At 62.9% G+C, this 57,671-nt stretch carries 53 protein-coding genes and 1 pseudogene (2 of these 54 running past the window's edge); 38 read left to right on the top strand and 16 right to left on the bottom strand.

The window, feature by feature from the left end:
- The 11 genes from P9255_RS19040 to gspD all read right to left on the bottom strand — a co-directional run.
- Positions 1-245 carry the beginning of a type II secretion system protein M gene (locus tag P9255_RS19040; protein ID WP_309790277.1) on the bottom strand. Its footprint begins 259 nt before the window's first position, so 245 of the gene's 504 nt are visible here — the first part of the coding sequence; its start codon is at positions 243-245; its stop codon lies beyond the left edge, outside the window.
- Positions 242-1,564 (bottom strand): type II secretion system protein GspL, encoded by a 1,323-nt coding sequence (gspL, locus tag P9255_RS19035; protein ID WP_309790276.1) that lies wholly within the window; start codon positions 1,562-1,564, stop codon positions 242-244. Before gspL ends, P9255_RS19040 begins: the two co-directional genes overlap by 4 nt.
- Before the next feature lie 31 nt (positions 1,565-1,595).
- Positions 1,596-2,702 carry a type II secretion system minor pseudopilin GspK gene (gspK, locus tag P9255_RS19030; RefSeq protein WP_309790275.1) on the bottom strand — a complete coding sequence of 369 codons (1,107 nt, stop codon included), beginning with the start codon at positions 2,700-2,702 and terminating at the stop codon, positions 1,596-1,598.
- 2 nt (positions 2,703-2,704) lie between these two features.
- A complete protein-coding gene (locus tag P9255_RS19025) occupies positions 2,705-3,388 on the bottom strand; it encodes a prepilin-type N-terminal cleavage/methylation domain-containing protein (RefSeq protein ID WP_309763706.1) in 684 nt (227 codons plus the stop codon).
- Positions 3,366-3,752, bottom strand: coding sequence for a type II secretion system minor pseudopilin GspI (gspI, locus tag P9255_RS19020; RefSeq protein ID WP_309790274.1), 387 nt, complete (start codon positions 3,750-3,752; stop codon positions 3,366-3,368). Before gspI ends, P9255_RS19025 begins: the two co-directional genes overlap by 23 nt.
- Entirely contained in the window at positions 3,752-4,225 is a 474-nt protein-coding gene (locus P9255_RS19015) for a GspH/FimT family pseudopilin (RefSeq protein ID WP_309790273.1), read from the bottom strand. The genes gspI and P9255_RS19015 overlap by 1 nt, the downstream gene beginning before the upstream one ends.
- A gap of 24 nt (positions 4,226-4,249) precedes the next feature.
- The gene (gene gspG, locus P9255_RS19010) at positions 4,250-4,714 is read right to left on the bottom strand and encodes a type II secretion system major pseudopilin GspG (RefSeq protein ID WP_309763708.1); all 465 of its coding nucleotides are present in this window, start codon (positions 4,712-4,714) and stop codon (positions 4,250-4,252) included.
- Between the two features lie 135 nt (positions 4,715-4,849).
- A complete protein-coding gene (locus P9255_RS19005) occupies positions 4,850-5,263 on the bottom strand; it encodes a type II secretion system protein N (RefSeq protein ID WP_309763709.1) in 414 nt (137 codons plus the stop codon).
- Complete coding sequence (gspF, locus tag P9255_RS19000) at positions 5,263-6,480, bottom strand: type II secretion system inner membrane protein GspF (protein WP_309763710.1); 1,218 nt, start codon at positions 6,478-6,480, stop codon at positions 5,263-5,265. Before gspF ends, P9255_RS19005 begins: the two co-directional genes overlap by 1 nt.
- 16 nt (positions 6,481-6,496) lie before the next feature.
- Positions 6,497-8,017, bottom strand: coding sequence for a type II secretion system ATPase GspE (gene gspE / locus P9255_RS18995; RefSeq protein ID WP_404980372.1), 1,521 nt, complete (start codon positions 8,015-8,017; stop codon positions 6,497-6,499).
- Entirely contained in the window at positions 8,014-10,455 is a 2,442-nt protein-coding gene (gspD, locus tag P9255_RS18990) for a type II secretion system secretin GspD (protein ID WP_309790272.1), read from the bottom strand. Before gspD ends, gspE begins: the two co-directional genes overlap by 4 nt.
- Positions 10,456-11,050: 595 nt before the next feature.
- Between gspD and P9255_RS18985 the strand changes: the two genes are divergently transcribed.
- Together P9255_RS18985 and P9255_RS18980 are read left to right on the top strand one after the other, a co-directional pair.
- A complete protein-coding gene (locus P9255_RS18985) occupies positions 11,051-11,497 on the top strand; it encodes a lytic transglycosylase domain-containing protein (protein WP_309790271.1) in 447 nt (148 codons plus the stop codon).
- Between the two features lie 112 nt (positions 11,498-11,609).
- Positions 11,610-12,800 carry a GTP-binding protein gene (locus P9255_RS18980; protein ID WP_309790270.1) on the top strand — a complete coding sequence of 397 codons (1,191 nt, stop codon included), beginning with the start codon at positions 11,610-11,612 and terminating at the stop codon, positions 12,798-12,800.
- Between the two features lie 140 nt (positions 12,801-12,940).
- Here the strand turns inward: P9255_RS18980 and P9255_RS18975 are convergent, their stop codons facing one another.
- Complete coding sequence (locus P9255_RS18975; protein WP_035962086.1) at positions 12,941-13,219, bottom strand: HU family DNA-binding protein; 279 nt, start codon at positions 13,217-13,219, stop codon at positions 12,941-12,943.
- Positions 13,220-13,683: 464 nt separating this feature from the next.
- Here P9255_RS18975 and mnmC point away from each other — a divergent pair, with 464 nt between their 5' ends.
- From mnmC to P9255_RS18940, 7 genes and pseudogenes are all read left to right on the top strand, one after another.
- Positions 13,684-15,477, top strand: a complete 1,794-nt coding sequence (mnmC, locus tag P9255_RS18970) for a bifunctional tRNA (5-methylaminomethyl-2-thiouridine)(34)-methyltransferase MnmD/FAD-dependent 5-carboxymethylaminomethyl-2-thiouridine(34) oxidoreductase MnmC (protein WP_309790269.1) — start codon at positions 13,684-13,686, stop codon at positions 15,475-15,477.
- 772 nt (positions 15,478-16,249) lie between these two features.
- Positions 16,250-17,452 (top strand): cation:proton antiporter, encoded by a 1,203-nt coding sequence (locus P9255_RS18965; protein WP_309763715.1) that lies wholly within the window; start codon positions 16,250-16,252, stop codon positions 17,450-17,452.
- Between the two features lie 40 nt (positions 17,453-17,492).
- Positions 17,493-18,608: a YbdK family carboxylate-amine ligase gene (locus P9255_RS18960; protein WP_309790268.1), complete on the top strand. Its 1,116-nt coding sequence runs from the start codon at positions 17,493-17,495 to the stop codon at positions 18,606-18,608.
- A 712-nt stretch (positions 18,609-19,320) separates the two neighbouring features.
- Positions 19,321-19,965, top strand: coding sequence for a MarR family winged helix-turn-helix transcriptional regulator (locus P9255_RS18955; RefSeq protein ID WP_309765377.1), 645 nt, complete (start codon positions 19,321-19,323; stop codon positions 19,963-19,965).
- A gap of 140 nt (positions 19,966-20,105) precedes the next feature.
- Complete coding sequence (locus P9255_RS18950) at positions 20,106-20,822, top strand: glutamine amidotransferase (RefSeq protein ID WP_309763717.1); 717 nt, start codon at positions 20,106-20,108, stop codon at positions 20,820-20,822.
- A gap of 70 nt (positions 20,823-20,892) precedes the next feature.
- Positions 20,893-22,006: pseudogene (locus P9255_RS18945) on the top strand (NADH:flavin oxidoreductase/NADH oxidase).
- Between the two features lie 134 nt (positions 22,007-22,140).
- Positions 22,141-22,635 carry an SET domain-containing protein-lysine N-methyltransferase gene (locus P9255_RS18940; RefSeq protein ID WP_309763719.1) on the top strand — a complete coding sequence of 165 codons (495 nt, stop codon included), beginning with the start codon at positions 22,141-22,143 and terminating at the stop codon, positions 22,633-22,635.
- Between the two features lie 8 nt (positions 22,636-22,643).
- On the opposite strand, the gene P9255_RS18935 is transcribed toward P9255_RS18940, so the two are convergent.
- On the bottom strand, positions 22,644-24,119 hold the full coding sequence (locus P9255_RS18935; protein WP_404980443.1) for a sensor histidine kinase: 1,476 nt from the start codon (positions 24,117-24,119) through the stop codon (positions 22,644-22,646).
- 89 nt (positions 24,120-24,208) lie between these two features.
- Positions 24,209-24,895 (bottom strand): response regulator transcription factor, encoded by a 687-nt coding sequence (locus P9255_RS18930; protein ID WP_035962098.1) that lies wholly within the window; start codon positions 24,893-24,895, stop codon positions 24,209-24,211.
- 507 nt (positions 24,896-25,402) lie between these two features.
- On the opposite strand from P9255_RS18930, the gene P9255_RS18925 reads away from it, so the two are divergent.
- Positions 25,403-25,888 (top strand): Lrp/AsnC family transcriptional regulator, encoded by a 486-nt coding sequence (locus P9255_RS18925; RefSeq protein WP_309763721.1) that lies wholly within the window; start codon positions 25,403-25,405, stop codon positions 25,886-25,888.
- Here the strand turns inward: P9255_RS18925 and P9255_RS18920 are convergent.
- Both P9255_RS18920 and P9255_RS18915 read right to left on the bottom strand, forming a co-directional pair.
- Complete coding sequence (locus tag P9255_RS18920) at positions 25,864-26,400, bottom strand: class IV adenylate cyclase (RefSeq protein WP_309763722.1); 537 nt, start codon at positions 26,398-26,400, stop codon at positions 25,864-25,866. The genes P9255_RS18925 and P9255_RS18920 overlap by 25 nt on opposite strands.
- A gap of 59 nt (positions 26,401-26,459) precedes the next feature.
- Positions 26,460-27,362, bottom strand: a complete 903-nt coding sequence (locus P9255_RS18915) for a LysR family transcriptional regulator (protein WP_309790267.1) — start codon at positions 27,360-27,362, stop codon at positions 26,460-26,462.
- A gap of 384 nt (positions 27,363-27,746) precedes the next feature.
- Here P9255_RS18915 and P9255_RS18910 point away from each other — a divergent pair, with 384 nt between their 5' ends.
- From P9255_RS18910 to P9255_RS18775, 28 genes are all read left to right on the top strand, one after another.
- Complete coding sequence (locus P9255_RS18910) at positions 27,747-29,417, top strand: GMC family oxidoreductase N-terminal domain-containing protein (protein ID WP_309790266.1); 1,671 nt, start codon at positions 27,747-27,749, stop codon at positions 29,415-29,417.
- Positions 29,418-29,718: 301 nt separating this feature from the next.
- On the top strand, positions 29,719-30,498 hold the full coding sequence (locus tag P9255_RS18905; RefSeq protein WP_244793775.1) for an ABC transporter ATP-binding protein: 780 nt from the start codon (positions 29,719-29,721) through the stop codon (positions 30,496-30,498).
- Positions 30,495-31,256: an ABC transporter ATP-binding protein gene (locus P9255_RS18900; RefSeq protein WP_309790265.1), complete on the top strand. Its 762-nt coding sequence runs from the start codon at positions 30,495-30,497 to the stop codon at positions 31,254-31,256. Before P9255_RS18905 ends, P9255_RS18900 begins: the two co-directional genes overlap by 4 nt.
- A gap of 56 nt (positions 31,257-31,312) precedes the next feature.
- Positions 31,313-32,533, top strand: coding sequence for an ABC transporter substrate-binding protein (locus P9255_RS18895; RefSeq protein WP_309763726.1), 1,221 nt, complete (start codon positions 31,313-31,315; stop codon positions 32,531-32,533).
- 72 nt (positions 32,534-32,605) lie between these two features.
- Positions 32,606-33,490: a branched-chain amino acid ABC transporter permease gene (locus P9255_RS18890; RefSeq protein ID WP_309763727.1), complete on the top strand. Its 885-nt coding sequence runs from the start codon at positions 32,606-32,608 to the stop codon at positions 33,488-33,490.
- Positions 33,490-34,461 (top strand): branched-chain amino acid ABC transporter permease, encoded by a 972-nt coding sequence (locus P9255_RS18885; RefSeq protein WP_309765378.1) that lies wholly within the window; start codon positions 33,490-33,492, stop codon positions 34,459-34,461. Before P9255_RS18890 ends, P9255_RS18885 begins: the two co-directional genes overlap by 1 nt.
- Positions 34,462-34,984: 523 nt before the next feature.
- Positions 34,985-36,151 carry an ABC transporter substrate-binding protein gene (locus P9255_RS18880; RefSeq protein ID WP_309790264.1) on the top strand — a complete coding sequence of 389 codons (1,167 nt, stop codon included), beginning with the start codon at positions 34,985-34,987 and terminating at the stop codon, positions 36,149-36,151.
- Between the two features lie 239 nt (positions 36,152-36,390).
- Positions 36,391-37,563: an ABC transporter substrate-binding protein gene (locus P9255_RS18875; protein ID WP_309763729.1), complete on the top strand. Its 1,173-nt coding sequence runs from the start codon at positions 36,391-36,393 to the stop codon at positions 37,561-37,563.
- A 142-nt stretch (positions 37,564-37,705) separates the two neighbouring features.
- Positions 37,706-38,761 carry a branched-chain amino acid ABC transporter permease gene (locus P9255_RS18870; RefSeq protein ID WP_309763730.1) on the top strand — a complete coding sequence of 352 codons (1,056 nt, stop codon included), beginning with the start codon at positions 37,706-37,708 and terminating at the stop codon, positions 38,759-38,761.
- Positions 38,762-38,765: 4 nt separating this feature from the next.
- The gene (locus P9255_RS18865; RefSeq protein ID WP_309790263.1) at positions 38,766-40,550 is read left to right on the top strand and encodes a branched-chain amino acid ABC transporter ATP-binding protein/permease; all 1,785 of its coding nucleotides are present in this window, start codon (positions 38,766-38,768) and stop codon (positions 40,548-40,550) included.
- Entirely contained in the window at positions 40,547-41,296 is a 750-nt protein-coding gene (locus tag P9255_RS18860) for an ABC transporter ATP-binding protein (RefSeq protein ID WP_309790262.1), read from the top strand. The genes P9255_RS18865 and P9255_RS18860 overlap by 4 nt, the downstream gene beginning before the upstream one ends.
- Positions 41,297-41,446: 150 nt before the next feature.
- Positions 41,447-43,405, top strand: a complete 1,959-nt coding sequence (gene mnmG, locus P9255_RS18855; RefSeq protein WP_309790778.1) for a tRNA uridine-5-carboxymethylaminomethyl(34) synthesis enzyme MnmG — start codon at positions 41,447-41,449, stop codon at positions 43,403-43,405.
- Entirely contained in the window at positions 43,402-44,052 is a 651-nt protein-coding gene (rsmG, locus tag P9255_RS18850) for a 16S rRNA (guanine(527)-N(7))-methyltransferase RsmG (RefSeq protein ID WP_309763734.1), read from the top strand. The genes mnmG and rsmG overlap by 4 nt, the downstream gene beginning before the upstream one ends.
- Positions 44,053-44,112: 60 nt before the next feature.
- Positions 44,113-44,928 carry a ParA family protein gene (locus P9255_RS18845; protein ID WP_309763735.1) on the top strand — a complete coding sequence of 272 codons (816 nt, stop codon included), beginning with the start codon at positions 44,113-44,115 and terminating at the stop codon, positions 44,926-44,928.
- Positions 44,925-45,830 carry a ParB/RepB/Spo0J family partition protein gene (locus P9255_RS18840; RefSeq protein WP_309763736.1) on the top strand — a complete coding sequence of 302 codons (906 nt, stop codon included), beginning with the start codon at positions 44,925-44,927 and terminating at the stop codon, positions 45,828-45,830. Before P9255_RS18845 ends, P9255_RS18840 begins: the two co-directional genes overlap by 4 nt.
- Positions 45,831-45,880: 50 nt before the next feature.
- Entirely contained in the window at positions 45,881-46,981 is a 1,101-nt protein-coding gene (locus P9255_RS18835; RefSeq protein ID WP_309790777.1) for an SLC13 family permease, read from the top strand.
- Positions 46,982-47,266: 285 nt separating this feature from the next.
- A complete protein-coding gene (locus P9255_RS18830) occupies positions 47,267-47,791 on the top strand; it encodes an ATP synthase subunit I (protein WP_309763737.1) in 525 nt (174 codons plus the stop codon).
- A 182-nt stretch (positions 47,792-47,973) separates the two neighbouring features.
- On the top strand, positions 47,974-48,825 hold the full coding sequence (atpB, locus tag P9255_RS18825; protein ID WP_309765381.1) for a F0F1 ATP synthase subunit A: 852 nt from the start codon (positions 47,974-47,976) through the stop codon (positions 48,823-48,825).
- A 90-nt stretch (positions 48,826-48,915) separates the two neighbouring features.
- Complete coding sequence (gene atpE, locus P9255_RS18820) at positions 48,916-49,185, top strand: F0F1 ATP synthase subunit C (RefSeq protein ID WP_309763738.1); 270 nt, start codon at positions 48,916-48,918, stop codon at positions 49,183-49,185.
- A 134-nt stretch (positions 49,186-49,319) separates the two neighbouring features.
- A complete protein-coding gene (locus P9255_RS18815) occupies positions 49,320-49,790 on the top strand; it encodes a F0F1 ATP synthase subunit B (protein WP_309763739.1) in 471 nt (156 codons plus the stop codon).
- A gap of 2 nt (positions 49,791-49,792) precedes the next feature.
- Positions 49,793-50,335, top strand: a complete 543-nt coding sequence (locus P9255_RS18810) for a F0F1 ATP synthase subunit delta (RefSeq protein ID WP_309763740.1) — start codon at positions 49,793-49,795, stop codon at positions 50,333-50,335.
- A 57-nt stretch (positions 50,336-50,392) separates the two neighbouring features.
- Positions 50,393-51,934 (top strand): F0F1 ATP synthase subunit alpha, encoded by a 1,542-nt coding sequence (gene atpA, locus P9255_RS18805; RefSeq protein WP_309763741.1) that lies wholly within the window; start codon positions 50,393-50,395, stop codon positions 51,932-51,934.
- A 62-nt stretch (positions 51,935-51,996) separates the two neighbouring features.
- Positions 51,997-52,881 carry a F0F1 ATP synthase subunit gamma gene (gene atpG / locus P9255_RS18800; protein WP_309763742.1) on the top strand — a complete coding sequence of 295 codons (885 nt, stop codon included), beginning with the start codon at positions 51,997-51,999 and terminating at the stop codon, positions 52,879-52,881.
- Positions 52,882-52,922: 41 nt separating this feature from the next.
- Positions 52,923-54,317, top strand: a complete 1,395-nt coding sequence (gene atpD, locus P9255_RS18795) for a F0F1 ATP synthase subunit beta (RefSeq protein ID WP_309763743.1) — start codon at positions 52,923-52,925, stop codon at positions 54,315-54,317.
- 76 nt (positions 54,318-54,393) lie between these two features.
- On the top strand, positions 54,394-54,819 hold the full coding sequence (locus tag P9255_RS18790) for a F0F1 ATP synthase subunit epsilon (protein WP_309763744.1): 426 nt from the start codon (positions 54,394-54,396) through the stop codon (positions 54,817-54,819).
- Positions 54,820-54,987: 168 nt separating this feature from the next.
- Entirely contained in the window at positions 54,988-56,718 is a 1,731-nt protein-coding gene (locus P9255_RS18785; RefSeq protein ID WP_309790261.1) for an AMP-binding protein, read from the top strand.
- Positions 56,719-56,947: 229 nt separating this feature from the next.
- Entirely contained in the window at positions 56,948-57,220 is a 273-nt protein-coding gene (locus P9255_RS18780) for a hypothetical protein (RefSeq protein ID WP_309790260.1), read from the top strand.
- Between the two features lie 113 nt (positions 57,221-57,333).
- Positions 57,334-57,671: the 5' portion of an alpha/beta hydrolase gene (locus tag P9255_RS18775; protein ID WP_309790259.1), read on the top strand. The gene runs 610 nt beyond the window's last position; the window shows 338 of its 948 coding nt (coding positions 1-338); the start codon lies at positions 57,334-57,336; its stop codon lies beyond the right edge, outside the window.

Genomic DNA, 57,671 nt, shown 5'->3' with positions numbered 1-57,671 from the left:
ACGCTTTCCGCGTTACCCGCGAGCGCGCGCGCTTCGGTGGCTTGCGCGGTCATCGTCGCCAGCTGGCGCTGCATGGCCGGCAGCGTTTCGCGCAGGCGCGCGCGGCCTTCGAAAGCCGGCGCCCACAAGACGAGATAGATCAGCGCGACGCCGAGCACGAGACCGCCCCACAGCAGCAGCGTCTTTTCGCGCGGCGTGCGCGCTTCCCAGAATTCGGAAAGCGTCCGTCCGAGTTCTGCTTTCATTGGCCGCTCCTGATCGTCCATTTGCCGGTATCGGTGTCGATCGCGCCGTTCAGCCCGTTCGATGCGAGGCGCTTCGTCAGGTCGGGATCGACCTTCGTTTCCGGCTTGAAAGTGACTTCCAGACGCCGGTCGCGATAATCCAGCCCCGCGATGCCGTTTACCGGCACCGGGCCGAGCGAACGCGCGAGGCCGTCGGCCAGGGAAAGGAAATCCGAAGGCGACAGTTCGCCCGACGCGACGCGCAGGCGGTCGAGGTTGCGCGACATCTGATCGGGCGCGTCCAGCACGACGGTCGTTTTCGGAAACGCGTTGAGCAGCAGCTCGGTCATCTGCGCGCTGATCGCGTCACGCTGGCGGGCAAGCTGAAGCCACTGCACGTTGATTCCGATGATCGACACGATGACCGACGCCGCCACGAGCGCGATCGGCACGCGCAGACGCCGCATGGTCGCGCGATCGAGCCGCCACGGTTGCGCGGCGAATTCGAACTGGCACAGGTCGAAGCGGCTCGCCAGCGCCTGCCGCGCGAAGGCTTCGAACGCGAGCGGCTCGGCATCGGCGAGCGCCGTGGCGCCGCGCGACGACGCGAGGCGCGGCTCGTCGCCCGGCAGGTCGGCGAGCGAATACAGCGTGACGGCGTGATCGCCGGCGAGCGCGGCGAGCGTCGGCGCGATGGAGTCGGCGGGAAGCGCGAGACCTTCGCCGAGCGCCGCGCCTTCGCCACGAGCGATGGCGATCTCGACGCGGGGCGTGGCCGGAACCGGCGCGGTCGCTTCGATTTCGCCGATCAGCGCCGGCGCGGTCGATACGACGTTGCCGAGCAATCCCGCGATGAACGGCGTTTGCGTGAACGCTTCGCCTTCGATCGCTTCGACGGCCGGCACCGGCAAGCAGCGCATCGCCGGCACGGCTTTGAGATTGCGATGCCCCGCGCTCGCGAACGCATCGCACACGAAGCGGAACCAGCCGCGATCGATCACCGCGACCACGCGACGCCCGTCCGCGAGCGCGACGGGATCGACCGCGATATGACAGGTCTGCGGGTCCTGAATCAGCTGGTCTTCCACGACGTTCGGCAGCGCCTGGCGCAGACGCGGTCCCTTGAGCGGCGGCACGGCTGCGGCGAGCAGCAGCGTATCGCGCGCAGCGACGATCAGCACCGTCATGCCGGCGCGCGGCAACAGGCCGACTGCGGCGCGGCCGGCGCGCTGCGTCTCGCCGCGCTTGTCGAGCAGCAGGAACGGCAAGTCCGGCAGGTTCCACTCCTGCGAGCGCACCGCGGGATCGCGCGGCGGCAATAGAACGATCAGTGTGCTCAAAGGCCACTTCCTCTTGTCAGAAACATCGTCATCAGAGCGCGTCGCGCGTATAGACGATGCGCGTGGTGTGCGTCGTCGGATCGCGGTAGACGAGTGTCGTGCGCTCGAGCTGCGCGCGCTCGTGGTCGACGCGACCGTGAATCACGAAATAGCGCGTGGTGACGTCGAACTCGCTCGGATCGATCGACGTCGATTTCACGCCTGCGCCGGTCAGCGCGAGCTGCACGTTGCCGGCATCGTGGAAGAACACCGTCTCGCGGCGCGCGACGAACGCCTGCGCCTGCGACAGACTCATTCCTTCCACCACTGCAGCGACTACTTCGGCGGGCGCGGTGTTCATGTTGACAGGCGTCGTCGTCGGCAGCACGGTGACGAACTTGCGCAGCTTCGCCACCGCTTCGGCCGAGAAGCCGGGCACGTCGAGCAGCGAGTCGACGCTGATCATCTGCAGCGGCGCGACCGGCGCGTTGCTGTCGGCGTCCTTCAGGCCGGGATCGTCGGTGAAGTTGCCGCCGCCCGCGCCGCCGCCTTGCGCGATCGCGGCCATCGTCTGCTCCGGCGATGTCGCGAGGCTCGCGCCGTTGCCGGTCTGCGTCTGGAAGCGCGTCGCGGACCGAACGAGTCCTGCGCGCATCTGCAAGGCCACCGTCTTCGCCAGCGATCCGTTGATGCCGAGCAGCGTCAACAGCCGCTGGAAAGACTGAATCTGCTGCACGTTGATGGTCAGCACGCCGGGCGTCGGCGTCGCGACCAGATTGCGCAGGTTGAACTTCGCCTGCGCATCTTCGATCGAGCCGGACAGATAAGTCTGCGCCCCTTCCTGCGCGCGCACTTCGCCGATCTGCCCGAGAAAATCGGAGAGCTTCGTCTTTGCGATCGGCACGCCCCACACGCCGCCGAGATACGTGACCGTCGGAGAGGTATCGGCTTCGGATCGCAGAATGAGCCGTGTCCAGTCGAGCGCGCTGCGCGAAATCCACTGCGCCTGCGCGAGCAGCCGCTGATTTTCGATGCGCCGCACCTGCACCTGCTGCCGCCACAACATGCCCGACACGAGAATGGCGGACAGCGCGACGACCAGCAGCGCGCTGATGATGGCGACGCCCCGTTCCCTTGCGCTTTGGCCCGGCTTGCGCATCGTCACTCTCCGACCAGGAACACGCGCGTGATCGGCACGCGCAGATTCGGCGCGCCGACCGCCACCTGAATGCCGGACACCGCGCGCGCGAGCGGCGCGTTGCCGAGCTGCGGCACCTTCAGGTTGTTGTCGTTGTCGTTGATCTGCGAGAGCACGTCGGCCATCCGCGTCGTCCAGCCCTTCTGCGGAATGTAGACGCGCGCCGCCAGCGATCCGACGCCGCCCATCAACGGTATCGCGCTCCAGCCATCGGCGGCGTCGCCCGATGACAGCGCGCGCCGCACTTCGCCGACGTTTTCGAGCGGCGGCGACGCATACCGCACGATGCGCCCGTTCGACAGCCGATACCGCACCACCTGCAAGCGCGGCGCGGTGTTCGGCGCGAACACGCCGCGCACGATTTGCAGCGAGCCGTTGCCGAGCGACACGGCGGGTTGTCCGGCTTCGTCGTCGGTTGCGGCCTGGCGAGCGTCGATACGCATCTGGTCGAATAATTGCGCGACCACGCGCTCGTCTTCCATCGAACTGGCGATGGTCGCGCGCGAGCGGATGATCGAATCGAGTCCGCGCCACGACAGCACCGCGATGACCGCGAGAATCGCAATCGCGATCAGCATTTCGAGCAGCGTGAAACCGCGCTGCCGCTGGCCCGTGCGCCGGGCCTCAGAGCGAGCGATTCGTTTCATTCGCCACCACCGTGACCATTTGCGCGAGGTTGCCCGAGCGGCCGGGCGTCGAAACGAACATCTCGACGCGCCGGAAAATCGGGTTGGGCGTCGCGGTGACGCGCTGCGTGCAGACGAGCTTCAGATTGCCTTGCGAGCAGTCGAACGTGCGCGAGCCGATATCCGGAAACGCGCGCGAAAGCCGAAGCTGCGCGAGTTCGTTGTCCGCGCTCCAGCCCGCCAGCAGCCGCCGATGCAGGTCCGCTTCGCCCGTCGCGAGTGAGCCGACCGCGCGCAGCGAGGCCGCGAGCGCCACCGCGATGATCGCCAGCGCGACGAGCACTTCGATCATCGTGAAGCCGGATGTTCTGCGGCGCGCCGGCATCACCGCACCTGAAAGCGGCCGTTGCCGCTGCCGATGATCGTCGCGCGGCCCGCTGCCGAGACGAGCGTGATTTCCATCGGCGTATCGATGGCTTCGGTGCCGAAGATCAGACGGCTCACGGACTTGTCCGAATCGAGAAACTGAATGGTTACGCCCGTCACGCCGCCTTCCCAGCGCCGCGCGCGAAGCAGGTCGTCGCGCAGCGGACGCCAGCCGTCCTCGGTGCGAATGTCGAAGCGGAAACCGCCGTCGACCGGCTGCCAGGCGATCGGGCGGGCGCGCACTTGCGCTTCATCGCCCGCGGATTCGAAAAGCAGCGCGAGCCGCTGCGCCTCTTCGTTCAGATCGGTGCGCGGATTGCGCGTGAGCTGCAGCGACGCGAGCGACACGAGCAAGCCGGCGATGACCAGCACGACGAGCATTTCCAGCAGCGTGAAGCCTGCCTGACGACGCGCTTTCCGATGCCCGTTCACGCTGACCCCTCAACGACGCGATGTCTATTGCCACGAGCCGACGTCGGCATCGTTGCCTTCGCCGCCGGCCTTGTTGTCCGCGCCGTAGCTGAACACGTCGATTTCGCCGTGCACGCCCGGATTCAGGTATTGATACTGACCGCCCCACGGATCGGCCGGCAGGCGCTCCAGATAGCCGCCGTCTTTCCAGTTGTTCGGCACCGGCTCGGTGGACGGCTTCTCGATCAGCGCGCGCAAGCCCTGCTCTTGCGTCGGATAGCGGCCGTTGTCGAGCCGGTAGAGCTTCATCGCCTGCATGACGGTGCCGATGTCCTGCTTCGCGGCGACGCGGCGCGCTTCGTCCGGACGGCTCATGATCTTCGGCACGATGAGCGCGGCGAGAATGCCGAGAATCGCGATCACGACCATGATTTCGATGAGCGTGAAGCCTCGTTGACGGCGCGCCTGCGCCTGGGTGATTTTCATGCGGCGTTGCGTCCACATTTGCATGACTGCTACCTCGTGGTTGATTCTGGGCTTGCGCCCGCTTTGATTAAAGAACAAGCGGCTTACACGGATGGAAGCCGCCGGGCATTCTATCGACCGGCTCCTGCCGCGCCGTGACCGCGGTCAATGGCGCGCGGCTCACCGCACGTAGATGGTCGGTCCGGGCGGCATCGGCGGCAGGAAGATTTCGGACTTCCCGCCGTTGCGTTCGATGATGATCGAGCGCGGCCGCACTTCCGACAGTTTCACGCCCTGCGTGAGCGCGCTGCCGAGCGACACCGCGCGCGGCGGTTCGCCGCCGTAGCTCACGATGGCCGCCGCGCCGCCCCGCAGCGCGAGGATGCCGAACAGATGCACATCCGAATTCGCCTGACGCTCGAGTTGTCCGCCGAAAATCGTCGCGGCCTGTTCGACCGATGGCGTGCGGGTCGCGGCGGCAGCGGGCAGCGGCGCGGTCTGGCGCGAGGTCAGCGTGACGACCCAGTACGTCACCGTCACGCAAAAGAGCGCGAGGGCGGCAAGCGTCAGCAGGCGGGTTTGCAGGGCGTTCATTACTGCACCAGATTGTTCAGTTCGATGATCGGCAGCATCACCGCGAGCACGATGACCAGCACCACGCCGCCCATCGCCAGGATCAGCAACGGTTCGAGCAGGCTCGTCAGGAACATCGTGCGGCGTTCGAGCTCGCGCGCTTCGCCTTCGGAAGCGCGATCGAGCATCGTGGTGACATCGCCGGTGGCTTCGCCGGAGCGGATCAGATGCACGAGCACGGGCGGAAACGTCTTCGTGTTGCCGAGCGCGCGCGACAGGGACGAGCCTTCGCGCACCCGCACGATGGCGTCGTCGACGTTATTGCGCATCGCCGTGTTGCTCAGCGTTTCGCCCGCGGCCTGCAACGCCCGCAGAATCGGCACGCCGGCAGCGGTCAGGATGGCGAGCGTACTGGCGAAGCGCACCGTGTTATAGCCGCGCACCAGCTTGCCGATGAGCGGCGCGGTCAGCACCCAGCGGTCGAACGCGAGGCGGGGCCCGGGCCGCGACAGAATGCGCCGCACGAGCCAGGCGATCACCACCACTGCGATCAGCACCGCCCACCAGTAGCTGCGCACGAATGCGGACAGCGCCATCATCATCACGGTGAGAAAGGGCAGCGCCTGCTTGGTGCTCGCGAACACGTTCACCACTTGCGGCACGACATAGCTCAACAGGAACGTGACGATGCCGAACGCGATGATCGTCACGATGCCCGGATACGTGAAGGCCAGGATGATCTTCTGCTTCAGCGCGTTGCGCTGCTCGATGTAATCGGCGAGACGCGACAGCACGAGCCCGAGCTTGCCGGTGTGCTCGCCCGCCGCCACCAGTGCGCGATAAATCTCCGGAAAGTCCTTCGGATGCTGCGCGAGCGCATTCGCGAACGAATGGCCGCCGAGCACTTCGGCGCGAATCGCGGCCATCAGCTCGCGGATGTAATCGCGTTCGGACTGCTCGGTCAGCACCGCGAGCGTTTCGCCGAGCGGCAGGCCGGCGATCAACAGGCTCGCCAGCTGGCGGGTCAGAATGGCCTGTTCGCGCTGCGACAGACGACGCCCGAGCGACAGCCGCTGCTGCCGCTCGCCGCGCGTGCGCGTGCCCGCCGCCTCGACGACGAGCGGCGTCAGCCCTTGCGTGCGCAACTGGCTGCGCGCGGCGCGGGCGCTGTCGGCATCGAGCACGCCGGTCTGCGTCTTGCCCGCGTGGTCGATCGCTTCGAAACGGAATGCTGGCATACGTTACGCTCCGCCCTTAGTCGCCGCCGGTCACGCGCAGCACTTCTTCGAGCGATGTCACGCCCGCCGCGAGCCAGCGGTTGCCGTCCTCGCGCAGCGTGCGCATGCCTTGCGCGCGGCCGGCCGCGAGAATCTCGGCATCGGCGGCGTTGCGATGGATCAGCGGACGGATCGCGTCGTCGATCAGCAGCAGTTCGTAGACGCCGCGACGGCCCACATAGCCCGACTGGCCGCATCGGTCGCAGCCGACCGGATGCCAGTGCTTCACGCCGTTTTCTTCATCGCGCTCTTCCTTGCACACCGGACACAACTGGCGCACGAGCCGCTGCGCGAGCACGCCCAGCAGCGACGACGCGAGCAGGTACGGCTCGACGCCCATGTCGGTGAGACGCGTGACGGCGGATGCCGCATCGTTCGTGTGCAGCGTCGCGAGCACCAGGTGACCGGTCAGCGACGCCTGCACCGCGATCTGCGCGGTTTCGAGGTCGCGGATTTCACCGATCATGATGATGTCGGGATCCTGGCGAAGAATCGAGCGCAGCGCCCGCGCGAACGTCATGCCGATGCGCTCGTTCACCTGCGTCTGGCCGATGCCCGACAAGTCGTATTCGATCGGGTCTTCCACCGTCATGATGTTGGTGGTCGTCGTTTCGAGCCGCGACATCGACGCATAGAGCGTGGTGGTCTTGCCGGAGCCGGTCGGCCCGGTCACGAGCACGATGCCGTGCGGCTTGCCGATCAGCTTGTCGAAGTTCACGAGCGTGTCGCGCGCCATGCCGAGCGTTTCGAGATTCAGGCGCTGCGCGTCCTTTTCGAGCAGACGCAGCACGGCACGTTCGCCGTGACCGGTCGGCAGCGTGGACACGCGGACATCGACCGGACGGCCGCCGACGCGCAACGTGATGCGGCCATCCTGCGGCAGGCGTTTCTCGGCGATATCGAGCTGCGCCATGATCTTGATGCGCGAAATCAGCGCGCCGTGCAGCGCCTTCTTCGGACGCACGACGTCGCGCAGCGTGCCGTCGACGCGGAACCGCACCACCGACGCGTTCTCGAACGGCTCGATGTGGATATCCGACGCCTGTTCGCGCGCCGCTTGCGTCAGGAGCGCGTTGATCATGCGGATGATCGGCGCGTCGTCCTCCGATTCCAGCAGGTCTTCCACTTCGGGAATGTCCTGCATGAGACGCGACAGATCGACTTCGCCTTCGACTTCGCCGACCACTTGCGCGGCGCTGCCGTCGTTGCGGGCGTACGCGGCGTTGATCGCGGCGGCGAGTTCGTCGGCGGATTTGCGGACGATCGAGAGCGCGCCGAAATTGCGCGCGACTTCCGCCAGCGCGGCATCGCTCGTGCGCTCGCTGATCCACACTTCGATGCTGTCCGCATGCTGATGCGCGAGCAAAATCTGCCCGCTGCGCGCGAAGCCGTAAGGCACGAGCCGCGCGGCCAGCGGCGACGCGGCCGTGGCGGCCCCGTGCTCGGCCGTATCGGCGATTGAGTTCGTGCTCTCGGCTACCGCGTTCAACGTGCTCACGGTCGGGCTCCTGTCGGACTGCTGTCGAGCGGCCGCGCGCTCGGCGCGTTGTTCGGCACCGCGTAGTTGTTCGTCGCCGCGTTGCCCGGCATGGCGTTGGTCGCCGCGTTGCCGGGCATTGCGTTCGTCGCGCCGTTCGCGGGGGCCGGATACGTGCCCTGCGGCGCCTGCTGATACGGCTGCGGCGCCGGGCCGGCGTTCGGGTCCTGCGGCAGCGTCGAACTCGGCACGCCGCGCGTCAGGTTGTTCCAGTCAAGCAGATTCTGGGCCGGCGCCCCACCGCCTTCACTCGGGCCGAGCGGCTTCGGCGGCATCATCGGCACATTCTGATCCTTGATGACGCGGTTATCCGTTGTCGATCCGTATTGCTGCTGGCGCAGATAGTCGTAACGCGTGTTCGCGATCTGCGTGGCCGTGGCCTGGTCGCGCACGATCACCGGACGCAGGAACACCATCAGGTTCGTTTTCGTGCGCGTCTTGCTTTCGCTGCGGAACAGGCTGCCGATGAACGGAATGTCGCCGAGCAGCGGAATCTTGCTGTTGTTGTTGTTGTACTGGTCCTGCATCAAGCCGCCCAGCACGACGATTTCCCCGTCATCCGCAAGGATGGTCGATTGCACCGAGCGCGTATTGATGGTCACGCCGCCCGGATCGGTCTTGGTCGTGGCATCGACGCTCGAGTCTTCCTGATAGATCTGCATCTTGAGCACGCCGCCGTCCGTGATCTGCGGCTTCACGTGCAGCGTCACGCCGACGTCGCGGCGGTCGAACGTGTTGAACGCCGTCACCGACGTCGCCGCGTTGGCGGTCGGCGTGGCGTACGAGCCCGTCACCACCGGCACGTTCTGGCCGACGACGATCTTCGCTTCCTCGTTGTCGAGCGTGATCAGATTCGGCGTGGAAAGGATGTTGGCGTCCGCCGATGTCAACAGCGCCTGCAGCAGCCCGCCCAGACCGAACAGATTGCCGAAGCGGTGCAGCAGGCCGATGTTGAGGCCGTTGGCGAGCAGGCCGGTCGTCGACGTGATGGCGGAGGGATTCTGCGCGATCGCATTGCCCTGCACGGTCAGATCGAAGATGTTCGTGTTGCCGGAGCCGAAACTCGTGCTGCCGTAGAGCGCGTTGTTGCCGCCGTTCGAGAGCAGCAAGCCCTGCCACTGAATGCCGAGATTCGCGCCCGTCGTCGCGGAAAGCTCGACGATCAGCGCTTCGATGTAGACCTGCGCGCGGCGCGCGTCCAGTTGGTCGATGACCGAGCGCAGGTTGCGATAGACCGGATCGGCCGCGGTGATGATGAGCGAATTCGTCGCGGAATCCGCCTGGATCATGCCGCCGCCGCTGCCCGTGTCGTTGCCGCTGTCGCTGTCCTTGTTGGACGAGAAGCTGCTGTCGCGGTTGCCGCCCGAGCCGGACATCGGATTGTTGCCCATGCCCGAACTGCTGCTGCTGCTCATGCCGCCAGGCAGCGGCGGCATCCCGGCGGTGCCCGTCGATGTGGACGAGTTGCCGAGGCCGCTCTGCCCGAACGAGTTCGATGTATTCGAGTTCGAACTGCTCGAACTGTTGTCCGAGCCGCCGCCCTTGCCGAGCATCGCCCGCAGCGTCTTGGCAAGACGCGTCGCGTCGGCGTTGCGCAGCGCCACGACGTGCATGTTGCCGGGTTCGGACGTGGGTGCATCCAGCTTTTTCGCCAGCGCCTTCGCCGCCGCGAGACGCGCGCTGCTGGACGCGCGGAACATGAGCGAGTTCGTGCGCGCGTCGGGCGTGACGGTAACTTTGAGCGTCGCGTCGGTGCTGCCGATGGTGCCGGGATCGAGCAGCTTGTTCATCTGCTCGGCGACATCGATGGCGTTCGCGTTCTTGAGCGCGACGACATCGACTTCGCGGCCCGCTGCGGTATCGATACCCGCGATGATGCCGGCGATACGCCGCACGTTGTCGGCGTAATCGGTGACGACGAGCGTGTTGTTCGCGGGATAGGCGGCGATCGTGTTGTTCGGCGAGATCAGCGGGCGCAGCACCGGCAGCAGATTGTTCGCCGATTCGTTGCGCAGCGTGAAGACCTGCGTGATGACCTGATCGCCGCGCGCGCCCGGCGCATTGCCGACGTAGGTCGGCACGCCCTGCAGCTTGGCGTCGGCTTCGGGCACGACCTTCAGGACGCCGTGATCCTGCACGAGCGAGAAGCCCTGCATGCGCAGCGACGACTGCAACGTCTTCAGCGCCTGTTCCTCCGGGACCGGATTTTCGGAGACGAGGTTGAGCTGCCCCTTCACACGGGGATCGACGATGATGGTTTTGCCGGTAGCCGCCCCGATCGCCTTCGCGACCTGATCGATATCGGCGTTGACGAAATTCAACGTCACTTGCGCGTGCGCGGCTTGCGCGACGATAAGTCCCGCCGCCAGCAGTGCCGTCGCCATGCGACGCAGTGCCATAGGTTGTCTTCTCATGGATGTGATGTCTGAGCCGGCCTACAAAAATTAACCGGCTAAGGCAACGCCGTTCATTCATTCGACGGCGCTGCCGACCGTGGTGCGAGCGTGTCCGCTCCACCACGATTATTTATAAAAATGTGACGATAGCAGCTTTGCGTAACGAATTTATTCCAATTCGCTGACGTACTGGCTGCAGCCGGCTGCGTGCCGAGTGATTCCCGCTGCCGCTAAAGCCCTACAGAAACTTGCCGATACACCGTCAGGCGGCTTCCGTCGACCCGGTCGATTTTGCGCGGGAGCCGAATTGTAACGCGTATACAATACTTTATTATTCATACGTTTAGCTGCGCATTGCGGGCCGTCCCAGGCCGCGGCCGCGGCTGCCCGCGCGCCGCGCCCGGCCTATGTCGGCTAGCCAACTTATGGCCTAAAACGTCAGCCGGTATCATACGGGCGGTTCCGCTTGGCCGGCGCGTGCTTCATACGCGGGTTTTCCCGACGCCGGCCTGGCTCGAACATTGGGTTTCCGGCGTCGGCGCGCACGCGTCGCGTCGGCGGTATGACGTCCCGCGTCGGCGGATGGAGTAGATAGACGATGAAGAGATTCCTGCGATTACCTGTGATGGCGCTCGGCGCGATGTTGGCGGCCGGCGCGGCGCATGCCGACTGCTTCGACGAAGCGGCCAAGTACCAGAAGGTGAATCCGCTCATACTGCGCGCCATTGCCTGGCAGGAATCGCACAACAAACCCGACGCCATCAACAAGAACGCCAACGGCTCGACGGACTACGGGCTGATGCAGATCAATTCCATCCACCTCAACACGCTGTCCCAATACGGGATTTCGAGCGGCACGCTGATGGAACCGTGCAAGAGCGTCTACGTCGCCGCGTGGCACTTGCGCCAGAAGATGAACAAGTACGGCAACTCGTGGCAGGCGGTCGGTGCTTACCATTCCGAAACACCCGCGCTGCGCGACAAATACTCGGCGCAGATCATCGAGATTTTGCGGCGCTGGAAGCTGCTGCAAGCCGCCAAGTAATCCGAACGTCGAAGGGGCAGCGGCCGCAAGCGCCGCTTCCGCTGCATTTTGATGCAGAATCGTCGCTTTAAGCCCTCGCGACGCCCCGGCGCGCTTCCACCGATCGCCCGCAATGAATCAGACACCACTGCCAGTCACCGTGCTTTCGGGCTTCATCGGCGCGGGCAAGTCCACGCTTCTCGACGCGCTGCTCGCCAATCGGCAGGACTTGCGAATCGGCACGATCGCCGGTCATGCGCTGCACGACCTGGAACAGGCGCTCGTCGATCTCGCCGCACAGCAGCGCTTCGACGCCATCGTGATCGAATCGACGGCGGTCGATAACCCGATGGACATCGCCGAACATCCCGCTTTCGCCGACGACGACGAAGCCGCGCTCGCCGGCCGCGCGCGTCTCGATACCTTCGTGACCGTCGTCGATGCATCGAGCTTCATGCGGGACTATGCATCGGCGGATTCGCTGGCGGAGCGGGGCATCGATATCGGCGACGAAGCGCACGACGAAGGCGGGACGGTCGTCGAAACGCTCGTCGAGCAGATCGAATTCTGCGATGTGATCGTGCTGAACAAGATCGATCTCGTCGGTGAAGCAGAACTCGTGAAAGTGGCGCGCGTGCTGCACGCGCTCAATCCGCGCGCCGTGCAAGTGCGCGCGCAGTCCGGCAACGCGCCCGTCGACGAGTTGATCGACACCGGCCGCTTCGAATTCGATGCTACGGCGAGCGCGCCGGGCTGGCTGTCGATTCTCAACGGCGATACCGCAGATGAGGGGAGCGCCGGGCATTACGTGTATCGCGCACGGCGGCCTTTTCATCCCGATCGGCTCTGGAATCTGCTGCACCAGGAATGGCCGGATGTGTTGCGTGCGAAGGGCTTCTTCTGGCTCGCGACGCGCAGTGTCGTCGGCGGGTCGTTGTCGCAGGCGGGCGGGACGCTGCGTCACGGTCCGGCAGGCGTGTGGTGGGCGGCTCAGGATCGCAGCGAATGGCCGACGGATGACCCCGAACTCGAAGCGGAAATCGTCGCGGAATGGTTCGGCGATCCGGACGACAACAGCATCGGCGACAGACGGCAGGAGCTGGTGCTGATCGGTCTCGATCTCGATGCCGACGCGTGGCAGCGCAAGTTCGACGCATGCCTGCTGACCGACGAAGAATGGGCGCTCGGCGCTGACGGCTGGCGGCAGTTCAGCGACCCGTTCCCGGCGTGGGACGTGGAAGAACACGATCACGACCATGAGCACGATGACCAAGATCATCATGACCACGGCCCCGGCTGTGGTTGCGACGATCATCGGCAGTAAAGCCGAAAAAAAAACCCGCCGATGGCGGGTTTTCAGATTCTCATGGTCTCCAGCTTATCTCCGCACATGCGGAAGAACCTGACCAACAGGCGCTGCGAGGCGCTGCGCGGTAGCGGAGAGCGCCACACACGGCAGACAGCTTACTTCTTGTTGACTGCGTCCTTGAATGCCTTGCCGGCCGTGAACTTGACCGTCTTTGCCGCCGGAATCTTGATGGATTCGCCGGTCTTCGGGTTACGGCCGGTGCGCGCTGCGCGCTTTCCCGAGCCGAAGCTACCGAAACCGATCAACTGTACCGCGTCACCTTTCGAGACAGCCTTCTTGATCACTTCGAGCAACGTGTCGAGCGTTTCGCCGGTTTGAGCTTTGCTGGCGCCGGTCTGAGCGGCTACGGCGTCGATCAATTCCTGTTTGTTCATTAAGGTTCCTTTATCAGTTTAGGTTGACACGAACAGCGCGAACGCGCCGATTATACGTGCGCAAGCTCTGCAGTCGAGTAGGGGCGCCCTTCTGGCGGGCCTGTCGCGGCTGTCGGGCGAACCGGCGCGGTTTCGCGTCGCTTCGTCTGCATTGCCTTGCGTCAAAGCTCTCGCGCCGCCTACGAACGAGGCGCTTCGTATGATAGCGCAGCGCAAACCCAATCAGGATAAGGGTTTCAAAGATTTACCCTTATGTAACGAGGGGTTGCCGGCAGGTTTTTGACGCGCAATGTCCGCCCGTCCGGGCAGGGTTTTCGAGGGGGCGATCGAAACTGGAACGCGCGTTGGTTTTTGCCAACGTTCCGGGCGAAAACGCTTGTCCGTATTGGGTTTGCGGCGTTCGGGCACCGTTCGGGGCTGGGAGCGATACAGTGTCACGTTCCCTCCGACTTCACGCTCGACGCATGACCGACTGCTCGCCGCTTCTCGCATTTCACGATCTTCCCGCGCGCTGGAAGGACAAGCGCATCTTCACGTTTCTCGCTGCGGATGCGGGCAACGGGAGTCTCAAGGCCTTGCTCGCGGTATGGCGTCGATGGCGCGAATCCGGCGCGCGCAGCGAGCGTCTGCATCTCGTTGCGACTGTGCCGCCCACGGTTTCAGAAGATGACGACGCGCTCGCGGCCGAACTCGGCGACGCGTTGCCGATACGCACGCCTGGCCTGCATCGCCTGGAATTCGATGCCGGGCGCGTCGTCCTGACGCTCGCAATCGGAAACGAAAACGACATGCTGCCGAAGCTGTGGCTGCGCGCCGATGCGATGCACTTCGACGCATCGCAACACGACGATCCGCGCAAGCTCTGCAAGACGCTCGCACGCTTCGCCGCCGATGACGCGACGCTATCGGCGTCGGCCGCCGAGCCTGCGAAAGCAGCTTTGCTGAAGGCCCTTGCAGCTTCCGGCTTCGACTGCGACGCGACGTCCGACGGCATGACAGGCCGCTTCGCGCCGCGCTGGCGCGTGCGCCGTCACGAACCGCCCGTCGCCTGCCACGCGCCGGTGCGCGAGGCGATCGTCATCGGCGCGGGACTCGCGGGATGCGCGATGACATCGGCGCTCGCGTCTCGCGGATGGCGCGTCACGCTGATCGACCGCCACGCGTCGCCCGCGCTCGACGCATCGGGCAATCCGGCTGGCGTCTTTCATCCGATCGTCTGGCGCGACGACAGCATCGCCGCTCGACTGACGCGCGCCGGTTTTCTCCACGCGCTGCGTCGATGGCCCGCGCTCGAAGCGGCGGGCCACGACTTGCAGCGCAGCGTCGCGGGCCTCCTGCAAATCGCCGACACGCCCGAGGATGCGGACGCGCTCGCCGCCGCCATCGAACGATTCGGCTACCCGCGCGAGTACGTCACCGCGATGACGCGCGACGCAGCATCGCGGGCGGCGGGCGTCGATGTCGCGCGCGGCGGATGGTTCTTCCCGCACGGCGGCTCCATCTCGCCAGCGGCCGTCTGCGCGGCGCAACTGGCCGCCGCCGGCGACGCGCTCACCGCGCGCATGAACACGGAAGTGGCGCGGATCGAGCAGGACGGCCGCGGCTGGCAGGCGTTCGATGCCGGCGGCGCACTCATCGCGAAAGCCCCCGTCGTGGTGCTGGCGAACGCCCGCGATGCGGCGCGCCTCGCCGGCCTTCACGGCGAACCGACACGGGGCGTGCGCGGCCAGCTTTCGATCCTCGGCGCAAGCCCGCTCGATGCACTGCGCGTGCCGGTCATCGGCGACGGATACGCGGTACCGCTGGGCAACGGCCGCACGCTGATCGGCGCGACGTACGACATCGACGATACGGACCCCCACATGCGCGATGCGGGACATCGGGAAAATATCGAGCGCGTCGGCCGCATGCTGCCGGCGCTTCGCGACGTATCCGCGTCGCAGGGACGCGTGGCGTTTCGCTGCGTGACGAGCGACCGCATGCCGATGATCGGCCAGCTCGCCGACGAAACCGCCGCTCGCCGCGACGCGCAGAGGCTGTCGGGCGCGTGGCCGCTCGACCTCACGCGCGTCGAAGGTCTGTACGGCGCGTTCGCGTTCGGTTCGCGCGGCCTCGTATGGGCGGCGCTCGCGGCGGAACTCATCGCATCGCAGATCGGAGGCGAGCCGTGGCCCATCGAACGCGAGCTGGCCGAAGCCATCGACCCGGCGCGATTCCTGTTGCGAGCGTTACGTCACGGAGAGATCACCGCGGCGTAGTTATCCTCGTGACTCTGTGGATAAGCCAGGGAATTGCGGCAAGAAGAGCTGTGAACGCGTTGTGCACGTAAACGGGACAAGCGGCAGACGCCCCTGGAACGGCTTAAAGTTGTTCTGCGTTAACGGCGCGGCAAGAACATGTTTACCGCGCGGTTCTTCGACGCGCATCTCTTTGACCCGCAACGGTAAACACGGGTTGTCCACAGAAGCGGCGGCGCCTTGTTAACTACTACTACGTTTATATACAGTAAACCTGTAAACACCTGAAGGCGGGGTCATCGACAGCGGAAAACCCGATGCCCGACCGGTCGCTATTTCCGCAACAAGCCGCAAGCAGTCGCTTTTACTTCGCAGGAATCATGGGGTTGCAGTTCGGCCGCAGGCACTGGCGTGTGGCACAATCGCGCTTCTTCCTGCGTCGCGCCGGTCAGCCGGCGACCGCTTCAATGGAACGACGCTTGCGGAACGACAATCCGATCATCAAGCCGCAAGTTCGTTTTCCAGGTCCGGCCAGCGCTCGCGCGCGGCGCATCCCAGTGCTTTCCGAGAGCCAGGATGCGAGCAAGCCAGGCAGCTCGAGCCGGACGCGTCACAAGGTCGTACACGGCTGAACCGTGACGCCGTGTTCGGTCAAGTTCGTTTGGCCTGAATGAACCTACGCTCAGTCGTTGTCGGGTAGCGCGTATCGGCGTGTCCCGCGAGTCTCGCTGTAACGCGCGGCCCATGCGACCGGCGTGTCCTCTGCTGCAGCAACGAAGGAGAAGCCCATAAGATGAATTCGGCATTTTCATTTCTTCCCGCGTGGCCGCTCGAACCCGACGCCATTCTGTGGGCCGGTCTCGCGCTGGTCACGGCGGGCCTCGCCGGAGAATTGCTGTGGCGCGCATGGCGGCTGCCGCGCATCACGGGCTACGCGGTGATCGGCCTCATCGCGGGCAATGCGGGTCTCGGCGTGATCGACGCCAGCGCGGGCGGCCTGTCGCGCCCGCTGCTCGATGTCGCGCTCGGACTGCTGCTCTTCGAACTCGGCGGCCGGCTCGACCTGCGCTGGATCCGCCGCAATCCTTATCTGATTTTGTCGAGCATCGCGGAATCGACGCTGACCTTCATTCTCGTGCTGATTGCACTGATGCTCGTCAAGGTGCCGACGATGCCCTCGATCGTGATCGCCGCGATCGCGATGGCGACTTCACCCGCGATGGTCATCCAGCTCAAGACCGAACTGCGCGCGGAAGGCCAGGTCACCCAGCGGCTGATGACGTTGACCGCGCTTAACAGCATGTACGCGGTCATCGTCGAAAAGCTCGCGGCGGGCGTGCTGCATCAGGAGATTTACGGCAACACGTTCGCGACGATTCTTCAGCCGCTGTATCTGCTGCTCGGCTCGCTCGTGCTCGCGTTTCTGCTCGCGCGCGCGTGCAACCTGCTCTACCGCCGTCTGAACGCGAACGACGAGCATTCGTTCGTCGCGCTCTTCGGCCTCGTGCTGCTGGCGATCGCCGTCGCGCACATCTTCAAGCTCTCGACGATCCTCGCGCTGCTCGCGGCGGGCATCATCGTGAAGAATGCCGATGAGCGGCCGCAACTGTGGCCGTCGCATTTTGGCTCGGCGGGGTGGCTTCTCACCGTCATTCTGTTCGCCCTGACGCTGACTTCGTTCCACTGGCGCGATATTGCGCTCGGCGGGGTGGCGGCGCTCGGGCTGATCGTCGCGCGGGTGATCGGCAAGCTCGTGGGCGTGATGATCTTCGCAAAACCGAGCGGACTGAACTGGAAGCAGGGCGCGGCGCTCGGCGTGGCGCTCACGCCGATGTCTGCGCTCGCGTACCTGCTCGTCGACGACATGTACGTGCTGTATCCCGACTACGACCCGACCTTGCGCGCGATCGTCATGTGTTCGATCGTCGTGCTTCAGATCGCGACGCCCTTCGTGGTTTACCGTAGTTTGTCCGCGGTCGGCGAGCGCCGCGAGTAAGCGCGCGCCGCCGCTCATGCACTGATCAACAAGAGGCGTCATGGCACTCGAACCATTCATCGACTCCGAGCCGTTCACGTTCGGCGTGGAACTGGAGATCCAGGTCGTCAATACGCACGACTACGATCTGACTCGCGCCGCGTCCGACCTGATGCGGCTCATCAAGGACGAAAAGATTCCCGGCAACATCACGCCGGAGATCACCGAAAGCATGATCGAGCTTTCGACGGGCATCTGCACGACGCACGAGCAGGCCGTCGCCGATCTGCGCAAGATCCGCGATACGCTCGTCGCGGCGGCGGACCAGCTGAACGTCGGACTCGCGGGCGGCGGCACGCATGCGTTTCAGCAATGGAGCGATCGCCAGATCTACGACGCGCCGCGCTTTCAGTACATCTCCGAGCTGTACGGCTATCTCGCGAAGCAGTTCACGGTCTTCGGGCAGCACGTGCATATCGGTTGCCCCGATCCGAACAGCGCGTTGTTCCTGCTGCACGCGATGTCGCGCTACATCCCGCACTTCATCGCGTTGTCGGCATCGTCGCCGTATATTCAGGGCGTCGATACGGGCTTTCACTCGGCGCGGCTCAACTCCGTGTTCGCGTTTCCGCTGTCGGGACGCGCGCCGTTCACGCTGACGTGGGACAGCTTCGAAGAATACTTCTCGAAGATGGTCAACACGGGCGTCGTCAACAGCATGAAGGACTTCTACTGGGACATCCGGCCGAAGCCCGGTTTCGGCACCATCGAAGTCCGCGTGATGGACACGCCGCTTTCTGTCGATCGCGCCGCGGCCATCGCTTGCTACATTCAAACGTTGTCGCGTTACCTGCTGCTCGACAAGCCGCTGACGCCGAAGGAAGACGACTACCTCGTCTATACGTTCAACCGCTTCGAAGCATGCCGCTTCGGTTTCGGAGGCACGTGCATCCATCCGCAGACGGGCGAGCGCCGCACCATCGCCGAGGACATCCTCGCCACGCTCGACGTGCTCGCTCCCCATGCCGAAGCGCTCGGTTCGCAAGCGGCGCTCGCACAGGTCGCGGATATCGCGCGCGGCGGCGTCAATGATGCGTCGTGGCTGCGCGGCGTATTCGACAAGGAAAAGTCCCTGCACGAAGCCGTCCGTCAGCAATGCCTGCAATGGCGCGCCTGAGACGGCGCGCGCATTGCCCGCATTAGCGTCAATCCGAGAAGGCCGCCTGGAATGTATCCGGCGGCCTTTTTCCTTCGGACCCGTTCAGGCGTCGCTGTGTATGAAACGCGTGCATGTCGCCGGCGCAATAGGATTTCTTCCACCGCGATTAGCGCAAAGCCGGATGGCATCCTTAAGATTTGCATTCAGCGTCCGTATACCTGAGTAATAGAAAGTAACGGAGTCAGTCTGTTGCCGTTGGTTACTGAAAGAACATCCCGAAAGGCAATCGGACCGGCGTCTGTTCCTTGCACGAAGGCCCGCAACGGACCGGAACGTGGCCTTCCGCACGATACCGACCGTTACCGAAAATACACTCACGACGAAATAAGCCGTTTTTCCACGGGTTATCCACAGTTTTGCGTGGATAATTAAGGTGTACGTTTCGTCTCAGTCGCTTAGAATGGCGACTTTCCCGGCGGCGCGGTATAGTCGGCGAAAGAGCGCCACGGCTGGACAAAAGAAGGCGCAAAACGAAGAGGGTGGCAATGTCCCCTTTCAGGCAAAGCGAATTGGCTTGGTACGCCTGAATTTTGAGACGGCGGGGACCACGAACCGGGAGTTATCCCGACGAACGGACAAGGTGAGTCGGGGCGGCTTTCGGGGCGAGGGGTTCGCGGTTCCAGGCGGACATGCCGTCGAAACCCATAAAGCGGAAAACAAGCGAAATATTATGAGTGAAGGCGTTTACGGAGAGCAGGCGACGGGGCGGGTGACCCACGGCCTGCTGAGGCTGAGCACTGCGATGCGCAGCCAGGCTTGGGAGTGGGCGGAAGGTGCGGGGCTCACGCCGACTCAAGGTGAAATTCTCGTGCTGCTCATGCAGCGTAAAGGGCCGATGCGCCTTGGCGAGATTGCGCGCGAGACGGCGCTGACCGCCGCGACGACGAGCGATGCCGTCAGCACGCTCGAAGGCAAGGGGCTCGTCGAAAAGCGCCGCGCCCTCGACGATGGCCGCGCCCTCGCGGTTCGTCTGACCGCCCGCGGCCGCACTGCCGCAAAGAAGGCGCTGCAATGGCCGGACTTCCTCTCGAAGGCGGTCGGCACGCTGCGCGAAGACGAGCAGGCGGCGCTCTATCGCTCGCTGCTGAAGACGATTCGTCAACTCGAAGCGCAGCAGCAGATTCCCGCGCACCGCATGTGCCTCTCCTGTTCGCACTTCGAGGTCAGCAAGAACCCGAAGAAGGTCTCGCATCACTGCGCGCTTCTTCAGATCGACATGGCCGACACGGACCTGCGTCTCGACTGTTCGGTATACGAAGAAGGCGATCTCGGCCAGCAGAAGAAAGTCTGGAAAGTCTTCGCGCAGATCGCCTGAAGCCGGGCAGGAAATATCGGTGGCATTCCGCGCTGTGAGGCGTCGGCGAGTCGGTTAGACTGTGCCGTCGCGCCTCGCAGCGAGGCGCGGCTCGTCCCTGGTTCTTGTTCCGGGCCACGCAGTCGACTCTGGAAGCGCCGATGAAACATGAAGTCCTGGCGATTCGCCACGTCCATTTCGAAGATCTCGGCAGTCTGGAGCTGGTCCTCGGCGACCGTGGCCATCTCGTGCGTTATCTCGACGTCGGGCGCGGGCGCATCGCGGCGCCGAATCCGCTGGACCCGTCGTTGCTCGTCGTGCTCGGCGGGCCGATCGGCGCATATGAAGACGCGCACTATCCCCATCTCGGCCCGCTGCTGTCGATGCTCGAAAAGCGCATTGCAGCGGGCCTCCCTACCATCGGCATCTGTCTCGGCTCGCAGCTGATCGCGCGGGCGCTCGGCGCGCGCGTGTATTCGTCGGGGCGGCTCGAGCTCGGCTGGTCGCCGCTTTCGCTGACGGAAGCGGGACGCGCATCGCCGTTGCGCCATCTCGATTCGCTGCCCGTCTTTCACTGGCACGGCGATACGTTCGATCTGCCCGAAGGCGCGACGCATCTTGCATCGACCGAAGCGTGCGCGCATCAGGCGTTCTCCTGGGGCGAGCATGTGCTCGCGCTGCAGTGTCATGCAGAAGTGCTGACGGACCGCTTCGAGAACTGGCTGATCACGTATCCCGCCGATATCGCTCGTGGCGGTGCAACCGTCACCGGCTTGCGAGATGCAACCGCCCGGCACGGAGCCGCCCTCGAAACCGCCGCCCGCGCGATGTTCGGCGAATGGCTCGACCGCTTTCCCTCTGCATCGCGAGCAGGCTGATTCTCCGGCGCTGCGCGCAAAAAAGCGCAGTGCTATGCTCGATCGCTCCTCTTCGCGACGGGCTTACTACATGAGCGCGCTGTTCACTCCCGCGACCCTTCGAGGTCTGCACGTTCCCAATCGCATCGTCGTTTCACCGATGTGCCAGTACTCCGCCGAGCGCGGCGAAGCCACCGCGTGGCACATGATCCATCTCGGCCATCTGGCGTTGTCCGGAGCGGGGATGCTGTGCATCGAGGCGACGGCGGTGGAGCCGGACGGACGCATCACGCCGGGCGACCTCGGCTTGTGGGACGACGTCACCGAAGCGGCGCTGCGGCCCGTGCTCGCGGCGATTCATAAGCATTCGAAGATCGCAGTGACGATGCAGCTCGCGCATGCGGGCCGCAAGGCATCGAGCCGCAAGCCGTGGGAGGGCGGGCAGCTCATCTACGTCGCGGATGGCGGATGGATGACGCACGCGTCATCGGCTGTTGCGCATAAGCCCGGCGAAACGCCGCCGCTCGCGCTCGATACCGCCGGTCTCTTGCGCGTGAAGGAAGCCTTCGTGGCCTCGGCGCGGCGGGCCGCGCGGCTCCGCATCGACGCGCTCGAGGTTCACGCGGCGCATGGCTATCTGCTGCATCAGTTTCTGTCGCCGATTTCGAATCAGCGCACCGACGAATACGGCGGATCGCGCGAAAACCGCATGCGTTATCCGCTCGAGATTTTCGATGCCGTGCGCGCGGCGTTTCCGGATAACAGGCCCGTCGGCGTGCGCGTCTCGGCCACGGACTGGGTAGAAGGCGGATGGGGCATCGAAGATACGATCGCGTTCGCATCGGAATTGAAGACGCGCGGCGTTCAACTGGATCGACGTATCGTCGGGCGGGGTATCGCCCCAGCAGAAGATTCCGCTCGAGCCGGGCTATCAGACGCCGTTCGCGAAGGCCGTCAAGGAAGCGACGGACGTGACCACCATCGCGGTCGGGCTCATCACGGAGCCGAAGCATGCGGAAGATGTCATCGCGAGCGGGCAGGCCGACTTCGTTGCGATGGCGCGCGCGATGCTCTACGATCCGCGCTGGCCGTGGCACGCCGCGGCGCAGCTTGGCGCAACCGTCAGCGCCCCGCCGCAGTACTGGCGTTCGCAACCGCGCGAGCAGAAGCACTTGTTCGGCGACGTATCGTTCGGCCAGCGCTAGTTCGGCCCGGTTGAGAAGCGAGCGCGCGGGAGTGTACGATACCGTCGTTACCGTTGAACGCGGCGCCTTCGAGGCCACCGCGTTTTTTTATGCCCCGGCTCCCGCAAGCGTTCATCGCGCCGAGCGACACGGGCATGAAGCCCCACACAGATTCGTTACTTAGGATTCGTTCGATGAGTTCACGCAAGGTCACCGTTCGCCGTTCGGGCGTGCATGGCAAGGGCGTGTTTGCCGTGAAGCCGATCGCCGCCGGCGATAAGGTGATGGAATACAAAGGCGAGCGCATTTCGTGGAAGGAGGCGCTGCGCCGTCATCCGCACAATCCGGACGAACCGAATCACACCTTCTACTTTGCACTCGAGGACGGCCGCGTGATCGACGGCAAGATCGACGGCAACAGCGCGAAGTACATCAATCACTCGTGCGCGCCGAACTGCGAGGCCGAGGAAGTCGAAGGCCGCGTGTTCATCCACGCGCTGCGCGACATCGAGCCGGACGAAGAGCTCAACTACGACTACGGGCTAGTGATCGAAGGGCGCATTACCAAGAAGCTGAAGAAGGAATACGAATGCCGCTGCGGCGCGAAGAAGTGCCGTGGCACCATGCTCGCGCTCAAGAAGAAAAAGTAAGCGCTCGCTTATTTCTCCACGGCAACCGTTGCGGACGTTTCGGCTTGCTGCGTCTTCAGCGGCATCCGCACGATGAAGCGTGCGCCGCCTTCGGGCGCGTCGTCGTAATGCACGCTGCCGCCGTGCAGCGCGACGATGTCGTGCACGATGGCGAGCCCGAGCCCCGCGCCGCCTTCCACGCTCTGACCATCGCCACGGAAGAAGCGTTTGAACAGATCCGGCTGCTGATCTGCCGGGACGCCGGGGCCGTTGTCTTCGATCACCACTTCGCCAAAGCGCGTGCCTTCCTCGTTGTGCCAGTCCGAGACGGTCAGCGTGATGCGCGCGCCTTCGTGGCGAACCGGCGGCACGTACTTGAGCGCGTTGTCGATGAGGTTTGCGAGCACTTCGCGCACGAGCACGACGTTGCCGCGCACCGTCAACGGATGGTCGTTCTCCGGGTCGTCCGTGCGCTGAAAACCGAGATCGACCCGCGCGGCCAGCGCGCGCGGCACCCATTCCGCACCGGTTTCGAACGCCAGTGCGGCGAAGTCGAAGTCCGTGAAGCGCGCCGCCTGTTCGCCCGGCTCGGCGCGCGCCAGCGACAGCAGCTGATTCGACAGCCGCACGGCCCGGTCCGCCGATGCGCGCAGTTCCTTCACCGCTTCAACCGTCTTCGCGGGATCGCGTGAGCTGAGCGCCTGTTCCGCGTGCAGCTTCACGGCCGTCAGCGGCGTGCGCAACTGATGCGCGGCATCGGCAATGAACTTGCGCTGCGCATCGAGCGCTGTTTGCAGGCGCACGAGCAGGCCGTTCATCGCGCTCGTGAGCGGGCGGATCTCGCTCGGCACATGCGATTCGTCGACCGGCTCGAGCGAGACGTGTGTCTGGCGATTGAGCGCGTCGGCGAGGTCGGTGAGCGGGTTCAGCTGCTGATTCACGACGCGCCACACGATCACCCAGCCGGCAAGCAGCAACAGCAGCAGCGGCATCATGATCGCGACCAGAAACTCCACCGCGATGCGATACCGCGATCCCACGCGCTGCGCCACTTCCACGACGATCGGATTGCCGGTCTGCTGCGGCACCCGCACTTGCGCGGCGCGCACGCTGGTGCCCTGATAGTGCGTCTCGAAGACGTACGCGTAATGGATGCGCCGCACGGACGTGCCGGTGAGCGGAAGATCGGGATCGCCGGCTATTTCCTCGTCGCCCGTGCTGATGCGGTAGACGAGCTGCTCGACCGGATCGGAAAACATCGCCTGGGCGAGCGGCGGGACGGTGACGGGGGCATCGACGCCCGCGAGCTGGATTTGCTTTGAGATGGCGGTGGCGAGATCCGCCAGCGAACGATCGACGACGTGCTGCGTGTATTGCCACGCGAGCCAGTACGCCATGAGCCCGGACATCAGCGCGAGCAGCGATAGCGGCGCGGCGAGACGGCGCAGCAGCGTGCGCCGCAGGCTCGGCGGCGCAGGAGGTCGGGTGGGCGTCGATCGCGCCAGATCGAGCCAGTCTTCGCGAGCGAAACGCTGATCGCCCGCGCGCCGGGTGGGAAGTCGCAAAGCGTTTTAGGGCGAAGGCGGGCGATACATCACGCCGCTTGCCGGATCTCCTGAAGCAGATAACCGAAGCCGCGCACCGTCACGATTTCCACGCGCGTGTTCTCGAGCTTCTTGCGCACGCGATGCACGTACACTTCGATGGCCGTATCGCCGAGATCGCCGCCGAAGTGCGTCAGATGATCCTGCAACTGCGCCTTGCTCACGACACGGCCGTGACGCAGCAGCAGCATTTCGAGCACCGCGAATTCGCGCGGCGACAGTTCCAGCGGACGCTCGTCGTTGAAGATGCGGCGATCGACGCCCGACAGGCGCAGGCCGCCCAGCGTGACTTCGGGACGCGGCACGTCGCCGTGGGGACCGCTGCGGCGCATCACGGCGCGAATGCGTGCTTCGAGTTCCTGCGGCTCGAACGGCTTGAGCATGTAGTCGTCCGCGCCGCTGTTGAGCCCTTGCACGCGGTCGTGCAGTTCGTCGCGCGCGGTGAGGATGATGACCGGTGTGTGCCGATTGCCTTGCCGGAAGCGCGAGAGCAGCGTCATGCCGTCGATGCCGGGCAAGCCCAGATCGAGAATGACGAGCTCGTGGCGGTTCTGCGCGAGCGCCTGCTCGGCGAAGATGCCGTCGTGAACCATGTCGACGGTGAAGCCGGATTGCTCCAGGCTGCTTTGGATGCCGCGCGCAATGGGGCGGTCGTCTTCGATCAGGAGGATTCGCATGAAGTCGCTCAGTACATTGGGTTGAATTCGATCCGGCGTTCAGGTCCGCGCGATGCGGCGGGTAGCGCGGGGTCGGGCCGGATCGAAACCGTTACTTCTCATGCGGCGCCGCGCGGCTTGACGTCGAGCGGCGCGGTCGATTGCCGTCTTCAGGCCTTGTGCGCTGCTGATTGTACCGCTTCGAACCCGCACGCCGACCCGCGTCCGAAAGGCGGTATCTTGCACCGTTCACGCAGTTTACGAGCGGTTCAAAATCTGCCTTCATCATTGAAAGATACGCCGGGATTCTGCTTACGTTTGCTTTCGCATCGCCTTGCAATCGTGCGATTCGGCCACGTCTTCGGCGTCGGCGTGCTTTCGCCGGTGTCATGGTTCGTAATACGCGCGTTACCTTGTCGGGCGATGTAAGCCGGTGTTAATCCGCGCGCGGAAGATCATGCGGCGCGTCGGTGATGCAAGCGATGCGCTAAAGTCGCATCTTCATCCGCTTTCGCGCGAATCCGCCTCATGCTGGAACTCGATCATTTCGACCTTGCCCTGCTCGATGTCCTTCAGCGCTTCGGGCGCGCCACCCATCAGCAGCTTGCCGAGCAGGTGCCGCTCTCGGCATCGCAGATCGGGCGGCGCTTGCAGCGGCTGGAAGCGACGGGCGTGATCGAGGGCTATCGCGTGATGCTGCGTCCCGAGAAGCTCGGCCTCGGCGTGACGGCGTTCACGAGCCTGAAGCTCAAGCATCATGGCGACACGGTGATCGAGCAGTTTCAACAGGAGATCGATGCGTTGCCCGAGGTGCTCGAATGTCACGCGACCGTCGGCGATGCGGATTATTTGCTGCGCATTGTCGCGCCCGATCTGAACGCGCTGTCGGGCTTCGTGATGAAGAAGCTGATGCGCGTGCCGGGCGTGGACAGCGTGCGTTCGAACATCGTGTTGACGACGTTCAAGCGCAACGGCCCGTTGCCGCTCGATCACCTCTCCGGCGACGCTTCCTGAGCGGGATTCAGTAAATCCACATAGGCGAGCGGCACCAGATCCGCTTGCGCCACGCCCAGCCGCGCGAACATCTCGTGCGCTTCCTGATGGCCGCCGGCTTCGTCGTCGTCCTGTCCGAGCACGACTTCCAGTTCGACGAAATCGCCCAGGCCGTCCACGCGATCCAGATGAATGCGCGTGCGTCCGACCAGATACACATGCCGCTCCTTGGAGACGATGCCGCGCGTCGTCAGCGCCTGGGCGAGCAGGGTGTGCATGGCTTCCGCGTTGATCACCGGGCTGCGCGAATAGTACGAGACCTTCGGGCCGTCGCGATCGTCGCGCTGATAGAAGATCAGTTCGGATGGCGTGCCGTCGTCGAACTGGCGCAGCTTGAGGCGGCCGGCCGGCACGTCGTAGAAGAAGTCTTGCTGGCGAAAGACGAGCGGCGCGTCGGTGGCGAGCGCGGCCGCGCGTTCCCGGAGTTCGTCGAAACGGTGCGCGCGAGCCTTGATTTCGATGTTGCGTGCCATGAAGGAAGTCTCCGGTGGTGGGCGTCGAAGAGCGTACCAGTCTTATCGTGAACGTTGCGTTACACGGACCACTGAGCGTCGATGAGTTTCAGCGCAGCGGCGATGGCCGGTTCTTCGCGACGTTCGGCGAGCGCGATGAACGATAGCTGCGTTGGCACGGTGACGCCATCGACGATGGTGAGCGCGTGTGCGTGCGCCTGAGCGAGCGCGATGGAATCGCGCGCGAGCGAGAGTCCGACGCCGGACTTCACCAGATCGAGCATCGATGGTTCCTGATCGACTTCGGCGACCTTGACGGGCATTGCGCCGGCTTCGCGGAACACGCGCGACAGCAGCCGGTTGTGCGCGGATTCGGGCGGCGTCCATATCCACGGCAGCTTGGCGAGAGCGGCCCAGCTGCGTTTGCCTTTGTTGACGCGGTTGTGCCATCCGGCGGGCGCGAGCACGTGATAGGAAAACGGCGTGAGCCGGACGACGTGAAAGCGTTCGCCGTCGCGAGTGCCGTCGATGGCGGGATCGCCGATGTAGTAGCCGACATCGAGATCACGGGACTTGACGCGTTCGAGGACCCAGCCGGACATGCCGTGCCGCATGGCCGGTTCGATGCGCGAATAGGTTTCGACGAGTTGCCGCAGGAACCCGCCGAGCCGCAGAAATTCCGGATCGAGGATCGTCCCGATACGCAGGGTTCCGCTGACTTCGTGCCGCAGCGCGGCGGCGGCCCGCTGGACTTCGGAGGCGGCGGCGATGGCGCGCTCGGCGTGGGGCAGGAGTGCTTCCCCGTCGCGGGTGAGGAGGAGACCGTGCGAGGTGCGTTTGAAGAGGACGACCCCGAGCATTTCCTGGAGGTTTTTGATTTGCAGGCTGACTGCGGGCTGCGTGACATGCAATTGGGCGGCGGCCCGCGTGAGATTGCCTTCGCGGGCGACGGTGAGAAAGGCGCGCAGGAGGATGTAGTCCATGAGTGATATTAGCGCGACTTATATTGCGGATGAACAGAACTCATTGGATTAGGGAGAAACGTCGCACTAGTCTTGGTAGATAACGAAGCAAAAAGCACGAGAGGCGATGTGATGCGGCGTCAAGACCGAGAAGCGTAGGCCGACCCGATTGACCGATTGCCCGCATAGCGGGGCGGAGCTGTTTGGTGCTGTGCCATTAGGTTGGAGTGTGCGAGGTGACAGTGGCGCATCGGAAACTGCTATCTCTGCATGGGACCAGGGTCAGACGTTGAAGCGCCAACTCGGGTCGACAGCCAGGAAATTGACTCCCGCCCCGGGAGGGGCGCACGAATAGACCTACACGAATACAAGCTTCACGAGCCAAGAAGCCAGGAGACAAGCATCATGAACGAGAGAAAAGAAGAAGGCGCCTTCGACTACATCATCATAGGTGCGGGCACGGCCGGCTGCGTGCTGGCCAACCGCCTGACGCAAGACCCGGCGATAAACGTCCTGCTGCTGGAAGCAGGCGGCAAGGACGATTACCACTGGATCCACATCCCGGTGGGCTACTTGTACTGCATAGGCAACCCAAGAACCGACTGGCTATACAAGACCCAAAAAGAACCGGGCCTGAACGACAGAGCGCTCTCCTATCCGAGAGGAAAGGTGCTAGGCGGATGCTCATCGATAAACGGCATGATCTACATGCGCGGCCAGCGCGAGGACTACGACGACTGGGCGCACATCACCGGCGATTCGAACTGGTCCTGGGACTCGGTACTTCCGATCTTCAAACGTAGCGAGGACCACTACGCCGGTGAAAACGAATGGCACGGCACGGGCGGCGAATGGCGCGTAGAGAAGCAGCGGCTCAAGTGGAAGATCCTGGAAACCTTCGCGCAGGCCGCGCAGCAAACAGGCATCCCCGCGACGGATGACTTCAATCGCGGCGACAACACCGGCGTCGGCTATTTCGATGTGAACCAGCGCGGCGGCATCCGCTGGAACGCGGCGAAGGCGTTTCTGCGCGAAGCCATGAAGCGCCCCAACCTCACGACGATCACCGGCGCACACACGCAAAAGCTCGTGTTCGATGGCGCACGTTGCGTCGGTGTGGCCTATCGCGGCGGCGACACGGACTTCATCGCGCGTGCGCGTTGCGAAGTCATCCTGAGCGCGGGCGCGGTCAATTCACCGCAGATTCTGGAACTATCGGGCGTCGGCAATGGCGCGCGTCTGCAGCGCCTCGGCATCGATGTGGTGCGTCATCTGCGAGGCGTCGGCGAGAACCTGCAGGATCACTTGCAATTGCGCATGGCGTATAAGGTCAACGGCGCGCGCACGCTCAACACGCTGTCCGCGCGCTGGTGGGGCAAGCTTTTCATCGGCATGCAATACGCGTTGATGCGAAGCGGTCCGATGTCGATGGCGCCATCGCAACTCGGCGCGTTTGCCAGATCGAATCCCGACGATGCATCGATCAAACGTCCCGATGTCCAGTATCACGTGCAGCCGTTATCGCTCGAACGCTTCGGCGAGCCATTGCATCCGTTCAACGCGTTCACGGCATCCGTATGCAATCTGCGGCCGACATCGCGCGGCAGCGTGCATATCGAATCGCCGGACCTTCATGCCGCGCCGTTGATCGCGCCGAATTACCTGTTCACGGATCACGACCGCGAAGTGGCCGTCAACTCGCTGCGTCTCACGCGGCGCATCGTGAGCGCGCCCGCATTGTCGCGTCACGCGCCCGAAGAGATCCTGCCCGGCATCCAGTTCCAGACGCAGGAAGAGCTCGTCGAAGCAGCGGGCAATATCGGCACGACGATTTTTCATCCGGTGGGCACGTGCCGCATGGGCGCCGACAACGATCCCGCCGCGGTCGTCGATAGCCGCCTGCGCGTGATCGGCGTGCGTGGCTTGCGTGTGGTCGATGCATCGGTGATGCCGGTCATCACATCGGGCAACACGAATTCGCCTACGTTGATGATCGCGGAACGCGCGAGCGAGATGATTCGCGAAGACAGGGGCGCGGTGCAAACGCAGGAGGTCATCGCTGCGGCGCTTGCTTGAGCATGAGCGCAATCGAGCAGCACGCAGCGTGCCCTGATTGCGTGCATCGCCCGTCAGATTACTAAGTGCAAATCCCAATGATTGCGCTGCATCATTGGCGCGACAATGGCCCCGGATCAGAGTGATGCTCGGCTTACCTCGTGCCCGCGTTGTGCAGTACGCAATAGCATGAAATAGCAGCACGAAGCGCAGGACGAAGCGAACCGTACCGGAATCGAAACCACGTTCGGGTGCGCGCGGAAAGAACAATAAGGCGCAGGCGAAATCGTCGTTTAGCGCCTCACTTCGCATGGAAGGGGACATGATTCTCGGCGATACCATTCTGGAAACGCGAGGGCTCACCAAAGAATTCAAAGGCTTCACGGCCGTGAATGGCGTCAACCTGCGCGTGCGCCGCGGCTCGATCCATGCGCTCATCGGACCGAACGGCGCAGGCAAGACCACTTGCTTCAATCTGCTCACCAAATTTCTGGAACCGACGGCAGGCCAGATCGTCTTCAATGGCGCCGACATCACGCGCGAACGGCCCGCTCATATCGCACGGCGCGGCATCATTCGTTCGTTTCAGATTTCCGCCGTGTTTCCGCATTTGACCGTGCTGCAGAACGTACGCATCGGCTTGCAGCGGCAACTCGGTACGTCGTTTCAATTCTGGCGCAGCGAACGTTCGCTCGATGCATTGAATGACCGCGCAATGGACCTGCTCACGCAAGTGGGCCTCACCGATTTCGCCGACACGAAAACCGTCGAGCTTTCTTACGGACGCAAGCGCGCGCTCGAGATCGCCACGACGCTTTCGATGGAACCCGAACTCATGCTGCTCGACGAACCGACGCAAGGCATGGGGCACGAAGATGTCGATCGTGTGACGGCGCTCATCAAGAAGGTATCGGCGGGGCGCACCATTCTCATGGTCGAGCACAACATGAACGTGATCGCCGGCATCTCCGACACCATCACCGTCCTTCAGCGCGGCGAAGTGCTCGCCGAAGGCAACTACGCGGAAGTATCGAAGAATCCGCTCGTGATGGAAGCCTACATGGGCAGCGCCGATGCGGCGCTCACTGGAGCGCACGCATGAGCACCATCGTCGAAGAGCGCCGCTCGCGTGAGGCGAACGGCGCAGCGGGTAATGCGCCCGCGCTGGAAATCGCGGGATTGCAGGCGTGGTACGGGGAATCGCACATCCTGCATGGCGTCGACCTGAAGGTGAATCGCGGCGAAGTCGTCACGCTGCTCGGCCGCAACGGCGCGGGCCGCACCACGACGCTGCGCGCCATCATGGGTCTGACGGGCCGGCGCACGGGCTCGATCCGCGTGGGCGGACGCGAGACCATCGGGCTGCCGACGCACAAGATCGCGCATCACGGGGTCGGCTACTGTCCGGAAGAGCGCGGCATTTTCTCGAGCCTGTCGTGCGAAGAGAATTTGCTCTTGCCGCCGCTCGTCGGCAATGCGAAAGAAGCGATGCCGCTCGACGAACTCTATTCGATGTTCCCGAACCTGAAGGAGCGGCGCGCGAGCCAGGGCACGCGTCTGTCGGGTGGCGAGCAGCAGATGCTTGCCGTCGCGCGCAGTCTGCGCACGGGCGCGAACCTGCTTCTGCTCGATGAGATATCGGAGGGACTTGCGCCCGTCATCGTACAGACACTCGCGCGCATGATCCTCATGCTGAAGTCGCGCGGCTACACGATCGTGATGGTCGAACAGAATTTTCGCTTCGCGGCGCCGCTCGCGGATCGCTTCTATGTGATGGAGCATGGAAACATCGTCGAGCATTTCGGCGCGGGGGAACTCGAAGCGAAGATGCCCGTGCTGCATGAACTGCTCGGGGTGTGATGGCAATACGAGCAAGGCCAGCTTGACAGCAAGAACCAAAACTCACGGAGACTGGAATGAAAAAGAAGACCCTCGCGCGCCTCTCTTCTCTTTGCTTTGCGGCTGCGGCGGCGAGTGTGGCGCTGATGAGCAGCGGCGCGCAGGCCGCCGACGCCAATAGCGTCAAGATCGGCTTCGTCACCGACTTGTCGGGGCTTTACGCCGATATCGACGGACAGGGCGGCCTGGAAGCCATCCGCATGGCGATCGCCGATTTCGGCGGTAAGGTGAACGGCAAGCCGATCGAACTCGTGTATGCGGACCATCAGAACAAGGCGGACATCGCGGCATCGCGGGCGCGGGAGTGGATCGACCGTGACGGCGTGAACGTGATCATCGGCGGAACGAATTCGGCCACCGCCCTTTCCACCGCGCAAGTCGCGGCCGAGAAGAAAGTGCCGTACATCAACATCGGCGCGGGCGCGGACAACCTCACGAACGAGCAGTGCTCGCCGTACACCGTCCACTATGCATACGACACGATGGCGCTCGCGAAGGGCACCGGCTCCGCGGTGACGAAGCAGGGCGGCAAGTCGTGGTACTTCCTGACCGCCGACTACGCATTCGGCAAGGCGCTGGAGAAGAACACGTCGGATGTCGTGAAGGCCAACGGCGGGCAAGTGCTCGGAACGGTGCGTCATCCGCTGTCGGCGTCGGACTTCTCGTCGTTCCTGCTGCAGGCGCAGGGATCGAAGGCTCAAGTGCTCGGCCTCGCCAACGCGGGCGGCGACACGATCAATTCGATCAAGGCGGCGAAGGAATTCGGCGTTACCAAGTCGATGAAAATCGCCGCGCTCCTCATCTTCCTGACGGACATTCACAGCCTCGGACTCGAAACGACGCAAGGTCTCGTCGCGACCGATAGCTGGTACTGGAACAAGGACGAAAAGACGCGCGAATGGGCGAAGCGCTACTTCGCGAAGATGAAGAAGATGCCGACGAGTCTGCAGGCCGCCGATTACTCCGCCGTCACGACGTACCTGAAGGCGGTGCAGGCAGCGGGCGGCACGGACAGCGACAAGGTCATGGGCGAGCTGAAGAAGGCGAAGATCGACGACTTCTATGCGAAGGGCTATATCCGCCAGGACGGTTCGATGATCCACGACATGTATCTGATGGAAGTGAAGAAACCTTCGGAATCCAAAGAACCGTGGGACTACTACAAGATCTCGGCGACGATTCCGGGCGAGCAGGCGTTCGCCACCAAGGCTGAATCGCGCTGCGCGGCCTGGAAGTAAGTTCGCGGTGAGAAGACGTGGCGGGCGGCTCGCGGGCCGCCCGTCGCCACAACGATTCTGACGGCAGGTCCAATGGAAATATTCGGCATACCGCTCGCCGCGATGATGAGCCAGTTGCTGCTCGGCCTGGTGAACGGTTCGTTCTACGCGATCCTGAGTCTCGGCCTCGCGGTGATCTTCGGCTTGCTCAACGTCATCAATTTCGCGCACGGCGCGCTATTCATGCTGGGCGCGATGCTCGCGTGGATGGGCTATTCGTACTTCAACGTTCCTTATTGGGCGATGCTCGTGCTCGCGCCCGTCATCGTCGGCGTGCTGGGCGTCGTCATCGAACGTTCGATGCTGCGCTGGCTCTACAAGCTCGATCATCTCTACGGCTTGCTGCTCACGTTCGGACTCACGCTCGTGATCGAAGGCGTGTTCCGTTCCATCTACGGCTCGTCGGGGCAGCCGTACGACGTGCCGTCGCTCCTGTCCGGCGCGACGAATCTCGGCTTCATGTTCCTGCCGAACTATCGCGCATGGGTGGTCGTCGCGTCGCTGATCGTGTGCTTCGCGACGTGGTTCGTCATCGAGAAGACGCGCATCGGCGCGTATTTGCGGGCCGGCACGGAGAACCCGAAGCTCGTCGAGGCGTTCGGCGTCAACGTGCCGCTGATGATCACGCTGACCTACGGCTTCGGCGTCGCGCTCGCGGCGTTCGCGGGCGTGCTGGCCGCGCCGGTCATTCAGGTATCGCCGCTGATGGGGCAGTCGATGATCATCACCGTGTTCGCCGTCGTGGTGATCGGCGGGATGGGCTCGATCATGGGCTCCATTCTCACGGGCTTGCTGCTCGGCGTGATCGAAGGCTTCACGCGCGTGTTCTATCCGGAAGCGTCGGCGACGGTCGTCTTCGTCATCATGGCGCTCGTGCTGCTCGTGCGTCCGGCAGGACTCTTCGGCAAGGAAAAATGATGCAGAGAAAAGCGCTATACGTGCTGTTGCTGATCGCCCTGGTCATCGCGCCGTTCGCGGGCGTGTATCCGGTCTTCATGATGAAGGTGCTGTGCTTCGCGCTGTTCGCGGCGGCGTTCAACCTGCTGATCGGCTATACGGGACTGCTTTCGTTCGGGCACGCGATGTTCCTGTCGAGCGCGGGCTACACGGCCGGTTATGCGATCCAGACGCTCGGTTTCACGCCGGAGCTGGGCGTGCTCGTGGGCACGGCGGTCGCGACGCTCCTCGGCGTGGTCGTCGGGCTGCTCGCCATTCGCCGTCAGGGCATCTACTTCGCGATGGTCACGCTCGCGCTGGCGCAGATGGTTTATTTCGTCTTCCTGCAAGCGCCGTTCACGCACGGCGAAGATGGACTGCAAGGCGTGCCGCGCGGCAAGCTGTTCGGCATCGTCAACCTGAGCAACGATGTGACGCTGTACTACATCGTGCTGCTGGTGATGCTGCTCGCGTTCGCGCTCATCGTGCGCATCGTGCATTCGCCGTTCGGGCAGGTGCTGATCGCGATCAAGGAGAACGAGCCGCGGGCCGTATCGCTCGGCTACGACACCGCGCGCTACAAGCTGCTCGCGTTCGTGCTGTCGGCGGGGCTCGCGGGCCTCGCGGGCGCCACGAAGACGCTCGTGCTCGGCTTCGAAACGCTCGGCGATGCCTACTGGACCATGTCCGGCCTCGTCGTGCTGATGACGCTCGTCGGCGGCATGAGCACGATGTTCGGACCGCTGCTCGGCGCGGCGATCATCGTGGCGCTCGAAGACCGGCTCGGTGATATCGGCACGGGTATCGCCAATCTCACGGGCGTCGCGTGGTTCAATTCACTCGGCGAATCGGTGACGATCGTGACCGGCGTGATCTTCATTGCGTGCGTGCTGGCGTTCCGGCGCGGCATCGTGGGGGAGATCGTCGCCCGGGTCCGGCCGTTACAGGGATAACGCAATTTAGTTTGAATTCCGAACGAAGGAGCCAAACGTAAAGCGCCTGCTTCACGGCAATATGCGCGCCCCTTTGAGGTGCTTGCATGCACCACTAGGGTAAATGCTAGGTTGTCGTGAAATGGTCACGACATTACTATCCTTCCTAGTTCTGTTGCACCCGAATTTTTGAGGTGGAGAACGAGGAGACATGAGGCACAAAGTGCCCAAATCGAAAGCGCTGTTGGATGACTCCAACAGCGCTTTTTTATTTGTCCGCCGATAATAACGCACGCCGATTGCGATTTACCAGACAGATAATCCCGGCAGGAAATTCCACAGCACGGCGGGGCGTGCGCTGGGCCTCACGAGAAGCGCCGCCAGTCCTTCAAAACGCTTGCTGGGCGGCGCCCGGCTCCGCTAAACTGCATTTCCCGACCCGCTGGTCGGCGATTCGCAACATAAATAAATCCGCGGACTTCGAAGCATCAGATCCATCCGGCAAGACTTCAATTCGAACTGACGATTCACGGGGTGCAAATCAATGAAGTGGGCGTTACGCGGTAAAGCGGCCGTTATGGCCATTGCGGGAATGACAGCGGTTTTCAGCACGCAGGTTTGGGCGGACGTGAAAATAGGCGTGACGGTATCGGCGACAGGGCCGGCTGCATCGCTCGGTATTCCGGAGAAGAACACCATCGCGTTATTGCCGAAAGAAGTCGCGGGGCAAAAGGTGCAATACATCGTGCTCGACGACGCCACGGATTCCACGCAAGCCGTGAAGAACGCGCGCAAGCTCACGAGCGAAGATCGTGTCGATGCGCTCATCGGTTCCACTGTCGTGCCCAACTCACTCGCGATGATCGACATCGCCGCCGAAACCGGCACCCCGATGATCTCGATGGCCGCCGCGGCCAGCATCGTCGAACCGATGGACAGCAAGCGCGCGTGGGTCTACAAGACGCCGCAGAACGACATCCTCATGGCCACGGCCATCGCGCAACACATGGCCAATCATGGCGTGAAGACGGTCGCCTTTATCGGCTTCTCGGATGCGTATGGCGAGAGCTGGTTCAAGGAGTTCTCGAAGGCGGCGGATCTGGCGAAGGTGAAGGTCGTCGCGAACGAGCGCTTCGCGCGCAACGATGCTTCGGTGACGGGCCAGGTCCTGAAGATGATGTCGCAGAACGCCGATGCCGTATTGATCGCCGGCGCGGGAACGCCGGCCGCGCTGCCGCAAAAGACGCTTAAAGAGCGCGGGTACAAGGGCAAGGTTTATCAGACGCACGGCGTCGCCAATAACGATTTCCTCCGCGTATGCGGCAGGGATTGCGAGAACACGTTCCTGCCGGCGGGGCCGTTGCTCGTCGCTGAACAGTTGCCCGACAGCAATCCGGTGAAGCAGGCTGCGCTCACCTACAAGAAAGCGTATGAAGGCGCGTATGGCGCAGGTTCCGTCTCGACATTCGGCGGTCACGCGTGGGACGCGGGCCTCATTCTTCAACGGACGATACCCATCGCGTTGAAGAAGGGCCAGCCGGGCACGCCCGCGTTCCGCGAGGCGTTGCGCGCGGCCATCGAGGAAACGAAGAATCTGCCCGCGTCGCACGGCATCTTCAACATGAGCGCGAACGATCACTCCGGGCTCGATCAGCGGGCGCGCGTGATGGTCGAAATCGTCGGCGGCAAGTGGAAGCTGTCGGCCAACTGAACGTCAACATGTGAATCGATTCCGACATCAAAGGCGCGTTGCAACGAACGCGCCTTTTTTGTTGTGCCGAAGTAGAAAGATGAAGGCGCAAAGCCTCGCGGATGAACTGGGCGACTGTCGTCGACGGTCAGGGAAAACGAGCCTAGGCATGGTGTAACGCGGTAAATAGATTGAGTGCGCCTCTGATAGGCCGCATCGATAAATACTCGCAGCAGCACAGTCGCGTTTGGAGACGAGCAATGAAAACGAAGAAAGCATGGGTTAGCAAAAGCGCCGCGCTTGCCATCGCCGGCAGCGCGTTTTTCAGCACGGGCGCGGTATTCGCGCAGGTGAAGATCGGCGTGACTTTGTCGGCGACGGGACCGGCGGCATCGCTTGGGATTCCCGAGAAAAATACCATCGCGCTGTTGCCGAAGGAAATCGGCGGCAAGTCGGTGCAATACATCGTGCTCGACGACGGCTCCGACACGAGCCGCGCCGTGCAGAACACGCGCAAGCTGATCGACGAAGATCACGTCGACGCGATCATCGGCTCGACGGTCACGCCGAATTCGCTCGCGATGATCGATCCCGCATCGAGCGCAAGGACGCCGATGATCTCGATGGCCGCGTCCGCCGCGATCATCTCGCCGATGGACAGCAAGCGCGCGTGGGTGTTCAAGACGCCGCAGAACGACGCCCTCATGGCCGACGCCATCGCGGGCTACATGGAGAAGCACGGCGTGAAGACCGTGGGCTTCATCGGCTTCGCGGACGCCTACGGCGACGGCTGGTACAACGTCTTCAACGCGGCGGCCTCGGCACACAAGCTGAAGATCGTCACGAACGAGCGCTATAACCGCACGGATACGTCCGTCACGGGTCAGGTGCTCAAAACGATGGGCGCGAACCCGGATGCCGTGCTGATCGCGGGCGCGGGCACGCCATCGGCATTGCCGGCGAAGGCGCTGAAGGAGCGCGGCTACAAGGGCAAGGTCTATCAGACGCACGGCGTCGCGAATAACGACTTCCTGCGCGTGTGCGGCAAGGACTGCGAAGGCGAGATTCTGCCCGCGGGTCCCGTGCTCGTCACCGAACAACTGCCGGACAGCAATCCGGTGAAGAAGTCGTCGGCGGCGTACAAGGACGCTTATGAGAAGGCTAACGGCGCGGGTTCGCTGTCGACGTTCGGCGGTCACGCATGGGATGCCGGCCAGATGCTCGCACGCGCGATCCCCGAAGCGCTGAAGAAGGCGCAGCCCGGCACGCCCGAGTTCCGCGAAGCGCTGCGCGCCGCGCTCGAGAATCTGAAGGACTTGCCCGTCGCGCACGGCATCATGAATACGACGCCGAACGATCACAACGGCTTCGACGATCGCGCGCGCGTGATGGTGCAGATCGTCGATGGCAAGTGGAAGCTGCTGAACGACTGATCGACGCAGGACGCAGCGGTTCCTGAGCGTCCTCGTCTCCGATTTTCAAGATAGGGAAGCGGCGCGCCGGTGGTGCGCCGCTTTTCCCATGTTCCACGGACGCTGACCGTCCGCAGATTTTCAGTAGCTCAAAAGAGGAAGTATGGACTTATCGATTGCGGCGATTCTCGCGCAAGACGGCATCACCACGGGAGCGATCTACGCCTTGCTCGCGCTCGCGCTGGTGCTCGTGTTCTCGGTGACACGCGTCATCTTTATTCCGCAGGGCGAATTCGTCGCGTATGGCGCGCTCACGCTTGCTGCGCTTCAGACCCAGAAGCTGCCCGCGACGTGCTTTCTGCTCATCGCGATGGGCGCGGGCTGTTTCGTCGCGGAAGGCGTCTCGATCGTGCGGCATCCGGGGCGCTATCACCAGATCGGGCGCCTGCTCGCCGTGCTGGCGGCGAAGTATCTGTTGTTTCCCGTCGCTGTGTGGGGCGTCACGCAGGCCGTATTCGCGCAGCCGCTGCCGATGGTCGCGCAGATCGCGCTTACGCTGCTCATCGTCGTGCCGATGGGGCCGTTCGTCTATCGGCTCGCGTATGAGCCGATTGCGGAGGCGAGCACGCTGCTGCTCCTGATCGTCGCGGTGGCCGTCCACTTTGCGATGGTCGGCCTCGGGCTTGTCATGTTCGGCGCAGAAGGCTCGCGCACGACCGCGTTCTCCGATGCCAACTTCAACATCGGCAGCGTGTCGATCTCCGGGCAAAGTCTGTGGGTCGTCGGCACGGCCGTCGTGCTGATCGCGGCGCTGTATTTTTACTTCGACCGCTCGATTTCCGGCAAGGCGCTGCGCGCGACGTCGGTGAATCGGCTGGGGGCGAGGCTCGTCGGCATCGGAACGACGCAGGCGGGGCGGCTGGCCTTTACGCTGGCGGCCGGCCTCGGCGCACTGTGCGGGGTTCTTGTCGCCCCGATCACGACCATCTATTACGACTCGGGCTTTCTGATCGGCCTCAAGGGCTTCGTCGGGGCGATTGTCGGCGGGCTGGTGAGCTATCCGCTGGCGGCCGCGGGATCGCTGCTGGTCGGCCTGCTGGAGTCGTATTCGTCGTTCTGGGCGAGTGCTTACAAAGAGGTCATCGTCTTCACGCTGATCATTCCGGTGCTGCTGTGGCGAAGCCTGGCGAGCCCGCATTCGGACGAAGACGAGGAGTAATCCGATGACATTCCTACATCGATATCGATTCTTCTGGCTGTTTCTCGTCGTCGTGTTCGCGCTGCCCGTTCTGCCCGGCGCGGTCGCCGTGCCGGAGTACTGGATCACGCTGCTGAACTACATCGGCCTGTATTCCATCGTGGCGATCGGGCTCGTGCTGCTGACGGGCATCGGCGGGATGACGAGCTTCGGACAGGCGGCCTTCGTCGGCGTGGGCGCATACGCGACCGCATTCCTGACGACGCGTTACGGCGTCTCGCCGTGGCTTGCGTTGATTGCGGGCGTCGTGCTGACGGCGTTCATCGCGCTGCTGCTCGGCCTCATCACGATGCGGCTGTCCGGGCACTTCCTGCCGCTCGGGACCATTGCGTGGGGGCTCTCGCTGTTCTACCTCTTCGGAAACATGGAGTTGCTCGGCAAATACGACGGCATCAACGGCATTCCGGTGTTGAATCTGTTCGGCTGGCAGCTCGAATCGGGGCGAAGCATTTACTACCTGATTTGGGTCGTCGTGCTGCTGGCGGTCGTATCTGTTCAGAATTTGCTTAATAGTCGGCCGGGCCGTGCGATCCGCGCGCTGCGTGGCGGCGGGATCATGGCCGAGGCAATGGGCGTCAACACCGCGTGGATGCGCGTCGTCATCTTTATTTATGCAGCAGTTCTCGCGGCGATTTCCGGCTTCCTCTACGCGCATCTGCAGCGTGCCGTGAATCCGACGCCCTTCGGGCTGAATCACGGCATCGAGTTTCTGTTCATGGCGGTGGTCGGCGGTGTCTCGCATGTCTGGGGTGCGATTCTCGGCGCGACGATTCTCACCGTATTGCAGGACTACCTGCAGACGCTGCTGCCAAAGCTGATCGGTGCGAATGGCAATTTCGAGATCATCGTCTTCGGCGTCGTGATGGTGCTGCTGCTGCAGTATGCACGGCAGGGCGTCTGGCCATTCGTCGCGCGGCTGTTCCCGCGCGGCCCGCGCGCGCACGTGCCTGAGCATGGCGAGGCGTTGCCGCAGCGCAGCAAACCGGCGGCAGGCGAACCGCTTCTTATCGTCGATAAGGCGCGCAAGCAGTTCGGCGGCCTCGTCGCGGTCAACGATGTAAGTTTCGATGTGAGGGCCGGCGAGATTATCGGTCTCATCGGGCCGAACGGTGCGGGCAAGTCGACGACCTTCAACCTCGTTACGGGGGTTCTCCAGGCGACAGCCGGAGCGATCACTTTTCACGGTGAACGGATCGACAAGCTGACATCGCGTCAGATCGTGAAGCGCGGCATTGGAAGGACATTCCAGCACGTCAAGATGCTGCCGGGGATGAGCGTGCTCGAGAACGTCGCAATCGGTGCGCACCTGCGGGGGAACACCGGGGTGTGGCGAAGCATTGCCCGCCTCAATGCGGCGGAGGAAGCGCGACTGATGGCCGAAGCTGCGAAGCAGATCGCGCGAGTCGGACTTGAGAAACATCTGTACAGCGAGGCGGGCAGCCTGGCGCTCGGTCAGCAACGCATTCTCGAAATCGCGCGTGCGCTCTGCTGCGACCCGACGTTATTGCTGCTGGACGAGCCGGCGGCAGGGCTTCGTTATCAGGAGAAGCAGCAACTCGCCGACTTGCTTCGTAAATTGCGCGCGGAAGGAATGAGCATCCTGCTCGTCGAACACGACATGGACTTCGTAATGAATCTGACTGATCGGCTCGTCGTAATGGAATTCGGGACGAAGATCGCCGAAGGCTTGCCGCAAGAGGTGCAGAAAGACCCTGCGGTTCTCGAAGCGTATCTGGGCGGAGTGGAATGATGAGCGAACCGATTCTCGAAGTCAGCGGTCTGTCCGTGCGATACGGAAAGGTCGAAGCGTTGCACGACGCCAAGCTGACGGTTGGGGCGGGGCAGATCGTCTCGGTCATCGGCCCGAACGGTGCGGGCAAATCGACGCTGCTCAATGCCATCATGGGCGCGCTGCCGCAGACCGGCCATGCGAAGGGCGTCGTCCGTTACGTCGGTGACGATGTGTCGGCCCTTGCGATAGAGCGGCGCGTTGCGCGTGGCATGTGCCTGGTCCCGGAGAAGCGCGAGCTGTTCTCGTCGATGGCGGTCGAGGACAATCTCGTTTTGGGGGCCTATCGGCGCAAGCGGGCCGGGGAACGTAACTATCTGGATCAACTCGACCGCGTCTTCGATACCTTTCCGCGTCTCAAGGAGCGCCGCAAGCAGGCGGCCGGCACCTTGTCCGGAGGCGAACGGCAAATGCTGGCGGTCGGTCGCGCGCTGATGGGAAAGCCGCAACTCCTCATGCTCGATGAGCCGAGTCTTGGTTTGGCGCCGCTGATTGTGAAGGAGATATTTCACATCATCAGCGCGCTCAGGCAGACCGGTGTCGCGACGTTACTGATCGAACAGAATGCGCGCGCAGCGCTGCAAATCTCGGACTACGGGTACGTGCTCGAGACGGGGGAATTTGCGCTCGAGGGCAGGGCAGCGGAGCTGCAGCACAATCCACAGGTCATCGAGACGTATCTCGGACTGGCGAAGAAGGCAATCTAAGCCCCTTCTCACCCGAGCGATGGCGTGTTTCACGTGAAACACGCCATTTTTTCGCCCGCACAAAGCGATGAGATTCGAGCCGAAGCGGAACCCGATATAATCCTGCGATATTCCATCTTCAGGTTCGTGTCGTTCGCACACGAAATCCCAATGCTTTATCCCACAGAATTCGATGTGATCGTCGTCGGTGGCGGTCACGCAGGCACCGAGGCGGCCCTGGCGTCCGCGCGCATGGGCTGCAAGACGCTGCTTTTGACTCATAACATCGAGACGCTCGGCCAGATGAGTTGCAATCCGTCCATCGGCGGCATTGGCAAAGGTCATCTCGTTAAGGAAGTCGATGCGCTGGGCGGCGCCATGGCGGCCGCGACGGACGAATCGGGCATCCAGTTCCGGATACTCAACTCCTCGAAGGGCCCGGCAGTGCGAGCCACGCGCGCGCAGGCTGACCGACTGCTCTATAAGCACGCGATTCGTCATCGGCTCGAAAATCAGCCAAACCTCTGGCTATTCCAACAGGCCGTTGACGATCTCATGGTCGAAGGGGACCGCGTCGTTGGCGCTGTCACACAGGTCGGACTCCGTTTCAGAGCGCGCGCGGTCGTGCTGACGGCGGGGACATTCCTCGATGGCAAGATCCACGTCGGCCTCAACAATTACGTCGGCGGGCGCGCGGGCGATCCGGCCGCCGTGTCGCTGTCGGCGCGGCTCAAGGAACTCAAGCTCCCGCAAGGCCGTTTGAAAACCGGTACGCCGCCGCGTATCGATGGGCGCACCATCGACTTCTCGGTGTTGGAGGAGCAACCGGGAGACCTCGATCCGATCCCGGTATTCTCGTTCCTCGGGCGCGTTGGACAGCATCCGCGCCAAATGCCGTGCTGGGTCACGCATACGAACGCCCAGACGCACGACATCATTCGCTCGGGGCTTGACCGCTCGCCGATGTACACCGGCGTCATCGAGGGGGTCGGCCCGCGCTATTGCCCGTCGATCGAGGACAAGATTCATCGCTTCGCTTCGAAGGACGCGCATCAGATCTTCCTTGAACCGGAGGGGCTTACGACGAACGAGTTCTATCCGAACGGTATTTCCACAAGCCTTCCGTTCGATGTTCAACTCGATCTCGTGCGCTCGATGCGGGGTCTCGAACACGCGCACATCCTGCGTCCGGGCTACGCGATCGAATACGATTATTTCGACCCTAGGGCGTTGAAGGCATCGCTGGAAACGAAAGCCATAAGCGGTTTGTTCTTCGCCGGCCAAATCAATGGAACGACGGGGTACGAGGAGGCGGCGGCGCAGGGGCTTCTCGCGGGCATCAATGCAGGCCTGCAGGTGCAAGGGAAGGAAGCATGGTCGCCGCGTCGCGATCAGGCTTACCTCGGCGTGCTGGTCGATGACCTCGTGACGCGGGGCGTGTCCGAGCCTTACCGCATGTTCACGAGCCGCGCGGAGTATCGTCTGTCGCTGCGCGAAGATAATGCCGACATGCGCTTGACCGAGATTGGGCGGGAACTTGGCGTTATCGACGACGTGCGTTGGGACGCATTCAGCCGAAAGCGCGATGCTGTTTCACGTGAAACAGAGCGGCTGCGTTCGACATGGGTAAATCCCAAGACGCTGTCGGCTGAAAATGCGACCGCTCTGCTCGGCAAGCCGATCGATCACGAGTACAGTCTTGCCGATCTTCTGCGTCGCCCTGGCGTGTCCTACGACGGAATCTGCGCACTGCGAGACGGCCAATGCGCGCCTGAAGCGCCACTCGCTGACGATTCCGTGCTCCTCGCACAGATCAAGGAGCAGATCGAAATCGGGGTGAAGTATCAGGGCTATATCGACCGGCAAGCAGATGAGATTGTTCGAAACGGCGCGCAGGAGAACACGCGCTTGCCCGAAGGAATCGACTACGCCGAAGTGCGCGGGCTGTCCTTCGAGGCGCGGCAGAAACTGACGCAGCATCGCCCGGAAACGATTGGTCAGGCATCGCGTATTTCCGGGATCACGCCCGCAGCCATTTCCCTGCTGATGGTGCACCTGAAGCGTGGCCTTGGCCGACGAGGCAGAAACGCCGACGATGCATCTGCAACGAGCACGACGGCGGCCCAATGACCGACCTTGCAAGCATGCTGGACGACGGCGCTTCGCAATTGGGCATCGCGCTGTCGACAGGGCAGAAGCAGCAACTGCTCGACTATGTCGCACTGCTGGCCAAGTGGAACGCTGTCTACAATCTGACGGCAATCCGCGATCCGAAGCAGATGATGATTCAACACATTCTGGATTCGCTGGCGATCGTCCCGGCGATTCAGCGACGCAATGCCTCGACGGTCCTCGACGTAGGCTCGGGCGGTGGCTTGCCGGGCATTGTCATCGCGATCGCGCTGCCGAATGTTCGCGTGACGCTGAACGATATCGTCCACAAGAAGACCGCTTTCCAGTCGCAGGCGAAGGCGCACTTGAGCCTCGTTAATCTTTCCGTCGTGACAGGGCGCGTCGAAAGCCTGACTCCAGGCGTCGAGATACCGGGAAAATTCGACGCAATTGTGTCGCGTGCATTCGCAGAACTCGCGGATTTCGTTACACTTTGCCGTCATCTGGTCGCGGACAACGGTCGCATCCTTGCGATGAAAGGTATCAGGCCGGACGCGGAAATCGCACGCTTGCCGGTCGGAGCGACCGTGGCCGGCATCGAACGATTGACGGTGCCGAAGCTGGACGCCGAACGGCATCTCGTCGAAGTCGCGTTCGACGCCTAAGCGGCCGCAACGACTCAGCCATGCTGATCTTCTGACAGCGAAGTAACGAGGACACTAACGATGGCAAAAATCTTCTGCGTCGCAAATCAGAAGGGCGGCGTTGGAAAAACCACGACCGCAGTCAACCTCGCGGCGAGCCTCGTCGGGCTCAAACAACGCGTCTTGCTGATCGACCTTGACCCGCAGGGCAACGCGACGATGGGCAGCGGCGTCGATAAGGCCGCGTGCGAGAACACGGTGTATGAGGTGCTCGTCGACGGCGTCACCATCCGCGAAGCGCGCGTGCGGCCCGAGGCGGTTGGCTATGATGTGCTGCCGGCCAATCGGGAATTGGCAGGCGCCGAAGTCGAACTGGTCGCGATGGAGAATCGCGAACGCATTCTCCGTGCTGCCATCGACGACATAGTTCGGGACTATGATTTCGTACTGATCGATTGTCCTCCGGCGCTGTCGCTGTTGACGCTGAACGCGCTGTGCGCCGCACACGGCGTCGTCATCCCTATGCAATGCGAATATTTCGCGCTGGAAGGCTTGTCCGACCTCGTCAACACAATTAAACAAATTCACGCGAACCTGAACCGTGACCTGAAGGTGATCGGCTTGTTGCGCGTGATGTTCGACCCGCGAATCACGCTGCAGCAACAGGTTTCAGATCAACTGAAGGCGCATTTCGGCGACAAGGTTTTTGATGTCGTCATCCCGCGCAACGTGCGTCTTGCCGAGGCGCCAAGTTACGGGCTGCCGGGCGTCGTGTTCGACAAGTCATCGCGCGGCGCGCAGGCGTATATCCAGTTCGGCACTGAAATGATCGAGCGCGTCCGCGCGCTGCAACCCCATTCGATGCGGCAGGAAACGCCGACGGAGGAACCGAAATGAGCGCAGTGATGAAGAAGAAGGGTCTCGGCCGCGGCCTGGACGCGTTGCTCGGCGGTAGCGTGGATATCACGGAAGCCGTGCGCGGCGAGGGCACGCCGACGGTGTTGTCGCTCGATAAGCTGCAAGCCGGCAAGTATCAGCCCCGTACGCGCATGGATGAAGGCGCGTTGCAGGAGCTTGCGGCGAGTATCCGCGCGCAGGGTCTGATGCAGCCGATTCTCGTGCGTTCGGTTGCCGATCAGCAGTATGAAATCATCGCCGGCGAGCGCCGGTTCCGCGCAGCGCGCCTCGCCGGGCTCGAGGAAGTGCCGGTGCTCGTGAAGAACGTGCCCGACCAGGCGGCCGCCGCGATGGCGCTGATCGAGAACATTCAGCGCGAGGACTTGAATCCGCTGGAAGAGGCGCAGGGCATCCAACGCCTGCTCGATGAGTTCACCTTCACGCACGAGCAGGCAGCCGAAGCGGTCGGGCGCTCGCGCAGTGCAGTGTCGAACCTGCTGCGCCTTCTGAATCTCGCAACGCCGGTCCAGACGATGCTGCTGGCCGGCGATCTCGACATGGGCCACGCGCGCGCGCTGCTCGCCGTGGATGCCGCGACGCAGATTCAGCTCGCGAATCACGTCGTGAACCGGCGTCTGTCGGTGCGTGAAACCGAGCGCCTCGTCGCGGCGACGCTCAAGCAGACGCCCGCCACGAAAGCGCGTCCTGCCAGCGACGGCGGCCGCGATACGCGACGCCTCGAAGAAGAGCTGTCGGATATCCTGGCAGCCAGCGTCAAGATCAAGCTTGGCGGCAGGGGCCGGGGAAAGGTCACGATCGATTTCGGCAACCTCGACGCACTCGAAGGCATTCTGACGAAGCTGCGCGGTAGCAGCGTCGAAACGCCGACGACGGCGGTCTGACCGCGCGCGCGACCTTGTCCGAATACAACGCAAAGGGCGCGCCGCCCGATGTGCTGACGCGCGTCTGGAAAACCGTTTGCAAAGAGCCGGTTCTCACGATTCTCGTTGCGGCGCTCGTCGTGCTGCAGGTCTCGCGTCCGCGCTCCTGGTCGTCGCTGCCGGGCCTCGTCGACTGGCAGACGGTGCTGACGCTCGCGGGACTGCTCATTCTTACGAAGGCAATCGAATACTCAGGATTCCTGATGTGGGCGGCGCATCGCCTCGTGCATCACATCCACGGAGAGAGGGGGCTCGCGCTGTTTCTCGTCGCGCTGGCGGCCGCGTTATCTACGGTGCTGACGAACGACGTCGCGCTGTTCGCCGTCGTGCCGCTTGCGTTGTCGCTCAACAAACTTGCGCCGCTGCCCATGAAGCGGCTCGTAATCGTAATCGCGCTGGCCGTTAATGCGGGGTCGATTCTCACACCGCTTGGGAATCCTCAGAATCTCTTCCTCTGGCAAACGAGCGGCGTGTCGTTCGGCGCGTTTGTATGGGCGCTCTTGCCGCTATGTGCGGCGCTGATGGCGCTGCTCGCCGTAATGACGTTCGCGATGTTTCGCGCCACGCCGCTCGACCTTTCGGGCGATGTTGAAGCGCATTCCGTCGACCGCGTGCTTTGCGGCGTCAGCGCAGTGGCGTTTGCGGCCTTCGTCGCGCTCGCGGACGCGCATCACGCGGGACCCGGACTTGCCGCGGTCGCCATCGGCTTCCTGTTGTGGCGACGTGAGATCGTCTTGAAGATCGACTGGCTGCTGCTGCTCATCTTCGTGCTGATGTTCATCGTGCTTCGGAGCGCGGCGGCGTTGCCATCGGTTCACGACGCAATCGCGCATATGGGCATCGATTCGCCCGCGCGCGCGTTCGCTGCCGGCGCGGTGTTATCGCAAGGCATCAGCAACGTGCCGGCGGCGATCGTGCTCGCCGAGTTTTCGAAGGATTGGCGGGCACTCGCCTTCGGCGTGAGCGTCGGCGGATTCGGCATCGCGATCGGCTCGCTCGCGAATCTCATCGCCGTGCGACTGTCCGGCGAAAAGGCGATGTGGATGCGCTTCCACGCAGTCTCCATTCCGTTCTGGATCGCCGCCGCCGCAATTGGATGGCTCCTCGTCTGATGCCATCCGCGCATCGGACGGAATCTGAAAATCTGCTTGCAGTCACAAGAAAAATCTCGGTTTCGAGACCATTTTTTAGGCTTCGTCTGCTTGGCTTTTGACACACCTAAACTATTGAATCCGTGACAACAATCGCTTACAATCCCCCGGATTTATCAGCTAGGCCACCTCGAAAGCGCGACGAAAGCGCAAGGTGATTTCCCGGACTTTCGGTTCTCTCGGTTGAGGGCTCGGAGACGGCGCGAGAGTGAATCGCGCGCGAGTCTCGAGCAAAACGCGAAGCAAATGCGCGAACGAAACATGCAAGCCAGCGCTCGCTCGACCGGCGACAGCAACGCCACCGGAAATCAGCCGCGAAGTTCGTTGGAGGACTCGTGGGAGGCCGAAGCGCAAGATAACAATATCGTTCCGCTCACGCGGGATCAGGCAGAAAAGCTGTTTGGACCCGAAGTGAGTCGTCCATCGCGTGTCACGCCGTTCAAGGTCGTGGCAGCGCAAATGGTTTTGTCCCTGGGTGCGACGCTGCTGTGGTGGCTGTTTTACAAGCCACCGGGGGATGCTGCGCTGTCCGCCTTCATGGGAGGGGCGATCTGCTGGCTGCCTGCCGCGTTGTTCGCGGCGCGCCTGCAAGCGAAGACGGGTGCCGAGACGATCATGAGCTGGATGGTCGGCGAAGCAATCAAGATGGGTGCGACGATTGCTATGTTCGTCGCGGTCGCGTTCTGGTACAAGAATGCGCTGTGGCTACCGCTGCTCGTCACGTACATCGTCGCGTTAAAGACGTACTGGATTGCAATGGCGCTGCGTTGATGCGGCGCCTGGCCGGAACATGACCCCCCAGGTAAGTGCGGGGCGGCTGACCGGCAACTAGCATGAGACAAGTGCGGAGGGTGTTCCGCACACGGGCCTTCCGCCTGGAGCCGCAACGCGAAGCGGCGGCTCGGAGCGGCTGGCGTCGAAAGATTTTTGACAATTTGGGTGGCTTTAACGATATGGCAGCTAGCGAAGGAACGCACGCTCTGGATCCGTCCGAGTACATTGCGCACCACTTGCAGAATCTTTCCACGCACCACCAGACGTCGATTTTCGACATCCACGTCTGGAATCTGGACACGCTGTTCTGGTCCATTCTGTGTGGCCTTTTGACCATCATCATCCTCGGCCTCGCGGCGCGTAAGGCGACGTCCGGTGTACCCGGCCGCTTCCAGTGCGCTATCGAAATGCTCGTGGAGATGGTGGAAGATCAGTCGAAGTCGATGATCCACGGCAACCGCCGCTTCATCGCGCCGCTCGCGCTGACCGTGTTCGTCTGGGTCGCCCTGATGAACTCGCTCGACTTCATCCCGGTGGACCTGCCTGGCCGCGTTATCGGCTGGCTCGGTCTCGAAAACGTCCTGCCCCACCACCGCATCGTTCCGACGGCTGACCTCAACGGCACCATCGGCATCGCGCTGGGCGTCTTCATTCTGATGATCTACTACAACTTCAAGATCAAGGGCGCCGGCGGCTTCGTGCACGAACTGCTGTCCGCTCCGTTCGGCGCGCATCCGGTCTTGTGGATTCCGAACCTCGCGCTGAACATCATCGAGTTCGTGGCCAAGACAGTGTCGCTCGGCATGCGGCTGTTCGGCAACATGTACGCCGGCGAACTGCTGTTCCTGCTCATCGCGTTGCTCGGCAGCATGTGGCACTTCAGCGCGGACGCCTCCGTACTTGGCTTTATCGGCCACGTGGCCGCGGGTACGATCTGGGCGATTTTCCACATCCTGATCGTGTTTCTGCAGGCTTTCATCTTCATGATGCTGACGCTGGTGTATATCGGCCAGGCTCATGACACGCATTAACGCGACACTGCCGCAGTTCGGAATCGCCAACGGTTCTACGTTTCAATCTTCATAAATCAAGTTCTAAAGTCTTCAATCAAAGGAGTGATCATGCAAGCTTTCATCGCCAACATCCAGGGTCTGACCGCCGTCGGTATCGGCATCATCATCGGCCTGGGTGCAATCGGCGCCTGTATCGGTATCGGTCTGATGGGCGGCAAGTACATCGAGGCTTGCGCGCGTCAGCCTGAACTGATGAACCCGCTGCAGACCAAGATGTTCCTGTTGGCTGGTCTGATCGACGCGGCGTTCCTGATCGGCGTTGGTGTGGCAATGCTGTTTGCGTTCGCGAACCCGCTGCTCGCACGTCTCGGCGGCTGAGGTTCCTCGGAAGTGTGCGTCTGATCTTTTGACATGACGCAAACCGGAACGGTGAGGCGCTGATCGAGCACAACAGCCGGTTAGCGCCTTTTAACCGTTTCACTCTCCCGAAAAGCAACGTTTAAGGAAACACCGTGAATCTCAACGCAACCCTGTTTGCGCAAATGGTCGTGTTTCTGATCCTCGCGTGGTTCACGATGAAGTTCGTGTGGCCGCCGTTGATCAACGCCCTCGACGAGCGCTCGAAGAAGATTGCCGACGGCCTCGCCGCCGCCGACAAGGGCAAGGCGGAACTCGAAGCTGCGCATAAGCGCGTCGACCAGGAACTCGCCCAGGCACGCAACGACGGCCAGCAGCGTATTGCTGACGCTGAAAAGCGCGCTGCCGCCGTCGCCGACGAAATCAAGGCTAACGCTCAGGCAGAAGCCGCGCGCATCGTCGCGCAAGCCAAGGCGGACGCCGACCAGCAAATCGTCAAGGCTCGCGAAGCACTGCGCGCCGAAGTCGCCGCGCTGGCCGTCAAGGGCGCCGAGCAAATTCTGAAGCGCGAAGTCGATCAGAAGGCTCACGCCGACCTGCTGAATCAACTCAAAACCGAGCTCTGATCATGGCCGAACTTGCAACCATCGCTCGTCCTTACGCAGAAGCGCTGTTCCGCGTGGCCGAAACCGGCGATCTCGCGGGCTGGTCCACCTTCGTCGAGGAGCTGGCACAGGTTGCGCGTCTGCCCGAAGTGGAAACGGTCGCCTCGAGCCCGAAGGTGAGCCGCGAGCAGATCACGGATTTGCTGCTCGCCGCGGTGAAGTCGCCGCTCGCTCAGAGCAATGCTCAGGCGAAGAATTTCGTGCGCATGTTGGTGGAGAATCATCGCCTGCCGCTGCTGCCCGAGATCGCCGTCCAGTTCGACGAGCTGAAGAACGCCCGTGAAGGTGCGGCCGACGCGTATATCGTCAGCGCGTTCCCCCTCGAAGGCGCACAGTTGAACGACTTGGTCGCAAGCCTCGAACGCAAGTTCGAGCGCAAGCTGAAGCCGATCGTCGAAGTCGATCAGTCGCTGATCGGCGGCGTTCGCGTGACGGTCGGCGACGAAGTGCTCGATACCTCGGTCCGCGCGCGCCTCGCCAGCATGCAGACGGCTCTGACCGCCTGACGCTTCCCGGAAGCGCCTTAGCTGGCACGCAACAGAATTGACTATCAGGAGCGAATAATGCAACTCAATCCCTCTGAGATCAGCGAGCTGATCAAGAGCCGGATCCAGGGCCTTGAAGCGAGCGCGGACGTTCGCAACCAGGGCACCGTGATCTCCGTGACCGACGGTATCGTGCGTATCCACGGCCTGTCGGACGTGATGCAGGGCGAAATGCTCGAATTCCCGGGCAACACGTTCGGCCTCGCGTTGAACCTCGAGCGCGACTCGGTCGGCGCCGTTATTCTCGGTGAGTACGAGCACATCACGGAAGGCGACATCGTCAAGACGACGGGCCGCATTCTCGAAGTGCCGGTTGGTCCCGAACTGATCGGCCGCGTGGTCGATGCACTCGGCAACCCCATCGACGGCAAGGGTCCGGTCAACGCGAAGATGACCGACGCGATCGAAAAGATCGCTCCGGGCGTGATCTGGCGTAAGTCGGTGTCGCAGCCGGTGCAAACGGGTCTCAAGTCGATCGACGCAATGGTGCCGATCGGCCGCGGCCAGCGCGAGCTGATCATCGGCGACCGTCAGTGCGGCAAGAGCGCCGTCGCTGTCGACGCGATCATCAACCAGAAGGGCAAGGACCTCATCTGTATCTACGTCGCGATCGGCCAGAAGGCTTCGTCGATCATGAACGTGGTGCGCAAGCTCGAAGAAACCGGCGCGATGGCTTACACCATCGTCGTGGCGGCTTCGGCTTCGGAATCAGCTGCGATGCAATACCTCGCGCCGTACGCCGGCTGCACGATGGGCGAATACTTCCGCGATCGCGGCCAGGACGCGTTGATCGTCTATGACGATTTGACCAAGCAAGCATGGGCGTATCGTCAGATTTCGCTGTTGCTGCGCCGTCCGCCGGGCCGTGAGGCGTATCCCGGTGACGTGTTCTATCTGCACTCGCGTCTGCTCGAGCGTGCCGCTCGCGTCTCGGAAGAGTACGTCGAGAAGTTCACCAACGGCGAAGTGAAGGGCAAGAGCGGCTCGCTGACGGCGCTGCCGGTCATCGAAACCCAAGCCGGCGACGTGACCGCGTTCGTTCCGACGAACGTCATCTCGATTACCGATGGCCAGATCTTCCTGGAAACCGACCTGTTCAACGCCGGTATCCGCCCTGCGATCAACGCGGGCGTGTCGGTGTCGCGCGTCGGTGGTGCGGCTCAGACCAAGGTCGTGAAGAAGCTGTCGGGCGGTATCCGTACCGACCTCGCGCAGTATCGTGAACTGGCTGCATTCGCACAGTTCGCGTCGGACCTCGACGAAGCCACCCGCAAGCAGTTGGAGCGCGGCCGCCGCGTGACGGAACTGCTAAAGCAGCCGCAATATCAGCCGCTGCAGGTGTGGGAGCTGTCGGTGGCGCTGTTCGCGGCCAACAACGGCTATCTCGACGATCTGGAAGTCTCGCAAGTCCTGCCGTTTGAAAAGGGCATGCGCGAATACCTGAAGACGAGCCATGCCGATCTGATTAAGCGCATCGAAGACAACAAAGACTTGTCGAAGGACGACGAAGGCGCACTGCATGCCGCGCTGAAGGACTTCAAGAAGTCGGGCGCTTATTGATCGGGACAGAGGAGAAACGCGCGGCGCGAAGGCGCCGCGCGGCTTCGATCAAGGAGTAAGCAATGGCTGGAATGAAGGAAATTCGCGGCAAGATCAAGAGCGTGCAAAACACGCGAAAGATCACGAAAGCGATGGAAATGGTCGCCGCATCGAAGATGCGCCGCGCCCAGGAGCGCATGCGTTCCGCCCGTCCGTATGCCGACAAGGTCCGCGCAATCGCCGCGCACATGAGCGCAGCGAACCCCGAGTATCGTCACCCGTTCATGGTGAAGAACGAGGGCGCGAAGACGGCCGGCCTGATCCTCGTCACGACCGACAAGGGTCTGTGCGGCGGCATGAACACGAACATCCTGCGTGCGTCGCTGACCAAGATCAAAGAGCTGGATCAGAGCGGCGTGTCCGTCGAGGCGTCGGCTATCGGCGGCAAGGGGCTCGGCTTCCTGAACCGGCTGCGCGCCAAGGTCGTGTCGCAAGTCACGCAACTGGGCGATACGCCGCATCTGGAAAAGCTGATCGGCGCGATCAAGGTGCAGCTCGACCTGTATTCGGAAGGCAAGATCAACGCGGTGTACCTGGCGTACACGCGCTTCGTCAATACGATGAAGCAGGAAGCGGTGATCGAGCAATTGCTGCCGCTGTCGGTTGACGACCTCAATCAGAAGAACGCGGACGCTGATACGCCGAAGACGTCGTGGGACTACATCTACGAGCCGGACGCTCAGACGGTGGTGGACGACCTGCTCGTGCGCTACGTGGAAGCGCTCGTGTATCAGGCGGTCGCGGAAAACATGGCGTCCGAGCAGTCGGCGCGCATGGTCGCGATGAAGGCCGCGTCCGACAACGCGAAGCAAGTGATCAACGAACTGCAGCTCGTCTATAACAAGAGCCGCCAGGCCGCGATTACGAAAGAATTGTCGGAAATCGTCGGCGGCGCCGCAGCGGTCTGAGTCTGACCGCGTGAAAGAACACAGTATCTAAAGGAAATGCGATGAGTACTACTGCTTTGGTAGAAGGCAAGATCGTACAGTGCATCGGCGCCGTTATCGACGTGGAATTTCCGCGTGCGCAAATGCCGAAGATTTACGACGCGCTCATTCTGGAAGGCACCGAACTGACGCTCGAAGTCCAGCAGCAGCTGGGCGACGGCGTGGTCCGCACCATCTGTCTGGGTGCGTCCGACGGCCTGCGCCGCGGCACGATGGTCAAGAACACCGGCAAGCCCATCAGCGTGCCGGTGGGCAAGCCGACGCTCGGCCGCATCATGGACGTGCTCGGCCGCCCGATCGACGAAGCCGGCCCGATCGACAGCGCGAACCTGCGCTCGATCCACCAGGCTGCACCTTCGTTCGACGAACTGTCGCCGTCGACCGAACTGCTCGAAACCGGCATCAAGGTTATCGACCTGATCTGCCCGTTCGCCAAGGGCGGCAAGGTCGGCCTGTTCGGCGGTGCGGGCGTGGGCAAAACCGTGAACATGATGGAACTCATCAACAACATCGCGAAGGAACACGGCGGTTATTCCGTGTTCGCCGGTGTGGGTGAGCGTACCCGTGAAGGGAACGACTTCTATCACGAAATGAAGGACTCGAACGTTCTCGACAAGGTCGCGCTGGTGTACGGCCAGATGAACGAGCCGCCGGGCAACCGTCTGCGCGTCGCGCTGACCGGTCTGACGATGGCCGAGCACTTCCGTGACGAAGGTCTCGACGTGCTGTTCTTCGTTGACAACATCTATCGTTTCACGCTGGCGGGTACGGAAGTGTCCGCACTGCTCGGCCGTATGCCTTCGGCAGTGGGCTATCAGCCGACGCTGGCTGAAGAAATGGGCAAGCTGCAAGAGCGCATCACGTCGACGAAGACCGGCTCCATCACGTCGGTTCAGGCCGTGTACGTCCCTGCGGACGACTTGACCGACCCGTCGCCGGCTACGACCTTCGGCCACCTGGACGCAACTGTCGTGTTGTCGCGTGACATCGCTTCGCTCGGTATCTACCCCGCCGTGGATCCGCTCGATTCGACCTCGCGTCAGATCGACCCGAACGTGATCGGCGAAGAGCACTACTCGATCACGCGCGGCGTTCAGCAGACGCTGCAGCGCTACAAGGAACTGCGCGACATCATCGCGATTCTGGGCATGGACGAACTGTCGCCGGAAGACAAGCTGTCGGTCGCGCGCGCTCGTAAGATCCAGCGTTTCCTGTCGCAGCCGTTCCACGTTGCTGAAGTGTTCACGGGTTCGCCGGGCAAGTACGTGCCGCTGAAGGAAACCATCCGCGGCTTCAAGATGATCGTCGAGGGCGAGTGCGATCATCTGCCGGAGCAGGCGTTCTACATGGTCGGCACGATCGACGAAGCCTTCGAAAAGGCCAAGAAGATCCAGTAAGGTCGGGTTCGTCAGGCGGACGCCGATGTCACGCATCGGCGTCCTCGATTGAAACCGACGACAGGAGTTGACATAAATGGCAACCATCAAAGTAGACGTCGTCAGCGCGGAAGAGCAGATCTTCTCGGGCCAGGCGAAGTTCGTCGCGCTGCCGGGCGAATCGGGTGAGCTCGGCATTCTGCCGGGTCACACGCCGCTCATCACGCGCATTCGTCCGGGCGCCGTGCGCATCGAGGCGGAAGACGGCTCGGAAGAGTTCGTGTTCGTGGCCGGCGGGATTCTCGAAGTCCAGCCGGGCATCGTGACCGTGCTCGCCGATACCGCCATCCGCGGCGCCGATCTCGACGAAGCGAAGGCCGAGCAAGCGAAGAAGCGCGCCGAGGAAGCGTTGCAAAACAACACCTCGGAACTCGAATACGCCACCGCGCAAGCGGAACTGGCGTATGCGGCTGCGCAGCTCGCGGCAATCCAGCGTCTGCGCAAGGTGCACGCGAAGCACTAAGCAACGACGCTTCACGAGCGGTCAGAGAAAGCAGCCTTCGGGCTGCTTTTTTTATGCGCGCGCCCGATGCGACGGCACGAAGCGCTGCGGGTAACACTCAATGCCCCCGCGCGCGACCGGCGGGCACAATGGCCTTCCAGTCAGCCTTCATTCGGGCGGAGACCATCGATGGCAACACAACCGACGCAGGCCGGCGCGCAGATCGAACCGCGCGACGGGCTTTCCTATGTCCGCGGCGCAACCGATATCCCCTTGAGCGATGCGACCGTATCGCGCTTCCTTCATGAAACAGTCGGGCGTTTTCCGGACCGGCCGGCTGTTGTTTTCCGCGAGCAAAGCATCCGCTGGACGTGGCGCGAGTTCGCGCATGAAGTCGATGTGCTCGCAAGCGGCCTGCTCGCGCTCGGGCTGAAGGCGGGCGACCGGGTCGGCATCTGGTCGCCGAATCGCGTGGAATGGCTGCTGACCCAATTCGCAACGGCGCGCATGGGCGCTGTGCTCGTCAACATCAATCCGGCGTACCGGTTGGCGGAACTCGAGTACGCGCTGAACAAGGTCGGCTGTAAAGCCATTGTGGCAGCGGAGCAATTCAAGTCGTCGAAGTATCTTGAGATGTTGCAGACGCTCGCACCCGAGCTCGCCGATGCCGAGCCCAACGCGCTGCAAGCGGCCCGGTTGCCCGAGCTGCGCGCCGTGATCCGCATGGGCGCCACCGCGACGCCGGGCATGCTTAACTTTGACGACGTGATGCACCGGGGACGCGCCGCCCTCGATCCCGCGCACCTCGACGCACTCGAAGCGACGCTCCGGCCGGACGACGCGATCAACATCCAGTTCACGAGCGGCACGACCGGCAATCCGAAGGGCGCGACGCTCACGCATCGCAACATCGTCAACAACGCGCGATACATCGCGATGGCGATGCGGCTCACCGAAGCGGATTCGCTGTGCATCCCGGTGCCGCTGTATCACTGCTTCGGCATGGTGCTGGCGGTGCTGGCGTGCGTCTCAACGGGCGCGGCGATGATATTTCCCGGCGAGGCCTTCGATCCCGCCGCGACGCTCGCCGCTGTCCACGAAGAGCGTTGCACGGCGCTGCATGGCGTGCCGACGATGTTCATCGCGGAACTGGACCACCCGGACTTCGCGAAATACGATCTGAGTCGCCTGCGAACGGGCATCATGGCCGGCTCGCCGTGTCCGATCGAGACCATGAAGCGCGTCGTTTCGACGATGCATCTCGCCAGAATCACCATCGCCTACGGGATGACGGAAACGAGTCCCGTGTCGTTCCAGAGCTCGACCACGGACCCGCTCGACAAGCGCACGACGACGGTCGGCCGCATTCAGCCGCATCTCGAAGTGAAGATTGTCGATCCGCTCGGCGAAATCGTGCCGGTCGGCGAAACGGGCGAGCTTTGCACGCGCGGCTATTCCGTGATGAAAGGCTACTGGGGCGACGACGAAAAGACGCGCGAAGCGATCATCGACGGATGGATGCATACCGGCGATCTCGCGACGATCGACGCCGAAGGCTACTGCAACATTGTCGGCCGCCTGAAGGACATGGTCATACGCGGCGGCGAGAACGTGTATCCGCGCGAAATCGAGGAATTTCTATTTCGTCATCCGAAGATTCAGTCGGTGCAGGTATTCGGCGTGCCGGACGAAAAGTATGGCGAGGAAGTATGCGCATGGGTCGTGGTGCGTCCCGGCGAAGTGGCGAGCGAAGACGATATCCGCGCGTTTTGCCAAGGACAAATCGCCCATTACAAGATCCCGCGTTATATCCGCTTTGTCGATGAACTGCCGATGACCGTCACCGGGAAGGCGCAGAAGTTCGTGATGCGCGCGCGCATGATCGACGAATTCAAACTCGCCGAATCAAAAACCGCATAAGCCGGACGGCGCAGGTCAGACAAAGGGAGCGGAAAAGACAAAGGGAGCGCATGGCGCTCCCTTCTGTCATGGGACAAACGTCCGTGCGACCAGCGCAAACGTTTGTTCAGGCGAAAAAAAAGCGGGCCTGGAGCCCGCTAAAAACCACACGCTACGGGGTTAGCGCGAGGAGACCAACTGTGGGAGACTTCGATTTCATTTCACAAATCGAAGAACGATCCCAACACCGATGTCCCTGGAAGAGTTTCGACCTTCGTCGACCACCGAAACGCGCGGTATTTGCACTGCGCGCTCGAATCCATCCGTGTTGAAACCGTTTGAACAGATTGTGGGCGAATTGAATCGGGATCGCCGTAACAAAGTGTTTCAGGTTGTAACCCGCGCCCGTCAAGGCGCCGATAAACAATCTCGCGCGAATCCGCCTTTTGTCTTGCAAATATTGTCGGTTATTCAGCCGATTTATTCTGTCGCCGCGCGCAAGCGTCAAAATACCGCTTTTTGACGCGGCGGCTAAATGCGTAATCGTCAGAAAAATAGCACGTGCGGACGGAAGAAATCGATTAGAAAACGCCTACACACTCGTTCGATTCATATAACCAATCGTTGGAGACTCGCATGACCATTGATGCAGCTTTGCTCCGCTATTACCGCGAAGTCGCCGAAACGTTCCCGCCGCTCGCACCGGACGCCGACGCATCCGCGGTACGTCAGCGGTTCAAGGCCGTCGCGCAAGCGTATGCGCTTGAACGCGGCGACGCTGTGACCGTCGAGGACATTGACATTGTTTTGCAAGAACGGACGCTCAACGCGCGCATATATAAGCCGCGCGGGACGCCCGGCCCGTTGCCGCTGCTCGTCTATTTTCACGGCGGCGGCTGGGTTGTCGGCGATATCGACACCCACGACGCGCTCGTCGCGCGGCTCGCGCTCGACGCACAGTGCGCCGTCGCGAG

It is taken from the genome of Caballeronia sp. LZ019 (assembly GCF_031450825.1).
Taxonomy (GTDB): domain Bacteria; phylum Pseudomonadota; class Gammaproteobacteria; order Burkholderiales; family Burkholderiaceae; genus Caballeronia.
Note: the sequence above shows the minus strand (reverse complement) of the source record. Positions and strands in the feature narration are given on the sequence as shown.

Excerpts from the sequence above, each read along its gene's own strand:
- gspK (WP_309790275.1), bottom strand. The coding sequence starts at position 2,702 with ATGCGCAAGCCGGGCCAAAGCGCAAGGGAACGGGGCGTCGCCATCATC.
- P9255_RS19025 (WP_309763706.1), bottom strand. The coding sequence starts at position 3,388 with ATGAAACGAATCGCTCGCTCTGAGGCCCGGCGCACGGGCCAGCGGCAG.
- gspI (WP_309790274.1), bottom strand. The coding sequence starts at position 3,752 with ATGCCGGCGCGCCGCAGAACATCCGGCTTCACGATGATCGAAGTGCTC.
- gspG (WP_309763708.1), bottom strand. The coding sequence starts at position 4,714 with ATGCAAATGTGGACGCAACGCCGCATGAAAATCACCCAGGCGCAGGCG.
- P9255_RS19005 (WP_309763709.1), bottom strand. The coding sequence starts at position 5,263 with ATGAACGCCCTGCAAACCCGCCTGCTGACGCTTGCCGCCCTCGCGCTC.
- gspF (WP_309763710.1), bottom strand. The coding sequence starts at position 6,480 with ATGCCAGCATTCCGTTTCGAAGCGATCGACCACGCGGGCAAGACGCAG.
- gspD (WP_309790272.1), bottom strand. The coding sequence starts at position 10,455 with ATGGCACTGCGTCGCATGGCGACGGCACTGCTGGCGGCGGGACTTATC.
- P9255_RS18985 (WP_309790271.1), top strand. The coding sequence starts at position 11,051 with ATGAAGAGATTCCTGCGATTACCTGTGATGGCGCTCGGCGCGATGTTG.
- P9255_RS18980 (WP_309790270.1), top strand. The coding sequence starts at position 11,610 with ATGAATCAGACACCACTGCCAGTCACCGTGCTTTCGGGCTTCATCGGC.
- P9255_RS18975 (WP_035962086.1), bottom strand. The coding sequence starts at position 13,219 with ATGAACAAACAGGAATTGATCGACGCCGTAGCCGCTCAGACCGGCGCC.
- mnmC (WP_309790269.1), top strand. The coding sequence starts at position 13,684 with ATGACCGACTGCTCGCCGCTTCTCGCATTTCACGATCTTCCCGCGCGC.
- P9255_RS18965 (WP_309763715.1), top strand. The coding sequence starts at position 16,250 with ATGAATTCGGCATTTTCATTTCTTCCCGCGTGGCCGCTCGAACCCGAC.
- P9255_RS18960 (WP_309790268.1), top strand. The coding sequence starts at position 17,493 with ATGGCACTCGAACCATTCATCGACTCCGAGCCGTTCACGTTCGGCGTG.
- P9255_RS18955 (WP_309765377.1), top strand. The coding sequence starts at position 19,321 with ATGAGTGAAGGCGTTTACGGAGAGCAGGCGACGGGGCGGGTGACCCAC.
- P9255_RS18950 (WP_309763717.1), top strand. The coding sequence starts at position 20,106 with ATGAAACATGAAGTCCTGGCGATTCGCCACGTCCATTTCGAAGATCTC.
- P9255_RS18940 (WP_309763719.1), top strand. The coding sequence starts at position 22,141 with ATGAAGCCCCACACAGATTCGTTACTTAGGATTCGTTCGATGAGTTCA.
- P9255_RS18930 (WP_035962098.1), bottom strand. The coding sequence starts at position 24,895 with ATGCGAATCCTCCTGATCGAAGACGACCGCCCCATTGCGCGCGGCATC.
- P9255_RS18925 (WP_309763721.1), top strand. The coding sequence starts at position 25,403 with ATGCTGGAACTCGATCATTTCGACCTTGCCCTGCTCGATGTCCTTCAG.
- P9255_RS18920 (WP_309763722.1), bottom strand. The coding sequence starts at position 26,400 with ATGGCACGCAACATCGAAATCAAGGCTCGCGCGCACCGTTTCGACGAA.
- P9255_RS18915 (WP_309790267.1), bottom strand. The coding sequence starts at position 27,362 with ATGGACTACATCCTCCTGCGCGCCTTTCTCACCGTCGCCCGCGAAGGC.
- P9255_RS18910 (WP_309790266.1), top strand. The coding sequence starts at position 27,747 with ATGAACGAGAGAAAAGAAGAAGGCGCCTTCGACTACATCATCATAGGT.
- P9255_RS18905 (WP_244793775.1), top strand. The coding sequence starts at position 29,719 with ATGATTCTCGGCGATACCATTCTGGAAACGCGAGGGCTCACCAAAGAA.
- P9255_RS18900 (WP_309790265.1), top strand. The coding sequence starts at position 30,495 with ATGAGCACCATCGTCGAAGAGCGCCGCTCGCGTGAGGCGAACGGCGCA.
- P9255_RS18895 (WP_309763726.1), top strand. The coding sequence starts at position 31,313 with ATGAAAAAGAAGACCCTCGCGCGCCTCTCTTCTCTTTGCTTTGCGGCT.
- P9255_RS18890 (WP_309763727.1), top strand. The coding sequence starts at position 32,606 with ATGGAAATATTCGGCATACCGCTCGCCGCGATGATGAGCCAGTTGCTG.
- P9255_RS18885 (WP_309765378.1), top strand. The coding sequence starts at position 33,490 with ATGCAGAGAAAAGCGCTATACGTGCTGTTGCTGATCGCCCTGGTCATC.
- P9255_RS18880 (WP_309790264.1), top strand. The coding sequence starts at position 34,985 with ATGAAGTGGGCGTTACGCGGTAAAGCGGCCGTTATGGCCATTGCGGGA.
- P9255_RS18875 (WP_309763729.1), top strand. The coding sequence starts at position 36,391 with ATGAAAACGAAGAAAGCATGGGTTAGCAAAAGCGCCGCGCTTGCCATC.
- P9255_RS18870 (WP_309763730.1), top strand. The coding sequence starts at position 37,706 with ATGGACTTATCGATTGCGGCGATTCTCGCGCAAGACGGCATCACCACG.
- P9255_RS18865 (WP_309790263.1), top strand. The coding sequence starts at position 38,766 with ATGACATTCCTACATCGATATCGATTCTTCTGGCTGTTTCTCGTCGTC.
- P9255_RS18860 (WP_309790262.1), top strand. The coding sequence starts at position 40,547 with ATGATGAGCGAACCGATTCTCGAAGTCAGCGGTCTGTCCGTGCGATAC.
- mnmG (WP_309790778.1), top strand. The coding sequence starts at position 41,447 with ATGCTTTATCCCACAGAATTCGATGTGATCGTCGTCGGTGGCGGTCAC.
- rsmG (WP_309763734.1), top strand. The coding sequence starts at position 43,402 with ATGACCGACCTTGCAAGCATGCTGGACGACGGCGCTTCGCAATTGGGC.
- P9255_RS18845 (WP_309763735.1), top strand. The coding sequence starts at position 44,113 with ATGGCAAAAATCTTCTGCGTCGCAAATCAGAAGGGCGGCGTTGGAAAA.
- P9255_RS18840 (WP_309763736.1), top strand. The coding sequence starts at position 44,925 with ATGAGCGCAGTGATGAAGAAGAAGGGTCTCGGCCGCGGCCTGGACGCG.
- P9255_RS18830 (WP_309763737.1), top strand. The coding sequence starts at position 47,267 with ATGCGCGAACGAAACATGCAAGCCAGCGCTCGCTCGACCGGCGACAGC.
- atpB (WP_309765381.1), top strand. The coding sequence starts at position 47,974 with ATGGCAGCTAGCGAAGGAACGCACGCTCTGGATCCGTCCGAGTACATT.
- atpE (WP_309763738.1), top strand. The coding sequence starts at position 48,916 with ATGCAAGCTTTCATCGCCAACATCCAGGGTCTGACCGCCGTCGGTATC.
- P9255_RS18810 (WP_309763740.1), top strand. The coding sequence starts at position 49,793 with ATGGCCGAACTTGCAACCATCGCTCGTCCTTACGCAGAAGCGCTGTTC.
- atpA (WP_309763741.1), top strand. The coding sequence starts at position 50,393 with ATGCAACTCAATCCCTCTGAGATCAGCGAGCTGATCAAGAGCCGGATC.
- atpG (WP_309763742.1), top strand. The coding sequence starts at position 51,997 with ATGGCTGGAATGAAGGAAATTCGCGGCAAGATCAAGAGCGTGCAAAAC.
- atpD (WP_309763743.1), top strand. The coding sequence starts at position 52,923 with ATGAGTACTACTGCTTTGGTAGAAGGCAAGATCGTACAGTGCATCGGC.
- P9255_RS18790 (WP_309763744.1), top strand. The coding sequence starts at position 54,394 with ATGGCAACCATCAAAGTAGACGTCGTCAGCGCGGAAGAGCAGATCTTC.
- P9255_RS18785 (WP_309790261.1), top strand. The coding sequence starts at position 54,988 with ATGGCAACACAACCGACGCAGGCCGGCGCGCAGATCGAACCGCGCGAC.
- P9255_RS18780 (WP_309790260.1), top strand. The coding sequence starts at position 56,948 with ATGTCCCTGGAAGAGTTTCGACCTTCGTCGACCACCGAAACGCGCGGT.